General features: G+C 56.5%; 44 protein-coding genes (1 of these 44 running past the window's edge). 25 read left to right on the forward strand and 19 right to left on the reverse strand.

All coding sequences use genetic code 11. The features are described from left to right. The 3 genes in view from QN370_RS05410 to QN370_RS05420 are tightly spaced (at most 38 nt apart) and all read right to left on the reverse strand, a layout consistent with a single transcriptional unit that may run on beyond the window. Nucleotides 1-1,377 carry the beginning of an efflux RND transporter permease subunit gene (locus tag QN370_RS05410; protein WP_322129295.1) on the reverse strand. 1,713 nt of this gene lie to the left of the window's left edge, so the window shows 1,377 of its 3,090 coding nt (coding positions 1-1,377); its start codon is at nt 1,375-1,377; its stop codon lies beyond the left edge, outside the window. Between the two features lie 38 nt (nt 1,378-1,415). Further along, complete coding sequence (locus tag QN370_RS05415; RefSeq protein ID WP_322129296.1) at nt 1,416-2,510, reverse strand: efflux RND transporter periplasmic adaptor subunit; 1,095 nt, start codon at nt 2,508-2,510, stop codon at nt 1,416-1,418. Then, nucleotides 2,507-3,928, reverse strand: coding sequence for an efflux transporter outer membrane subunit (locus QN370_RS05420; RefSeq protein ID WP_322129297.1), 1,422 nt, complete (start codon nt 3,926-3,928; stop codon nt 2,507-2,509). Before QN370_RS05420 ends, QN370_RS05415 begins: the two co-directional genes overlap by 4 nt. 154 nt (nt 3,929-4,082) lie before the next feature. Between QN370_RS05420 and QN370_RS05425 the strand changes: the two genes are divergently transcribed. From QN370_RS05425 to QN370_RS05435, 3 genes are all read left to right on the forward strand, one after another. Then, the gene (locus QN370_RS05425) at nt 4,083-5,036 is read left to right on the forward strand and encodes a DUF808 domain-containing protein (RefSeq protein ID WP_322129298.1); all 954 of its coding nucleotides are present in this window, start codon (nt 4,083-4,085) and stop codon (nt 5,034-5,036) included. Between the two features lie 114 nt (nt 5,037-5,150). Next, nucleotides 5,151-6,839 carry a methyl-accepting chemotaxis protein gene (locus tag QN370_RS05430; protein ID WP_322129299.1) on the forward strand — a complete coding sequence of 563 codons (1,689 nt, stop codon included), beginning with the start codon at nt 5,151-5,153 and terminating at the stop codon, nt 6,837-6,839. Between the two features lie 316 nt (nt 6,840-7,155). Then, the gene (locus tag QN370_RS05435; protein WP_322129300.1) at nt 7,156-7,380 is read left to right on the forward strand and encodes a hypothetical protein; all 225 of its coding nucleotides are present in this window, start codon (nt 7,156-7,158) and stop codon (nt 7,378-7,380) included. Here QN370_RS05435 and QN370_RS05440 read toward each other — a convergent pair whose 3' ends face one another. Continuing rightward, complete coding sequence (locus QN370_RS05440) at nt 7,381-7,884, reverse strand: methylated-DNA--[protein]-cysteine S-methyltransferase (protein ID WP_322129301.1); 504 nt, start codon at nt 7,882-7,884, stop codon at nt 7,381-7,383. Between the two features lie 235 nt (nt 7,885-8,119). Between QN370_RS05440 and QN370_RS05445 the strand changes: the two genes are divergently transcribed. Beyond that, nucleotides 8,120-8,866, forward strand: a complete 747-nt coding sequence (locus tag QN370_RS05445) for a MipA/OmpV family protein (protein ID WP_322129302.1) — start codon at nt 8,120-8,122, stop codon at nt 8,864-8,866. On the opposite strand, the gene QN370_RS05450 is transcribed toward QN370_RS05445, so the two are convergent. The 11 genes from QN370_RS05450 to QN370_RS05500 all read right to left on the reverse strand — a co-directional run bounded on the left by QN370_RS05450 (nt 8,859) and on the right by QN370_RS05500 (nt 18,337). After that, on the reverse strand, nt 8,859-10,091 hold the full coding sequence (locus tag QN370_RS05450; RefSeq protein ID WP_322129303.1) for a beta-ketoacyl-[acyl-carrier-protein] synthase family protein: 1,233 nt from the start codon (nt 10,089-10,091) through the stop codon (nt 8,859-8,861). The genes QN370_RS05445 and QN370_RS05450 overlap by 8 nt on opposite strands. 7 nt (nt 10,092-10,098) lie before the next feature. Then, the gene (locus tag QN370_RS05455) at nt 10,099-10,368 is read right to left on the reverse strand and encodes a phosphopantetheine-binding protein (protein WP_322129304.1); all 270 of its coding nucleotides are present in this window, start codon (nt 10,366-10,368) and stop codon (nt 10,099-10,101) included. Next, the gene (locus QN370_RS05460; protein WP_322129305.1) at nt 10,355-11,254 is read right to left on the reverse strand and encodes an alpha/beta hydrolase; all 900 of its coding nucleotides are present in this window, start codon (nt 11,252-11,254) and stop codon (nt 10,355-10,357) included. Before QN370_RS05460 ends, QN370_RS05455 begins: the two co-directional genes overlap by 14 nt. Nucleotides 11,255-11,483: 229 nt before the next feature. Beyond that, the gene (locus QN370_RS05465) at nt 11,484-12,644 is read right to left on the reverse strand and encodes a D-alanyl-D-alanine carboxypeptidase family protein (protein ID WP_322129306.1); all 1,161 of its coding nucleotides are present in this window, start codon (nt 12,642-12,644) and stop codon (nt 11,484-11,486) included. Between the two features lie 98 nt (nt 12,645-12,742). Then, nucleotides 12,743-13,375 (reverse strand): alpha/beta hydrolase, encoded by a 633-nt coding sequence (locus QN370_RS05470; protein ID WP_322129307.1) that lies wholly within the window; start codon nt 13,373-13,375, stop codon nt 12,743-12,745. Between the two features lie 14 nt (nt 13,376-13,389). Beyond that, the gene (locus QN370_RS05475) at nt 13,390-13,707 is read right to left on the reverse strand and encodes a (2Fe-2S) ferredoxin domain-containing protein (RefSeq protein ID WP_322129308.1); all 318 of its coding nucleotides are present in this window, start codon (nt 13,705-13,707) and stop codon (nt 13,390-13,392) included. A 41-nt stretch (nt 13,708-13,748) separates the two neighbouring features. Continuing rightward, entirely contained in the window at nt 13,749-14,882 is a 1,134-nt protein-coding gene (locus tag QN370_RS05480) for a VanZ family protein (RefSeq protein WP_322129309.1), read from the reverse strand. Further along, complete coding sequence (locus QN370_RS05485) at nt 14,879-15,466, reverse strand: ABC-type transport auxiliary lipoprotein family protein (RefSeq protein ID WP_322129310.1); 588 nt, start codon at nt 15,464-15,466, stop codon at nt 14,879-14,881. Before QN370_RS05485 ends, QN370_RS05480 begins: the two co-directional genes overlap by 4 nt. 28 nt (nt 15,467-15,494) lie before the next feature. Further along, nucleotides 15,495-16,430 (reverse strand): MlaD family protein, encoded by a 936-nt coding sequence (locus tag QN370_RS05490; RefSeq protein WP_322129311.1) that lies wholly within the window; start codon nt 16,428-16,430, stop codon nt 15,495-15,497. Nucleotides 16,431-16,439: 9 nt separating this feature from the next. Further along, on the reverse strand, nt 16,440-17,219 hold the full coding sequence (locus QN370_RS05495; RefSeq protein ID WP_322129312.1) for an ABC transporter ATP-binding protein: 780 nt from the start codon (nt 17,217-17,219) through the stop codon (nt 16,440-16,442). Continuing rightward, nucleotides 17,219-18,337, reverse strand: coding sequence for an ABC transporter permease (locus QN370_RS05500; RefSeq protein WP_322129313.1), 1,119 nt, complete (start codon nt 18,335-18,337; stop codon nt 17,219-17,221). Before QN370_RS05500 ends, QN370_RS05495 begins: the two co-directional genes overlap by 1 nt. A gap of 56 nt (nt 18,338-18,393) precedes the next feature. Here QN370_RS05500 and QN370_RS05505 point away from each other — a divergent pair, with 56 nt between their 5' ends. Genes QN370_RS05505 through QN370_RS05515 form a run of 3 tightly spaced genes read left to right on the forward strand, consistent with a single transcriptional unit; the run spans nt 18,394 to nt 20,596 of the window. Then, nucleotides 18,394-19,188 carry a biotin--[acetyl-CoA-carboxylase] ligase gene (locus QN370_RS05505; RefSeq protein ID WP_322129314.1) on the forward strand — a complete coding sequence of 265 codons (795 nt, stop codon included), beginning with the start codon at nt 18,394-18,396 and terminating at the stop codon, nt 19,186-19,188. A gap of 2 nt (nt 19,189-19,190) precedes the next feature. Then, complete coding sequence (locus QN370_RS05510; protein ID WP_322129315.1) at nt 19,191-19,931, forward strand: type III pantothenate kinase; 741 nt, start codon at nt 19,191-19,193, stop codon at nt 19,929-19,931. Beyond that, nucleotides 19,925-20,596 (forward strand): SPOR domain-containing protein, encoded by a 672-nt coding sequence (locus QN370_RS05515; protein WP_322129316.1) that lies wholly within the window; start codon nt 19,925-19,927, stop codon nt 20,594-20,596. Before QN370_RS05510 ends, QN370_RS05515 begins: the two co-directional genes overlap by 7 nt. A 22-nt stretch (nt 20,597-20,618) precedes the next feature. On the opposite strand, the gene QN370_RS05520 is transcribed toward QN370_RS05515, so the two are convergent. Genes QN370_RS05520 through QN370_RS05530 form a run of 3 tightly spaced genes read right to left on the reverse strand, consistent with a single transcriptional unit; the run spans nt 20,619 to nt 21,634 of the window. Further along, nucleotides 20,619-20,822, reverse strand: coding sequence for a cysteine-rich CWC family protein (locus QN370_RS05520; RefSeq protein ID WP_322129317.1), 204 nt, complete (start codon nt 20,820-20,822; stop codon nt 20,619-20,621). Then, nucleotides 20,819-21,043 carry a zf-HC2 domain-containing protein gene (locus tag QN370_RS05525; protein ID WP_322129318.1) on the reverse strand — a complete coding sequence of 75 codons (225 nt, stop codon included), beginning with the start codon at nt 21,041-21,043 and terminating at the stop codon, nt 20,819-20,821. The genes QN370_RS05520 and QN370_RS05525 overlap by 4 nt, the downstream gene beginning before the upstream one ends. A gap of 9 nt (nt 21,044-21,052) precedes the next feature. Next, a complete protein-coding gene (locus QN370_RS05530) occupies nt 21,053-21,634 on the reverse strand; it encodes a sigma-70 family RNA polymerase sigma factor (protein ID WP_322129319.1) in 582 nt (193 codons plus the stop codon). A 143-nt stretch (nt 21,635-21,777) separates the two neighbouring features. On the opposite strand from QN370_RS05530, the gene argB reads away from it, so the two are divergent. Then, nucleotides 21,778-22,680 (forward strand): acetylglutamate kinase, encoded by a 903-nt coding sequence (argB, locus tag QN370_RS05535; protein WP_322129320.1) that lies wholly within the window; start codon nt 21,778-21,780, stop codon nt 22,678-22,680. Between the two features lie 58 nt (nt 22,681-22,738). Here argB and QN370_RS05540 read toward each other — a convergent pair whose 3' ends face one another. Continuing rightward, a complete protein-coding gene (locus tag QN370_RS05540) occupies nt 22,739-23,443 on the reverse strand; it encodes a DUF1045 domain-containing protein (RefSeq protein WP_322129321.1) in 705 nt (234 codons plus the stop codon). 97 nt (nt 23,444-23,540) lie between these two features. Between QN370_RS05540 and QN370_RS05545 the strand changes: the two genes are divergently transcribed. The 17 genes from QN370_RS05545 to QN370_RS05625 all read left to right on the forward strand — a co-directional run bounded on the left by QN370_RS05545 (nt 23,541) and on the right by QN370_RS05625 (nt 42,348). Then, nucleotides 23,541-24,674, forward strand: coding sequence for an alpha-D-ribose 1-methylphosphonate 5-triphosphate diphosphatase (locus QN370_RS05545; RefSeq protein WP_322129322.1), 1,134 nt, complete (start codon nt 23,541-23,543; stop codon nt 24,672-24,674). A gap of 302 nt (nt 24,675-24,976) precedes the next feature. Beyond that, a complete protein-coding gene (locus QN370_RS05550; protein ID WP_322129323.1) occupies nt 24,977-25,930 on the forward strand; it encodes a nitronate monooxygenase family protein in 954 nt (317 codons plus the stop codon). Between the two features lie 138 nt (nt 25,931-26,068). Then, a complete protein-coding gene (locus tag QN370_RS05555) occupies nt 26,069-26,740 on the forward strand; it encodes a CAAX prenyl protease-related protein (RefSeq protein ID WP_322129324.1) in 672 nt (223 codons plus the stop codon). Between the two features lie 142 nt (nt 26,741-26,882). After that, complete coding sequence (gene epsL, locus QN370_RS05560; RefSeq protein WP_322129325.1) at nt 26,883-28,109, forward strand: XrtB/PEP-CTERM-associated polysaccharide biosynthesis outer membrane protein EpsL; 1,227 nt, start codon at nt 26,883-26,885, stop codon at nt 28,107-28,109. Nucleotides 28,110-28,121: 12 nt separating this feature from the next. Beyond that, nucleotides 28,122-29,504 (forward strand): undecaprenyl-phosphate glucose phosphotransferase, encoded by a 1,383-nt coding sequence (locus QN370_RS05565; protein WP_322129326.1) that lies wholly within the window; start codon nt 28,122-28,124, stop codon nt 29,502-29,504. A 426-nt stretch (nt 29,505-29,930) separates the two neighbouring features. Continuing rightward, the gene (locus QN370_RS05570) at nt 29,931-30,314 is read left to right on the forward strand and encodes a hypothetical protein (protein ID WP_322129327.1); all 384 of its coding nucleotides are present in this window, start codon (nt 29,931-29,933) and stop codon (nt 30,312-30,314) included. A gap of 151 nt (nt 30,315-30,465) precedes the next feature. Further along, entirely contained in the window at nt 30,466-31,410 is a 945-nt protein-coding gene (locus QN370_RS05575; protein ID WP_322129328.1) for an EpsD family peptidyl-prolyl cis-trans isomerase, read from the forward strand. Between the two features lie 51 nt (nt 31,411-31,461). Continuing rightward, nucleotides 31,462-32,250: a polysaccharide export protein EpsE gene (gene epsE, locus QN370_RS05580; protein ID WP_322129329.1), complete on the forward strand. Its 789-nt coding sequence runs from the start codon at nt 31,462-31,464 to the stop codon at nt 32,248-32,250. 75 nt (nt 32,251-32,325) lie between these two features. Continuing rightward, nucleotides 32,326-33,738, forward strand: a complete 1,413-nt coding sequence (epsF, locus tag QN370_RS05585; protein ID WP_322129330.1) for a chain length determinant protein EpsF — start codon at nt 32,326-32,328, stop codon at nt 33,736-33,738. Between the two features lie 15 nt (nt 33,739-33,753). Next, a complete protein-coding gene (gene epsG, locus QN370_RS05590) occupies nt 33,754-34,644 on the forward strand; it encodes a chain length determinant protein tyrosine kinase EpsG (protein ID WP_322129339.1) in 891 nt (296 codons plus the stop codon). 14 nt (nt 34,645-34,658) lie between these two features. After that, nucleotides 34,659-35,537, forward strand: a complete 879-nt coding sequence (xrtB, locus tag QN370_RS05595; protein WP_322129331.1) for an exosortase B — start codon at nt 34,659-34,661, stop codon at nt 35,535-35,537. Next, entirely contained in the window at nt 35,530-36,246 is a 717-nt protein-coding gene (gene epsI, locus QN370_RS05600; RefSeq protein WP_322129332.1) for an exosortase-associated protein EpsI, B-type, read from the forward strand. Before xrtB ends, epsI begins: the two co-directional genes overlap by 8 nt. A 66-nt stretch (nt 36,247-36,312) precedes the next feature. Then, the gene (locus QN370_RS05605) at nt 36,313-37,620 is read left to right on the forward strand and encodes a polysaccharide polymerase (protein WP_322129333.1); all 1,308 of its coding nucleotides are present in this window, start codon (nt 36,313-36,315) and stop codon (nt 37,618-37,620) included. Beyond that, the gene (locus tag QN370_RS05610; RefSeq protein WP_322129334.1) at nt 37,617-38,756 is read left to right on the forward strand and encodes a glycosyltransferase family 4 protein; all 1,140 of its coding nucleotides are present in this window, start codon (nt 37,617-37,619) and stop codon (nt 38,754-38,756) included. The genes QN370_RS05605 and QN370_RS05610 overlap by 4 nt, the downstream gene beginning before the upstream one ends. After that, on the forward strand, nt 38,749-39,792 hold the full coding sequence (locus tag QN370_RS05615) for a glycoside hydrolase family 5 protein (protein WP_322129335.1): 1,044 nt from the start codon (nt 38,749-38,751) through the stop codon (nt 39,790-39,792). The genes QN370_RS05610 and QN370_RS05615 overlap by 8 nt, the downstream gene beginning before the upstream one ends. A 93-nt stretch (nt 39,793-39,885) precedes the next feature. Continuing rightward, nucleotides 39,886-40,611, forward strand: a complete 726-nt coding sequence (locus QN370_RS05620; RefSeq protein WP_322129336.1) for a WecB/TagA/CpsF family glycosyltransferase — start codon at nt 39,886-39,888, stop codon at nt 40,609-40,611. A 300-nt stretch (nt 40,612-40,911) separates the two neighbouring features. Then, nucleotides 40,912-42,348, forward strand: coding sequence for an oligosaccharide flippase family protein (locus QN370_RS05625; protein WP_323581687.1), 1,437 nt, complete (start codon nt 40,912-40,914; stop codon nt 42,346-42,348). Nucleotides 42,349-42,429: the final 81 nt, after the last annotated feature.

The following is a 42,429-nucleotide window of genomic DNA, read 5'->3' on the forward strand; positions in this document are numbered from 1 at the left end:
CAGGCCGGGGATGCCTGCCATGAAAGCCGTCGGCAGGAACACCGCCACCAGGGCGAAGGTGGTGGCAATGACGGCCATGCCGATTTCGTCGGCGGCTTCGAGTGCGGCCTGCATCGGCGTTTTGCCCATGCGCAGATGGCGTGAGATGTTTTCGATTTCGACGATGGCATCATCGACCAGCACGCCCACCACCAGCGCCAGTGCCAGCAAAGTCACGGTATTGAGCGTGTAGCCAAAATACTTCAGGCCGATGAAGGTCGGGATCACCGATAACGGCAACGCCGCTGCCGCCACCAGCGTGGCGCGCCAGTCGCGCAAAAACCACCACACCACAAGTACGGCCAGCAAGGCACCTTCGTAAAGCAGCTCCATCGAGCCATCGAAATTTTCCTGGACCGGGCGCGCGTTGTTGATCACCTGTTTGAGCAGGATGGTCGGATGGCGTCCTTGCAGTTCGGCGACGGCAGTACGCGCGTCGCGCGCAATGTCGAGTTCGCTGGCACCCTTGGTGCGGAAAATTTCAAAGCCGACCACGCGCTGACCATCTTGCGTCGCCAGCGAACGCGGCTCGGCCACGGTATCGGTGACCCGTGCTACCTCGTCGAGCCGGATATGCCTGCCGTCGGCCAGCGGAATATCGAGCTGCGCCAGTTCTGCGGCACTTTGTACGGTCGCGATGGTCCGCACGGATTGCTCGGCACCGCTGACATCACCGCGTCCTCCCGGTGCTTCCTGCTGCACCAGCCGCAAGCGCCGCGAGACTTCCAGCGCAGTCACTTTGAGTGCCGCCATGCGGCCCGCGTCGAGTTCGATCTGGATTTCGCGATTGACGCCACCGACGCGTTTGACGGCACCGACGCCGCGGATGCTGAGCAAGCGTTTCGAGACGGTATTGTCGACAAACCAGCTTAGTTCCTGCTGGTCCAGCGACGAACCGGGCGCAGCGGAGGCGGTGAAGGTCAGGACCACCCGTCCGGCTGTCGAGGTCTTGGTTACCGACGGATCGCGCAGTTCGCTGGGCAAGTCGGCACGCACGCGTGCAACCGCATCACGGACATCATTGACAGCTTCGGCGAGCGGTTTTTCGAGGATGAATTCCACCGTCACCGTGACCGCACCATCGAGTACCTTGGTGTAAATATTCTTGATGCCTTGCAGCGTCGCGACCGAATCCTCGATCTTGCGGGCGACTTCGGTTTCGAGCTGGGCCGGTGCAGCACCCGGGAGCAGCGCACTGACTGTCACGATGGGCAGTTCGATATCAGGGAAATCCTGTACCGCGCTGTCGCGGAACGACAGCACGCCGGCCAGCGTCAGCAACACGAACAGCATGATGGCGGGGATCGGACTTTTGATCGAGAAAGCGGAAAAATTCACGCGGTATCCTTGGTGACTGGCGGGTAACTAGTGTGTAACTAGCGGGTGGCTGGAGCGGCGGCGCTGACCTGGCTGACCAGGTCGCCGTCATTGAGGAAGCCGGCACCGGTAACCACCAGCGCCATGTCGGGCGTGACGCCATCGAGCAATTCGATCCGCTCGGCCAGTCGCCGGCCGGGCGTCACCTTGAGCTGGCTGACATGCTGGTCGGCATTGAGCCGGAACACATAGCTGAAGCCGTCGCGCACCACCACTGCCTGTTGCGGCACGGTCAGTGCGTTCGAGTTGCCGAGCGCAAAGTCACCGCGGCCAAACATGCCGGCACGCGCCGGCGCAGCCTGGCCGCTGGCTGGTTGCAGATCGACATACACCAGCGCGGTGCGGGTTTGCAGGTCGACGGTGGGTGCGATCATCCGCACCTTGCCGGCCAGCGTGCTGCCATTGGCCGCGACCACGCTGACCGCCATGCCGGGATGGACGCGGCCAAGTTCGGTCGAGATTACTTCGGCGCGCCATTCAAGCCGGCCCTGACGGATCATGCGGAACAATTCGGACCCGGCCGGCACCACCGCGCCGACCGTGGCGGCACGGGCTGAAATGATCCCGCTATCCGGTGCAACCAGACGGGTATGGCGCAGCCGCACTTGCTGGACATCGAGCGTGGCGCGGGCCGCTGCCACGCGCGCCTTGGCGGTCTGCTCGGTGGTCAGGTACTGGTTGATCTGTTGCGCACTGAGCGCACCGGTATCTTGCAGCGTACGGGCGCGGGCGGCATTACCGCTGGCATCGGCCGCACTGGCTTCGGCCTCCATCAGATTGGCGCGTGCCTGCGCTACATCGGCTTGGGTTGATTCATCGGAAAAGCGTGCCAGTAGCTGGCCGGCCTTGACGGTATCGCCAATGTTGACCTTCACCTCGGTCAGGCGCAGGCCGTTCGATTCACTGCCGATAATGGCTTCCTGCCAGGCCGCGATATTACCGTTTGCCGACAGGCGCACCGGCAGGCTGACGCGTGTCGCCTGGGCGGTGGTCACGCTCAGGGCCGGGCTCGGTGGCGTGATTTTCTTGTCGGCGGCGTGGGCACCGCTGGCGCACAACAGCGCCATCAAAAACAGGGGCAGGCGGATCGTCATGTCGGGTCTTTCGATGTGTCTGTTGAGTCTGGGGTCAAGGTTGCCGGATCGGATGCGTGCCAGCCGCCACCTGCGGCACGGTACAACGCGATCCACGCGCTATTGCGTTGTTGCTGCAGCGTCACCTGGTTCAGTTCGGCCGCCAGCCGCAGACGGCGGGCGTCTTCGAGTTCGACCAGGCTGGCCAGGCCGCTGCGGTAGCGGCTTTCGGTGCCATCGAAAGACAGCCGGTAACCGGCGACGGCGCGTTCGGCATCGTCATTGCGACGGGCTGTGCTGTCGAGAATGACTAGCGCTTCCTCGACTTCGCGCACGGCTTGGCGCACGCGGGCCCGGTACAGCGCGACGGCTTCATCGTAGCTGGCGCGGGCGGCATCGATATTGGCCACCCGCGTGCCGGCATCGAACACCGGGAGCGACAGCGCCAGCGGACCGATGGCCCAGGTCGGTGCGTCGGTGGTCACGCCCATGGCACGAAACGCTCCCGCACCGATCGAACCGCCCAGTGTCAGACGCGGAAAGCGCTGTGCCTGTGCGGTACCGACGGCGGCGCTGGCAGCAGCGACTTCGCGTTCGGCATTGAAGACATCAGGCCGCTGGTTCAGCGTCGCGGCCGGCAAGCGGGTGATGGCAATCGGCGTGAACAGCGTAACCGGCGAGACGTTCTTCAATTGCTCACGCAGGTCAGTCTCGGCTATTGCCGTCAGTGCCACCAGCGTTTTGATGCCGATGTCGCATTGTGCTTGCTGTTGCGTGACGCGGCCACTGGCTTCGGCGGCACTTGCGCGGGCCAGTGCTGCCGTAGCCGGCGCCGTGAAACCGGCGCCGGCACTGAGCTGCGACAGTCGTGCGGTTTCAGCGCGCGAGCTTGCATCGGCGCGGGTAATGTCCAGTAACTGCTGACAAGCGCGCAGTCCGACGTACTGATTGGCGATGTCGGCCGCGACCGATACCCGCGCATCATGCCAGCCGGCTTGCGCACCGGCCAGCCGCGCGCGCGCACTGTCTTGCGCAAAACGACGCGCACCGAAGACATCCATTTCCCATGAAGCCTGCAACGCGCCTTGTACCGTTGTGCTCAGCGGGATGCCGGGTTGCGCGCTATTGCGACTGCCGCTGGCGGTGGCGTTGAGCGCCGGCAATAAGGCCGCCGAAGCAGTGACCTGGACGGCACGCGCCTGGCCGATGCGTGCGGCAGCGGAAGCCACGCTCGGGCTGACTGCCTGGCCGGCATCGATCAGTCGCACCAGCAGCGGATCGCCTTGTTGTTGCCACCAGCGTGTCAGGTCGGTGAGACTGCCCTGATGCGGCAGCGGTGCCATCCAGCCAGGAGCAACGCGGGCATCAACACTTGCTGGTGGTGGCGCGCTCGCGCAACCGCCGAGCCAGAGCAATGCGCACAGTTTTATGGAATTCATCAGGTCTTTATCGAAGGGTCTGCAGGTCGGAAAAATGTTCCGAGGCGAATTACACCACAGAATTCCAACCCAAGATTGGTCGTCAGATGGCCGTGTGCAACGGGCTTCGCCTACACTGCACTCCTTTCATTTTTTCTACCCGAAGGAGGCCAGCGTGGCCGCAACCAGTCTGTTTGTCCTGATCGACGATATCGCTTCCATCCTCGACGATGTTGCACTGATGACCAAGGTCGCCGCCAAGAAAACCGCCGGTGTACTCGGTGACGACCTGGCTCTCAACGCCCAGCAGGTCTCCGGGGTCCGGGCGGAACGCGAACTGCCGGTAGTCTGGGCGGTCGCCAAGGGATCCTTGCGCAACAAGCTGATCCTGGTGCCGACCGCGCTGGCTGTCAGTGCACTGGCACCTTGGGCGATCACGCCGCTGCTGATGCTGGGTGGCGCTTACCTGTGCTTCGAGGGCGTCGAAAAGCTGGCCCACAAATGGCTGCATGACGATGCTGACGAGGCCGCCGAACACGCGCGCGTGATTGCCGCACTGGCGACGCCCGACAGCGATCTGGTCGCGCTGGAAAAAAGCAAGATCCAGGGCGCGATCCGTACCGACTTCATCCTGTCGGCCGAAATCATCGTCATCACGCTGGGCACCGTGGCCGGCGCGCCGTTCCTGTCGCAGCTGACCGTACTGGCTGGCATTGCCGTCATCATGACGATCGGTGTCTATGGCCTCGTCGCCGGCATCGTCAAGCTCGATGATGGCGGTCTGCTGCTCACCCGCAAGAGCGGTTCCGGACTGCTGGTGCGCGCCCAGCGCCATGCCGGTCGCATGATCTTGCTGGCTGCGCCGGTGATGATGAAAGCGCTGTCGGTGATCGGCACCATCGCGATGTTTCTGGTCGGCGGCGGCATTCTGACGCACGGCATGCCGGGCGCGCACCACGTCATCGAACAACTGCTGGCGGCGGTGGCCAGCGTGCCGCTGCTTGGACCGGTGTCGTCGTTGATTGGTGCGACGTTACTCGATGGAGTGGCCGGTATTCTCGCCGGTGTCGTGGTTCTGGCGTTGGTGACGCTGGGCAAGCGCGTCGTTGGCAAGCATTCCAGTCATTAAAAAATACAACCAACAATAGCCCTGGACTGATGCTCTCAATCAACGATAATCTCCCTCGCAGCGTGCTGGGTATTGAGCACAGCAACTGCAAGGCAGGATTTCGGGAGAGTGCACATGTTTAAAAACCTTAGCATCAAGTCGCGACTGATCTTCGTCATCGCCTTTCTGTGCGTGCAGCTGGTCGTTGGCGCGCTGATCGGCATCATCAGCCTCGGGTATTCGAACGAAGTCGCCCGCACCATTTATGAGGACAGGATCGTGGCGATGGGGCAGCTCGACCAGATAGCGCGGTTGCAGTTAGAGAACCAGTTGCTGCTGACTCGAGCCGTTGCCAGTGAGGCGGTGGCGGCCATCAAACTCGTTGATGCAGTCGAGGGGAACATTCAGGCCATCACCCGCCAGTGGGCTGCTTACATGGCCACTTACTCGACGCCGCATGAAAAAGAACTGGCCGCCGAGTTCGCCAGCCACCGCAAGCAGTTTGTCGAGGAAGGATTACGGCCGGCGATCGCCGCCTTGCGTTCGCAGAATCTCGAGCAGGCCCGCACTGTTGTGGGTGGCGTGATGCTCAATCTGTCGCCGCCGGTCCAGACAAGCCTTGATCTGCTGCTCCAGTTGCAGCTTGATGTCGCCAAGAGCGAATACGAGCAGTCGATGGAGACTTACCATCTGGTACGCAGCAGCTGCATCGCCGGCGTGCTGTTCGGCCTGCTGCTGGCGCTGCTGATCGGACTGTGGCTCATACGCGCGATTACGCGGCCATTGAACGCGGCAGTACAGATTGCCGATGGCATCGCTTCCGGCAACCTGATGCAACGCATCGACGTGCAATCGGGCGATGAAACCGGCCGTCTGACGCAAGCGCTGAAGAGCATGAACGAGAGTCTGGTCGGGATTGTCGGTCAGGTTCGTAAGGGCACCGACACGATCGCGTCGGCATCAAGTCAGATCGCCAGCGGCAACATGGACCTGTCGTCGCGTACCGAAGAGCAAGCCAGCTCGCTCGAACAGACTGCCGCGTCGATGGAACAACTGACCGCTACCGTCAAGCAGAATGCCGACCATGCGCGTCAGGCCAACGATCTGGCGCAATCGGCGGCCGATGTCGCCGGCAAGGGCGGTTCCGTCGTGGCGCAAGTGGTCGATACGATGGGGTCGATCAATGCGTCGTCGCAAAAGATTTCCGACATCATCGGCGTCATTGATGGCATCGCTTTCCAGACCAATATTCTGGCGCTCAATGCCGCTGTCGAAGCGGCCCGTGCGGGTGAACAGGGACGGGGTTTTGCGGTGGTCGCTTCGGAAGTGCGCAGCCTGGCGCAGCGCAGCGCGGCTGCCGCTCGCGAAATCAAGGTATTGATCGGCAATTCGGTCGAGCAAGTTGAAGTCGGTGCACGTCTGGTCGACCAGGCCGGGGCCACGATGGGCGAGATTGTCGACAGCGTGCAGCGCGTGACCACGATCATGCGTGAGATCACGCTGGCCAGCAACGAACAGACCACCGGCATTGAACAGATCAACCAGGCCATCACGCAGATGGACGAAGTCACGCAGCAAAATGCGGCGCTGGTCGAGCAGGCTGCAGCGGCGGCAGAAGCATTGCAGGACCAGGCGGCGCATCTGGCGCAAGTGGTCAGCGTCTTCAAGCTCGATGGTGCGGTAGCGATGCCAGCGGCCTCACCGATTCGACCGGCACTGGCGGTCAAGCCTCGCCCAGTCAAGCGGGTCGCCTTGCCGAAGCCGTTACGCGCAACGCCCGCAGCCAGTCGGCCGGCGGCACACGATGAGTGGGAGGAGTTTTAAGCGTTGGTAACAGACGGGCTGCGGGAGGGTATCGTCCCCCCAAGCCCAAGCGGTGTCGCTGCCTGATCTGCTAACGTCGCACATGGTCAAGCCGATGCGCCGCGCTTTCACGGCTTCGCCCTATCCGCCAGCACTATCTCCATCAAGTCTGATCTGCGTCATGGCAGTCGTCATAGTGCTCGCCGCTCCGGAACTTCATTTCTGCACTTCCCTCTATTCTGCGCGCAGTCGTGCGCGCGCGTTCCCGCTGCTCATTCGTGCGCAGTGGTGAATGGCAACTCAATCCGGGGTCCCACTTTCTTGATCAGGAGTCTTCATGACCAAATATCTTTTTTCACTTGCTTGTTTGCTGGCACTCACCGCCTGCGAGTCGATGTCACCACCCACTGGCGAGCCCATGCCACCCTCGGCGGGAACGGCTCCGGCAGCGATGGATAACCAGGTCTCCACGCCACCGATACCAACGGAATCCATTGCGCCTGCTGGCGCGATGATGCCACCCGATGCGGGCGCGGCCGGGCAGGTGATCGCGCCGAAATAATCAGCGCAGGGAGCCGCCACGGCGGCTTTCCAGATCCAGCAGGAACTGCTTGCGTTCCAGTCCGCCGGCATAGCCCGATAGGGCACCATCCTGTCCGAGTACGCGGTGACATGGCACCACGATGGATACCGGATTGCGCCCGATCGCCGTGGCCGTTGCACGGACTGCCGCTGGCCGACCGACTCGTCTGGCCTGCAAGCCATAGCTTGACGTAGTGCCGTAACCAATCTGTGCCAGCGTTCGCCAAACGTCGAGCTGGAAGACGGTACCGGTCAGGTCCAGCGGCACATCAAAGACAGCGCGCGATCCGGCAAAATACTCATCAAGTTGGCGTGCGGCCATGCGCAAGTGGAGATGGTCAGGATCATGCTGCCAGCCGTCGGTACCGCCGAAATACCGGTGCTGCGCGAAATACAGACCGCACAACCCGCGCTCGGTGGCGGCCAGCGTCAGCTCGCCGAGGGGACTCGGATGGCGCAGATACGAGGTGTCGGGCAGGGACATCAATTTCTCCTCTCAGGGATCAGTGAGTCAATCATCGACACGCACGCTTTGGTACCGCCGCAGCGGCCATCGCGTACGATCAATGCGCAATAGTAATGATCATGGAGCAGCGCCGTGGTGTCGTTGAAGTCGGGTGTCATGAGACCGTTATACGCGTAGCCGACGTGCCCTGTCTGGCCGTTTTCGGTCATGGCAGCAGCGCGGACAGACAGCGGGCAGATGTTACGATGCGTTCATGAAAATTTTCTTCCTATTTGGCGTAGCGATGGGGCTCGCCAGCACCGTGGTTCACGCGCAATCGGCTTTGCCCGAGGCCCTGACCGGGGACGTCGGCGCGGCCGTGTATGCAACCGCTGCCACCGTCCGCGGTGCCAGCCACCGTTTGTCATTCCTGCCCTACGTCTATGCCGATTACCAGCGCGTCTTTGCCCGTACCGATACCTTCGGCGTCAAAACCGTCGCGCTGGGCAGCGGCTATCTGGAACTGGTCGGCCGCGTCAGTCAGGAGGGCTACAAGGCGGACAGTCCGGCTTTGCGCGGGTTGCATGACCGCAGCACGCCGGTGCCGTTGGGCATCGGCACTTATCAGGAAACCCCGTACGGCGCTTTCTTCGTCTATGCCATGCATGATGTGACGTCGGGCGGTTCGCTGCTTGAGGCAACCTATGCGGCGGAACTGGCGTTCTCCGGCTGGAAAATCTATCCGCAGATCGGCATCGAGCGGCGCAGTGCGGCCTACGTGCAGCATTTGTATGGGGTGGATGCGGATGAGTCGGCGCGCAGCGGCGTGGCACGCTACCGTGCTACCGCCTCGACGGTGCCGGTGGCCGGACTGGCGGCGGAATTGGCGCTCGGTGGCCCGTGGCACTTGCTGGTGCAGGCCCGCCGATCGTGGCTCGATGCGGCGATCCGCGACAGTCCGCTGGTGGCATCACGCACGCAGAACAGCGGCTTTGTCGCGGTGACTTACGCGTTCAAATAAACGGGATCGCGATCAGCGCGGCATTGCTGCCGCCAAACGCAAACGAATTCGACATAACAGCACGTAGCGACTGCTGCGTGCGCCCTTGCAGGGCGACATAATCGAGATCACAGGCCGGGTCCGGCAGCGCCAGGAATGCCGTCGGTGGTACCGCCTGCTGACGCAGCGCCTGCACGGTCAATACGAATTCGAGCGCGCCGGCCGCACCGAGCGTATGTCCGTGTACGGCCTTGGTCGAACTCACCATCAGCGCCGACGCATGGTCACCGAACACCTCGCGGATCGAGTGGGTTTCGGCCAGATCACCGGCCAGCGTACCGGCACCGTGGGCATTGATGTAGTCGATCTGCCCGGGTGCCAGTCCGGCTTCGCGCAAGGCCATGCGCATCGCACGTGCCTGCCCGGCCGGGTCCGGCTTGGTCATGTGGGTGGCATCGTTGCTGGCACCGTATCCGGTCAGTTCGGCCAGAATAGTGGCACCGCGCCGTTGCGCCGAATCGAGCGATTCCAGCATTACCGCCGCGCCTGCCTCACCAAGCACCAGGCCGCTACGGTCCAGCGAAAAAGGTTTGCAAGTGCGTTCCGGATGCGTCGCATCGGTGACGCCGAGCACGCGCAAGCCTTCCCAGGCACGCCATACGCCGACCGTCAGCAACGCTTCCGAGCCGCCCGCCAGTACCCGCTCGGCATAGCCGTGTCGAATATGGCGGAAGGCCTCGCCGATCGCTTGTGCAGAGGACACGCAGGCGCTGCTGTAGGTATTGACGGTGCCGCCAAAACCGGCACGCAAGGCGATGTGCGCGGCGGAGGCACTGTTCATGCTGGCCACGATCGACATGGGCCGCACCCGAGTCTTGTGGTCGATGAAGAGGTCGATGTAGGCGTTGTCGATGGTTTGCGCACCACCCATGCCGGTGCCCCAGAATACGCCGCTGGCTTGCTGCGCGGCCGCATCGTGGTCCAGTCCGGCCTGCTGCAGCGCTTCGCTGGCAGCACACCACGCCAGGACGGCAACCCGATCAAACAAGGGCATGTCCGCCTTACGGATCAGGTCCGGCAAGGCAAAACCAATTTGCGCCGCGCACCCCTCGATACGATGCGATCCTGCATGGAGCGTGACCGGTCCTACTGCGGAACGTGCTGCGAAGGCTGCGCTGAAGTTTGCGTCGGCACCTGTACCTAGTGCCGAAATAGCGCCGATGCCGGTGATGACGACGCGTTGCATCACCGGTTCAGGAAGTGGATTTCAGGTGGATGTAGCGGTCGATGTTATCGACGATATCCTGGACAACGACCAGACTCGGCCGTTCGTCGCCCAGCGTGATGTCGAACTTGTCTTCAAGATCGAAGATCAGTTCAGCTACTGTCAGGGAATCGACACCCAGCGTGGCCAGTTCGGTTTCGGGCAAGATGGTGGCGGCGTCGACTTCGAGTTGCGCTGCCAGCATGGCGACCACGGTGGAAAAGGATGAAGCTGGATGGGAACTGTCAGGCGTACTCATGATGATCTCTAAGCAGGGTCGGAATGGCCGCAGGGACAAGACGGACTGATTGGTCGAAGAAGGCGACCGTCTCAGCCGCCACGCGCTCTTTTTCATTGTCCAGCGTAATGATGTGATAGCTGTCGTGCAGGATGATTTTTTTGATGACGGTGGAGGCGATGCTGCGTTCGACCAGGTCAGCACTTTTCGGCGTGGCCACGTCGTCTTCTGCGGCGTGGATGATCAGCGTTGGGCAGCGCACTTTATCGAGAGATTTCCTGACTTGTCCAATGAGCCGGTCGGCCTGAAAAATTCCCTCGGCCGACAGGCGTGATGCACCTGCCGCCGACGAGGTCTTGACCGCCATTTCACGTGCAATCCATTTTTGCAGCTTCGGATTTTTGATGCCGAACGGGAAGCGCTCCTTGTACGAATACAAATACCGGACCGGCGTGTAGTACGCCAGTGGCAACAGGAAACGGTAAAACGGAATGCTCCAGCCGTCATAGGCCAGTGTCGTGGCCAGTACCGACAGCGCGGCGACTTCGTCCGGACGTTCGCTGGCCAGGCGCAACGCCAGCACCGCACCGATGCACAGACCAACTACCGAGACGGATGCATGATTGCGTTTGAGCAGGTCAAAACGGTGCTGCACTTCATCGAACCAGTGTTCGCAGCGGGTGGTGCGATACGACGTATCCTGGCCACTGGCATAGCCGTAACCGGGAATCAGCGGGATATGGACTGTGTAGCCAGCGCGTTGCAGACGCTTGCCGACAGGCAGCATTTCCAGTGGATTGCCCAGTAAACCGTGCAGGGCCAGCACGGCGTGGTCGCCGCCTGGTAACTCGATGGTGCGCATTTGGATGATTGTGATTTTCGGATAAGCCGATATACGGAATCGCATATTCTGGTCGGGGGAGTATAGCTCGTTTTGTCAATCAGGTTTTTGCACTTTTTGATATAGCGGCTGGACAAGCATAATCTCGTCATCAACGCTGACGCTGAAGTCACACCACACCACACCACACCACAGCGCTCGAGCCGGGTACCGCATGTGTACCCGGTCAGACGCGGCGACTGACGATATCATGGCCTGAGCGCGTCTCTCAACGACATCAGGCCATGCCGGACGGTTACTGGATCCAGAGTCGGATCGAATCCCACGCGCGGCCGAAGATGCCCGCTTCGGTGACGCTTTCCAGCGCCACGATAGGGAATTCGGCGATCGACTTGCCATCGACCATCATCTTCATCATGCCGACCTTGCCATGCAGCGCAATCGGCGCGACCAGTGGGTCCATGCGTTCGAGTACGGGTTTCATTTTTGCTGCAACACCTCTTGGGACCGTCACATAGATATCGCGCGTGAAGCCAATCTTGATCGTCTTGCCGGAACCCTTCCAGATTTGCGGAGTTTCGACCGGCTGGTCCTTGCCATACAGCTTGACCGTATCGAAGTTCTGGAAGCCCCAGTTGAGCAGCTTCTGGCTTTCCTGCGTGCGCGACTGATCCGACGTGGTTCCCAGCACAACCGAGATCAGGCGCCGCTCGCTACCGCCATTGGGCCGTTTGGCCGAGGCGATCATGCAATAGCCGGCTGCTTCGGTGTGACCGGTTTTCATGCCATCGACGGTGGGGTCCAGCCACAGCAAACGGTTGCGGTTGGGTTGCGTGATCTTGTTGTAAGTGAAGCTTTTGACGGAGTCGATTTTGTAGAACTCGGGAAAGTCGGTGATCACGAACGCAGCCAGGCGTGCCAGGTCTTGCGCCGTCGAATAATTACTCTGACTCGGCAAGCCGTGTGGATTACCGAACTGGGTATCGGTCAGGCCCATGCGTTTGGCTTCGCGATTCATCAGCACCACGAAGGCTTCTTCGGAGCCGGCGACGGCTTCGGCCAGCGCGACGGCAGCGTCATTGCCGGACTGGACCATCAGGCCATGCAGCAAGTCATCAATCGAGACCGGTGTGGCCGGATCAATGAACATCTTCGAGCTGCTCGGATCGACTTTCCAGGCGCGTACCGAAACATTGACCATCTGATCGAGCGCCAGACGTTTTTCTGTGATCGCCTTGAACGAGACATAGGCCGTCATGATTTTGGTCAGCGACGCGGGTTCGATGCGCATGGCCGGATCTTGCGAGGCCAGCACCTGGCCACTGGTGGTATCGAGCAATATCCAGGATTTGGCCGCCACGACGGGGGCCGGCATCGTTTGTGCGGAAGCCGGTTGCAGGAAGGCGGAAGACAAGGTGATGACGGTGGCGGCAACGGCCGCGATAAAGGTTTTCATGAAGGTCAATGTAAAGCGCCGGGCCGGCTAGGCCGCAGCGTGGTGGAGTAAAAGGCGAGAAGCCGGACAAGAATCGATCAGGAATTATAACGTCCGGCTCAGGCGCGCCACGATTCGACCACGGCATTCTTGATATGTTGCAATTTGCGGTGAAAAAAATGATCGGCACCAGGAACCACCCGCACCACGATGTCTTGCGGGCGCAGCCAATCCATGACCGCCGTCAGCGCAATGGTGTCATCGAGTTCGCCGTGGATCAGAATGGTATTGGCCGGAACCGGTGGCATTGCCCATTTGCCCGCTGCCGCACCGACCAGAATCAAGCGCTCGGCCGGCACGCCTTGCGTGATGAGCCGCTGCTGCAATTGCGCCTGGACGAACGTGCCAAACGAAAATCCGGCCAGTGCCACCGGCAGGTCCGGCATTTGCTGGCGCATATGGGCCAGCAATACGGCCATGTCATCAGTCTCGCCACGGCCTTCGTCGTGATCGCCGGCTGAACCGCCGACTCCGCGAAAATTCATGCGAGCTGCGGCGTAACCGATGCTGACAAAGGCTCGCGCCAGCGTCTGCGCGACCTTGTTGTCCATCGTGCCGCCGTACAGCGGATGCGGATGGGCAACCAGTGCGATGCCGCGCGGTGCCGCATCGGCCGGGTCGGGCAGGTCAAGCGCACATTCCAGTGCGCCGGCCGCGCCGGTAATAAAAAATTCCTGGGTATGGGCATTCATGGCAGCGCTCCGGATCAGATTTTCAGGCGCTCGACGATTTGCCCGCCGATCAGGTGGGTATCGATGATGTCGTCGATGTCCTGGTTATCGACATAGGTGTACCACGTACCTTGCGGATAGATCACCAGCACCGGACCTTCTTCGCAGCGGTCCAGGCAACCGGCCTGGTTGATGCGGATCTTGCCCGCGCCATTCAGGTCGAGCGCTTTCAGGCGGCTTTTGGCATGTTTTTGTGCTGCCAGCGCACCGCTCGCGCCGCAACACGGCCGGCCATCCTCGCGCTGGTTCATGCAAATGAAAACGTGCTGCTCGAAGTAAGGTTTGGTGTCCATGAAAGCTCGCGGAAAAAAGAACGGTGATAAGGGTGGCTGCATCATACTTTAGCCTTGTTGCGATGCACCGGATGAAGCAGGAACCACAGCGCAAAGAACGGCCAGAGCAGCGACAAGAATTGCGCCGCGCCGTTAAAGCTGAGGAACTTGCCTTGCACCCAGCTTTGCAGCGTCACGACGAAATACGGATTGGGAGGGATCAAATTGACGGCCAGCAGGCTGATCAGCAGCATCAGCACTGCTGCTCGCCGTTGCGCCAGGCGCGACGAAAATTGCAGACTGCCCAGCATCAGCACGCTCAGCAGCAGTCCGCCACGCGCTCCTGGCGTGAGCCAGACAAACGCATTTTCCGGCCCGAACAGCAGGGCACTGGCCATGGACTTGGCGGCCAGTGCCAGCACGATGGTGAGCAGCATGAGCGTCCACAGCGGCGCTTGCTTGCGCAGCAGACACAGAAGCGTCAGCACCGCGCCGGTCATGCCGAAGGCGGTGATGATGGTTTCGCTGAGCCAGAATTCTTCGGCGCTGAGCCGCAAGCCGGGCCACAGCACACTAAACAGATCGATCGGCCGGCCAGCCAGGTCCGACAGCGCCTCCGACAACAGCGGTGTCAGCTGGCCCTGACCAAACAGATAGCCTTGCGGATAAATTTGCGCCAGCGGCCAGGCGCAGACGACCAGCAAACCGCGACTGGCTTCATGCGAAAACCAGCGCTGGCGCACCTGCAGCAAGCGGCTCTGCTGCAGAAAAAAGCTACTGGTGGCAAGTCCGATCACGCCACCGGCAACGGCACCGGCGACATTGGTCAGCAAGTCGAGGTTAGACGGCACGCGCGTTGGCAAAAAAGTCTGGACCGCCTCCATCGTGCCTGACCACAGCACGGCCGCCACCAGTACCAGCAGCAGCGCCAGCACACCGCGCAGCAGCGGATACAACGCAAACACCAGCAGCATGCCGAACGGTGCGTAGGCAATCACATTGGTGACGACGTCGAACACGGTCCAGTAATGCGGCAGCGGCGAAGTGAGAAAACCGAGTGGCGGCAAGCCAGTGCTTTGCCATCCGGTGAACGGATACCAGCTGGCGTAGATGATCAGTAGCGCATAGCCAAGCAAGGCCAGCCGTGCAAATGCCGAGCCGGTTTCAACAGGCGTGTCGGGAATCGCTGCCGTCATTCTTTTTTAAGTGGCAGCGTGGCCAGCCAGCCGAGTACATCGGTGATCAGTCCATCGCTGGCCGCAGCCAGCGCTTGTGCTCCGCCGGCAGCATCAGCGCTGGTGGCAGGACGCTGCTGCGTGAAGCTTTTTTGCGCCACCAGCAGGCGGCCACGGTACACCGCGACGCGTACCGTGACTTGCCCGGTGCTCTCGGTCGGTGTGGCGAATATCTGCGCAAAATCGTCGAGCTCAAGGCGCAGCAGCGGCACGTTGAGCGCGCCATCCGAGTCGGTCAGCACGGTACTGTCGGCTTGTCCGAGGCGCGCCTTGAGTCGCTGCTCGATCAATTGTGCCGGCGTCATGGTCCAGCGGCTGTTGGCAAATTGCTGTGGTTGCTGGCTGTTGGCATAGGCCAGCCGGTAGACCATGCGCGGGTTGTCGAGGAACGGCGACGACTTGGCGGTAGCAACGCTCAGCGCGGGCAGCGTACTGGCAACACGGCCGGCTGCCGGCAGCGGGCCAAGATCGAACAGCGTCTTTGGTGCCGAGGGGGTGGCGCATCCGGCGAGCAGCAGGCTCGCGACGAGTAACAGTCGTTTCATGGTGATCCCGTAAAAGTGAAAAACAGCCTCATCGGGCGGGTACGACAAAACCGGTCTCGCCCGGACCCGGCGCGTCCGGTGCCGCACCGAACAGGATACTTTGCGGGCGGCTGTTAAAGGTGTCCAGTGTGCGGTTGACGGCGCGCAGTGTCGAGCTGGCATCGCCACCAAGCGGCACGATTTCCCGCTCGATCCGGCTCGATGCCGAGCCAAGCTGGTCGGCTGCCAGCGTGAGCCGGTCGAGCGTGCCGTCCGGCGCTTGCAGGCTTGTCGACATGCCGGCGAGGTTGTTGGTCAGCTTGCCGGTATCGACGGCCAGGGTCTGAATCGACGCCAGTGTCTGGCTGGCCTGTGTGGTCAGCGCCGGCAGGCCTGACAAGGTGGGTGCGAGTTGGGCAGGAATCGATTCGATCGCGATCGCAGCCTTGCTGATATCGCTGAACGCACCCAGCATCACGGCCTGGTTGGCCGGCGTCAGCAGGGTATTGAGCCGTTGCGTCAGCTCTTCGGTCTGTTTGAGAATCACCATACCGCGCGACTGCAGATTGTCGAACAGGCTGGGGCGGATCTCGATGCGGGCCAGTTTTGCCTTCGAGCTGGTCAGCCTGGTTGGATCGCTGCCATCGTCATCAAGCTGCACGAACGCAATACCGGTGACGCCCTGGTAGCCCAGTACGCCGTAGGTCGAGCGCGTCATCGGCGTATCCGGTCGCACGCTGATATGGACCAGAATCTGGCCGGGCACGTTCGGGTCGAAGATGATTTCATCGACTTTGCCGACATCGAGTCCGCGATAGCGTACGTCGGCTTGCGAATTGAGGCCGGGGACCGACAGTTTGGTCGCCATTTCAAAGGGCACCCGCTCGACGCGGTCGCGGTTGAACCACATCGCCAGCAAGATACCGGCCACCAGCAGCACCAGCGTGAAGAGTCCGGCCATCAGGGCATGCGATTTATTTTCCATAGCGTTCTTTTATCCTTGCTTCTTGTCCAGCACCTGGAGTGCGCGACGTCCGCGCTCACCCAGGAAAAATTGTTCAATGAACGGATGCGGCAGCGCGATCACTTCCTGCGCCGACCCGTAAGCAATCAGATGCTTGTCGGCCAGCACCGCGATCCGCGTCGCCAGTGCCAGCAGCGTATCGAGGTCATGCGTGACCATCACCACGGTCAACTGCATGGCTTCGCGCAATGACGCAATCAGTGCCACAAAGCTGTCCGACAGGCTGGGGTCCAGCCCGGCCGTCGGCTCGTCGAGAAACAGCAACTCCGGCTCCAGCGCCAGCGCACGTGCCAGCGCGACCCGCTTGACCATGCCGCCCGAGAGGTCCGATGGCATCTTTAGTGCATCGGCCGGGGTCAGTCCGACCATGTGCAGTTTCAGCAGAACCGCATCGTGAATCAGGTCTTCCGGCAGCGTGCGCAATTCGCGCATCGGCTGCGCCACATTATCGAAGGTGCTCAGCGCAGAAAACAGCGCGCCGTGCTGGAACAGCATGCCCCAGCGATGACGCAACCGCTGCAATTGCGCGTTGTCGGCTTGTTGCAGATCGATGCCAAACACCTTCACTGTCCCGGCGCTCGGGGAGTCGAGTCCCAGCATTTGTCGCAGCAGCGTCGTTTTGCCGGAGCCGGAACCACCGACCAGCGCAATGAGCTCGCCCTGCTCGACTTGCAGGTTGAGCTGATCGTGCACCACCGTTTTGCCATAGGCGGTGCGCAGGTTGCTGATGTCGATAACCGGCGTGGCCATCAGAAACCGACCCGGCTAAAGACAATGGCAAACACCGCATCGGCCAGGATTACCACCGTGATTGCGGTCACCACCGAACTGGTGGTGCCGGCACCAAGGCTCTCGGTATTGGCCCTGATCCGGAAACCGAAGTGACAGGCTACCAGTGCGATCAGGCCACCGAACACGACGCCTTTGCCGATACCGATCCAGTAATTGGCCAGCGGTACCGCGTCCGGTAATTTGTGGATGAGATAGCGTGGCGACAAGCCCAATTCCAGATTGGCCGCCACCATACCACCCAGTAGCGCCATCGCATCGGTCCAGATCACCAGTAGCGGCATGGCGACAGCCAGCGCCAGCACCTTCGGCATGATCAGCCGGAAGCCATGCGGCAAGCCCATCACTTGCATCGCATCGAGTTCTTCATTGACCCGCATCACGCCCAGTTGTGCGGTGATCGACGAGCCGGAACGACCGGCCACCAGAATGGCGGCCAGCAGCGGACCGAGTTCGCGGATGATGCTCATGCCAAGAATATTAACCAGGTAAATATCGCCACCGAATGCGTGTAATTGCTGCGCTGACAAATAGGACAGCACTACCCCGATCAGCATTCCCACCAGCGCAGTAATGCCTAGCGCCTGATAACCGACGTGATACACGTTGGAAGAAATTTCCTTCCACGGACCATGCAGCGGGGCCCGCGCCAGCCGGCGCAGATCGAACATGAACTGGCCGATCAGTCCGACAAACCCAAGCAGATGTTCGCTCAGCGCCTGGGTCCGTGCACCAAGTCGAACGAGTTGCCGCCAGCGTGTTTTTTGCCGCTCCGGGAGTGTGAGCACGCCAGCCTGTTCGAGTCGCTGGAAAAACTCGTCGTGCCCATCGGCCAGCACCAGTCCCGACGGACGGGCCTTGCCCCACGCATTCCAGAGCCATTGCGCACCGATGTGATCGAGGCCGGCAATGCCGGTCAAGTCCCAGCCCGCAGGGTTGGTACAGGAGCGAAGTGCAGCATCGAGTTGACCGATCACGCCGGCGGCCGCCAGCGCATGGACTTGCCATGAGCCGGAGGCGACGAACTGGGATGGTCGGGCCGGATCGACCCGGAGCGCCGGAAGGGCGGGATTTTGCATGGGCACAGTGTAAGGGAGATCACCGAAAGCGTCACCGCAACCGCTACAATGCTCCCATGAAATTGCTCTCTTCCCCTACCCGCATTGTCGCCGCGCTGCAGACTGTGGTGCCCAATCTGACCATCGAAGCGGTGGCCGAAACCGGCTCGACCAATGCCGACTTGCTGGCACGGCTCGATGGCTTGCGCGGCCCGTTGCTGCTGGTGACCGATCAGCAAAACGCCGGACGCGGGCGGTCCGGACGCACCTGGCATTCCGAGCGCGGCGCGTCGCTGACGTTTTCGCTGGCCTGGCCGGTACGTGTGCCCTTGCAGGCGCTGGTCGGTTTGCCGCTGGCCATCGGTGTGGCGGTAGCCGAGGTGCTGGCCGAACACGGCATCGCCGTGCAGCTGAAATGGCCCAATGACGTGCTGGCCGATGGCAGCAAGCTGGCCGGTATCCTGATCGAAACCGCCGTCGACCGGCAGCCCGGCGCACGCTTGTGGGCCGTCATCGGCATCGGTATCAACCTGACTGCAAACGCCGCGCTGACCGCGCGCATCGGCCAGCCGGTCGCCGCGCTGCCAGATGCCCATGCCATCGACCGCGACACGTTGCTGGCAGCACTGCTGGGCCAACTTTGCCTGACGCTGCAGGAATTCGAGGAGGTCGGTTTTGCGGCATTTGCCGCGCGCTGGAATGCGCTGCATTTACACCGCGGTCAACCGGTGCGCATCATTGACCAGGGCCAGTCCGTCGTCGAGGGCATCGCCATCGGTGTCGATGCGCAAGGCCGGCTATTACTTGACACGCCCGACGGTCGACGGTCCATCGTGGCCGGTGACGTCTCGCTACGCGCCGTGAAAGCCTGATCATGCTGTTGCTTATTGACGCCGGCAACACACGAATCAAATGGGCGCTGGTGGATCCGCAGCAGCCGGCGCAATGGCAGGATTCGGGTGCGGTGCCGCACGCCGGACTGACCGCTCTGGCAGCGACCTGGCAGCACCGCGGCGTGACCGGCGCAGTGGTGGCCAATGTCGCCGGTGCAGCATTGCATGCGCAACTGGCCGCGCTGCTGCAAGACGTGCTCGGCGTGACGCCGCACTGGTTCGTGTCGCGCACCGAATGTGCCGGCCTGCGCAATGGTTATCGCGATCCTGCACAACTCGGATGTGACCGCTTTGCGGCGATGATCGGTGCCCGTGCGCGCTATCCGGCGCAGGCTTTGCTGGTCGTCAGTTGCGGCACGGCCACCACGATTGATGCAGTCAGCGCGGCGGGCGATTTTATTGGTGGAATGATCCTGCCCGGCCTCGACATGATGCGGACAGCGCTGGCCCGCAACACGGCACAATTGCCGCAAGTGGCAGATGCGGCGGCGATACCTTCGCTGTTTGCCGATCAGACCGAGGCTGCCATCCTCAGTGGTTGCCTTGTGGCGCAGACCGGTGCCATCGAACATGCGCTCGCCGCGCACGCCGGGGCACGCTGCATCCTGTCGGGCGGTGCGGCTTCCCGTATTGCCGCGGCGCTATCGGTGCCGGCGGTATTGATCGATCACCTGGTTCTGCATGGTTTGCAGGCCGCCCACGGCGTTACCTCCTCATGCTGAAATCCTTGTTGTGGTTCTTGCTCCTGGCTAATGCAGGCTTGTTTGCGTTGCAGCGTGGTTACCTCGATCCGTTCTTGCCGGATCAGCACGATCCGCAGCGCCTGCAACAGCAGCTGGCACCGGAGCGCATGCGTCTGCTGTCGCTTGAAGCGGTCACAGCGCCGGTGGTCATCGCCGAGCCCGCCGTGGCACCGGAGACGCTGGCCTGCGTCGAGCTGGGTGAATTCAGTGAGGCCGAGGCGAGTCGCTTTGAAGCCGGCTTCGTTGCGCTGGCATTGGGTGGGTCGCCGACACGTCGCCGTCTTGCCGACGAAGCCAGCAGCCATCTCGTATTTATTCCGTCGCAAGGCGACAAGGTAGGTGCCGAACGCAAGTCGGCCGAACTCAGGCGTCTGGGCGTGGCGGATTTTTATGTACTGCAAGCTCCCGGCAAGCGGCAATTCGGCATTTCACTGGGCGTGTTCCGAACCAGGGCGGCGGCCGACGTGCATTTGTCAGAACTGGAGGCACGGGGTGTGCGTAGCGCCCGCGTTGGAGCCTTCGGCAGCGCTGATCCGAAAATCGCCATCCAGTTGCATGCGCTTGATCAGTCCAGTGTCAACGCCGCCGTGCAGCTGGCGACGACCTTGGCAAAAGTCAAGCAGCGCGAGTGTGCGGCGCAATGACACACCACGCAGACAAAACGTATCAGGACGGAATGGGTGACGGTAGCTGATCCGGTAGCTGGTCCAGTAACTGGCGCAGACAGGCAGGACAAAAGCAGCGGGTTACGTCACTGCCGGGTGGCGACACCGGTAAGTTCGGCAGCAACATACGCCAGCACGGTCCCGCCGTAGCCGGGTCGACCATGCCGCATCTGAATTCGGTATCGCAGCGCGGGCAAGTGCTCATTCCGCGTCACGCGTCGGCGGAGGTGTAGTCGGGGCATCGTCAGCAATCTCGAATTTGCGCATTGCATGGCGCAAGAAACGCATTTGGCTATTAAACGTTGTACAGGCATCGCAGACTGCCAGATGCAGACGCACCCGGATTTTTTCGATAACCGATAAGTTGCGATCCTGCCCTTCCGAAACCAGGCGATGGACTTCACTACAGGTGGGTTTGAGTTGCATGGCGATTCCTTATCGGGCTTGACTGGCCGGCAGGTTGCCGAACCAGTTCAGTTCCAGGCATGCCCGCAGCCGAACGCGTGCGCGGTACAACATCACCCATGCATTAGACGTGGAAATCGCCAGCTCCTGACAAATTTCATCGGTTTCCAGTTCCAGCCATTCACGCATCAGGAAAATACGTGCCGTGTTGGATGGCAGTTTTTCGAGGCAGATTTCCATGACCCGGAAAAAATCCTTCTGTTCCAGTGCCGCGTCGGGATTGCCCCACGGATGTGGTTTGTCGATGGTGTGACCGTTGGCGGCAAACAGCGCATCAATCACGTCGTCTTCGCTCTGGTCATCGGCCACGAGGAATTGCCGGGTGCGCCCTGCCGCGCGCAGCGTATCAATGATTTTGAATTTCATGATGCCGGTAACATAAGTGCGTAACGAGGACTGGCCGGCAAACCGGTCGGGCTTTTCCAGCACGGCAATCAGTGCCTCTTGCACCACATCGTCAGCCAGCGTGCTATCACGCAGTTGCAAGAGGGCGAATCGCAGCAGCGCGGGTCGCAATGATTCAAGCTCCTTATGTAGTGTTGTGGTGTGCATGCTGGTGCCTTGTTGTGATGCCGGGGTTGGCTGTTGCGGTCTGAGCGAAAGGCTAACTGAACACCTCATGAAAAACAAGAAATTGCCTGCAAGCCCGGAAACGTTTCGCTGTAAAATCTGCGCAATTCATTTTTGGAATTGCCATGTCCGACATCATTCCCGACCTGTTCTCAGTCTCACCGCAGATCAAGGCTGAAATACTGGCCGAAGCCCTGCCTTACATCCGCAAGTTCCATGGCAAGACCATCGTCGTCAAATACGGTGGTAATGCCATGACCGAAGAGCGTCTCAAACATGGCTTTGCACGCGACGTGATTTTGCTCAAGCTGGTCGGCATGAATCCGGTCGTGGTCCATGGTGGTGGTCCGCAGATCGACAATGCCCTCAAGAAGATCGGCAAGCAGGGCACCTTTATCCAGGGCATGCGCATCACTGACGAAGAGACCATGGAAGTCGTCGAATGGGTGCTGGGTGGTGAAGTCCAGCAAGACATCGTGATGCTGATCAATCATTACGGCGGCCAGGCAGTTGGCCTGACCGGCAAGGATGGTGGTTTGATCCGCGCCCGCAAGATGAAAATGCCGGACCGCGACAATCCAGGCCAATTTCTCGACCTGGGTTTCGTTGGCGAGATCGACGCCATCAACCCGGCAGTGGTCAAGGCGTTGCAGGATGATGCATTTATCCCGATCATTTCGCCGATCGGTTTTGGCGAAGATGGCCAAGCCTACAATATCAATGCTGACCTTGTTGCCGGCAAGATCGCCGAAATCCTGAAAGCCGAAAAGCTGATCATGATGACCAACATCCCCGGCGTGATGGACAAGAGCGGCAACCTCGTCACCGATCTGTCGGCCCGCGAGATCGATGAAATGTTCGCCGATGGCACCATCTCCGGCGGCATGCTGCCGAAGATCTCGTCGGCGCTTGACGCTGCCAAGTCCGGTGTCAACACGGTCCACATCATCGATGGCCGCATCGAACATTCGCTGCTGCTCGAAGTGCTGACCGAGCAGGCGTTCGGGACCATGATCCGATCGCATTAAGGACGTCGCGTGGGTACGACCTTTTCGTACCCACGCGACAGCGCTACATCGCATCACATCATTCCGGCAATCCGCCGAATCCAAAGCGCGCCACCAGGTCAAACGGTGCACCGCTTGCCTCTTCCCGAAAAATGGCAATCCCGTCAATGACCAGCGGCACCGCCATGGCCTGCGAAAAGGCGGCCCGGGCATCCTCTGTCATGGCTTGTGCGACGACAGGTTCCACGTTCGTCAGGCTGTCGCTCAACGTCATATGAAAACGGAATTGCTCTTCGGTGTACGGGTATCCCCACTGCTGCAGTAATGCCTGCTGGCGCGCGGTCAGTAGCGCGCTGCTTCTGCGCGCCAGGTCGGCTGCGGTCGGTGCTGCCCGGAGTGGCTCGAAATGCTGCACGCAATCTTGTGCCAGCGTGCTGATCTGTGGCACCGGGCCGTCCGCTTGCAGCGCCAGGAAATTTCCCAGTAATCGCACAGTCGGCAGCGGCACTTCCCGCGCCGCCTGATGCGAGGCAAAGATGCTGGCGCAAGCCAGCAGCCGGGTTTCGTCATAGCCATCTGCCAGATGGAACGGCGCTTTCAGCGTTGCATGAAAGCCATACCGCCGCGCATTATCGCGCCATGGCGTCGTTGCATCGAGGCCGCCGATCCGCTGTTCCGGATCGCGCCCCAGCCAGCGACAACCCGCTTGCCACCAGGGTGAGTCGCTCGCAGGGGCAAAATAAACGGCATAGCGAGTGTGATTACCAGAAATGAAAGTTGCCATCGTAACCAGTCAAAAATTGAATCGGTTCGTGATCCTAGCCGAAAAAATTTGCCTCGATCGTGCTACCGTCCATCCGTTCTTAACAATTTCAGCATCCATGACTCTGATCCGCAACGCTATCCTGATCACCGCGACGCACCTCCTTCCGGGCGCACTTGCGTTCAGTGGTCAGCACATTACCGAGCTGCAACCCGGCAGCAATAGTCATGAAGGACACGACTGGCACGGCGATTTACTGCTGCCCGGACTGGTCGAGCTACATACCGACAACCTCGAAAAGCATCTGATGCCGCGCCCGAAAGTCGCCTGGCCAGTGATTCCCGCGATCATCGCTCACGACGCCCAGATCGCCGCTGCCGGGATTACCACCGTACTTGATGCGATCGCCGTCGGCGACATCGACCCTGACAGCATGCGCGTGCAAACTCTTGTCAGTTGCATCGCCGGTCTGCATCAGGCGCAACAGGCCGGCATTCTGCGGGCTGACCATTTTCTGCATCTGCGTCTCGAGTTGGCATCACAAGACTTGCTGGAGCTGTTCGAGCCATTGGTCGATGATCCGCTGCTAAGGATGGTTTCGCTGATGGACCATACGCCGGGTCAGCGCCAATGGAGTGACTTCGACCATTACCGCACGTTCATCACCGGAAAGCGTGGCTGGAGTGACCAGAAAGTCACCGAGATGCTCGACGGCATGCTCGAGCGCCAGGTCCGTTATGCCGATGTCAATCGCCGCGCCGTCGTCACGCGCTGTCACGCTCGGCCTATCCCGGTGCCGCTCGCGTCGCATGACGACACCACATTGGAGCACGTAGCCGAGGGACAGGGCGACGGCGTGACGATGTCGGAATTCCCGACCACGCTGGTGGCCGCCCGCGCTGCGCGTGCGCATGGCCTGGGCATCATCATGGGTGCGCCAAACCGGGTGCGCGGCGGTTCGCATTCGGGCAACATCGCCGCCGCCGAACTGGCGCGAGCTGGTTTGCTCGATGTGCTGTCATCGGATTACGTTCCCGCAAGCCTGTTGCATGCCGCGTTCTTGTTGCAAAAAGACGGCCTGAGCCTGCCGCAAGCCATTGCAACGGTATCGCGCAATCCCGCACGGCTGGTGGGTCTGGACGATCGTGGCGAAATAGCCGCCGGGCTGCGCGCTGATTTCCTGAGGGTGCGGGTGGTGGCGGGTATTCCGGTGGTGCTGGAGACGTGGAAGGCGGGAGAGCGGATTGCGTGAGGTACGTGGTCTCGATGCAAATCAGCGTGCATACAAATTGAAAAGTGCAATGCAAACATAGGACAGGCGCAGCTTTTTAAAATAGAAGGTGCCAGAATTGTTCGGTCGCACAGCACAGTAAGTACATGATTTATTTAATATTTCGGTATTTTTTCGAAATTCAGAAAAAAATACCGAAAAGACATCCTGGCTAGTTAGCATCCTGAAAACTAGATGATTTAATCTAGCACGATCGTACTTTTTTAAGTTGTTTCCAGCCTATAATCGACCACCGTTTTCCCACCCCTATCCGTGAGGTCGTCATGGCACTGCCTGTTGCGTTGCAAAACCTGAGTCTGCCGGTCATCGGTTCGCCGTTATTCATCGCCAGTGGTCCGGCGCTCGTCACCGCGCAGTGCAAGGCCGGTATTGTCGGCTCGTTCCCCGCGCTCAACGCCCGCCCGGCAGCGCTGCTTGACACCTGGCTGACTGACATCAAGGCCGATCTCGCTGCCTACAAGCTGGCCAATCCTCAGGCGCTGGTTGGCCCGGTTGCGGTCAACCAGATCGTTCACCAATCGAATGATCGCCTTGCGCACGACGTCGAGATGTGCGTCAAGCACCAGATTCCGATCATCATTTCCAGCCTGCGCGCACCACCCAAAGAAATGATGGACGCCATCCACAGTTACGGCGGCATCGTGCTGCATGACGTGATTTCGATTCGCCATGCGCAAAAGGCGCTCGAAGCCGGTGTCGACGGCCTGATTCTGGTGGCAGCCGGTGCTGGTGGCCATGCCGGTGCGTTGTCACCCTTTGCGCTGGTGGGCGAAGTACGCAAGTTCTTCAGCGGTCCGATTGCCTTGTCCGGTTCCATCGCTACCGGCGACGCCGTACTGGCAGCACAAGCCATGGGTGCGGACTTTGCCTACATCGGTTCGCGCTGGCTTGCCACGAAAGAATCAAATGTCGATGACGCCTATCGCCAGGCCATCGTCGAATCCAGCGCGGCCGATATCGTCTACACCAACCTGTTCACCGGCGTGCACGGCAACTACCTGAAAAAATCCATCGTTGCCGCCGGCCTCGATCCCGATAATCTGCCAGTCGCCGACAAGACCGCCATGAACTTCGGTTCCGGTAGCGCCAAGGCATGGCGCGATATCTGGGGTGCTGGCCAGGGCGTCGGTTTGATGGACGACGTGGTGACGGTCGCCGAGATGGTTGCGCGCCTGAAAGCCGAATACGACGCTGCGCGGGCGCGCCTCAAACTGTAAATGGATACGGGTCGATAGACCCATATGTACCTTGCCAAATTAACTTCTTTGTTGCAGCATGGCGCTTCGACGAATTCTTCGCCAGCGCCATGCCTAGCCCGCTTCCTGTTTGCCGCAATCCGCTGACTGGCGGGACCGATGTTTGATCGGCCGTCTCTGGCACGCATTGCACCGTTTGCTACCTATATTCTCTTCATTGCAATTGCCGATCTGTTCACGCGACTGGGATGGTCAGTAATGGAATTGCGCTGGCTGTATCCACTCAAAATTACCCTGATCATCGCCCTGCTCTGGTTCTGGCGGCGCGAGTATGTCGAACTGGCGTGGCCGCCCGGGCGTAATGCACGCAGTTGGATCATCGCTGTTGCAGTTGGCATCGTCGTTTTCGTTGCGTGGATCAATCTAGGCGCTGACTGGATGAAGGTCGCAGCGTCATCCTCCGCCTACCATCCGCTCGGTCCCGATGGCCAGATGGAGTGGGGACTGATCGCCGTCCGTCTCGCGGGGGCGGCGTTAGTCGTGCCGGTGATGGAAGAGTTATTCTGGCGTTCATTTCTGTTGCGCTGGCTGGTCAGGCCCGACTTCCTGCAGGTCAATCCGGCATCGGTTGGCGTGAAAGCCTTTGCTATTACCGCCGTGCTGTTTGCGGTCGAGCACAACCTGTGGCTGGCTGGACTTATTGCCGGTATCGCCTATAACGCTTTGTATGTGCGCAGCCGCACAATCTGGTTTCCCTTACTCGCGCATGGTGTGACCAACGGAATATTGGGAGTGTGGGTGATAGTAAATGAACGATGGGACTATTGGTAGTTGGTTTATTTAACTGAAAGCTGTCGTGGATCACAGCGTAGAATGCGGCGGGCTCGAAAATACACACCTCACACCCTCTTTGCTAACAACGATGCCGCTCGCACCTGACCTGCGAAGCGGTGAAATTTTGGAAATCAACACTATGCCTCGTCTTTCATCGCCTGCCTTGATTCCTCTGCCGTTGCTGGCTCCGCTGTCGATGGCGGTTTGTGCGCTGTTTTGTGGGAGTGCGATGGCGGCGCCGGAGTCGGAACCAGTGGACGTGTTCACTCCTTACGTAGGGGTGATGGTTTCCCATGACGATAATCTGTTTCGTTTCAGTAATCCAGACGATGCGTTCCGGCGCTCGGGAAACAGCAGTCTGTCGGATACCTATCGCCGCCTCAATGTCGGATTGAATATTGATAAGCAAATCAGTCAGCAACGGCTGACAGTCAATCTTGATTTGAATCGGACTGCTTACAACCGGTTTTCCTTTCTGGACAACGACGGTAAGAATCTGCAGACCAATTTGAACTGGCATCTGGGTAAGCATGTGGAGGGCAATCTGGGGGCGTCGTACGTTGAGTCTCTGACGCCGTTTTCCGATTTGCGGACTACGACCGAGCGCAATCTCCGGACACAGAAACGCACGTTTGCGGACGGGGCATGGCGTTTCCATCCTAGCTGGCAGGTGCGTGGTGGCGTTACGTATGATCAGCTTAACTATGCGCTCGCGTCACAACGAAGTTTCAACCGTGATCTCACGACCGAAGTGGTTGGCATTGACTATTTGAGTCCAACCAATAGCACTGTGGGTGTTCAGGCCGGGCATTCGTCCGCGACGTACGAGAGCCCTCTCAATAATTACTCGCAAAACGAATTCAAGGGAAAAATCGACTGGTACGCAACCGGAAAGAGTCGCCTGCAATTCCTTGGTGGCTGGGTAGAGCGCAAACACGAATTGACGCCGACTCGTGATTACAGCGGCACGAATGCACGCGTTGTTGCAACCAATCAGCTGACAGGGCAAGTCGGACTCACTGCGAACCTGTACCGCGAAATTGGTACGATCGATGACCTGACTACCAGCTACTCGCTCAATAACGGGGTGAGTCTCGAAGCAGCATGGGAAATCAGTGCCAAGACCAAACTGGCTGCACAGTTACTCAATGAACGTCGCAGCTATGCAGCGAACTCTGTCTTGGCAAATGTGCTGGTGTCTGATCGTGAAGACACGTACCGTCGCATGTCACTCACAGGCAATTACATGCCAACCCGTAAATGGACAATCATGATGATCGCCTATCGGGACCAGCAATCGTCCAATCAGTCCACTGGTAACTATCACGCAACCGGTTTGTCGCTCAACACTCGCTACGATTTTTGATTCCGGACAGCCATGACTATCAACAACACGCCGTTAGTTTCCTTTTTTAAGCGGCTACTTGACCCGCTCATCATCCTCAGTCTGCTATACGGACTGACGTTGCTCCACGGTGAAGTCTTTACAGGCTACTACCTGGTGCTGGCGATCATTGCTTTCTTTGTGTCTTCCTACGTCTATGAACAGATCGACCTGTATCGCACATGGCGTAGCGGTCGCTTGCTCGCTTATGCACGCGGTATCCTGATCGGCTGGATCATCATCGTTGCGATGCTGCTGTTTATCGGTCGTATCACTGGGCTGAGCTACCGCTTTTCCGAGCAAGTCATCCTGATCTGGTTTTCTGTTACCCCGCTGGCACTGCTGGCTAGTCACCTGACGCTGCGCCGTATTGCCTCAAATCTGCGCAATGATGGCGAAGTCCGTTCGGTCGTGATCGTCGGTGCCAATCCGCCCGGACTCAAGCTGGCCAGTCGTATCGCCGACTATCCAGATCTGTTCATGGCAGTGCATGGCTTTTTCGACGATCGCAGCGCCCAGCGCCACGAAGGCATCGACGAACTCAAGATGCTGGGCAAGATGGCCGACATTGCCGAGTACGTCAGGATCCATGGCATCCAGATGATTTTCATCAGCCAGCCGATGTCGGCCCAGCCGCGCATCCGCAAATTAATTGATGAGTTGCAAGACACCACCGCCTCGATCTACTTTTTGCCGGATATTTATGTCTTCGACCTGATGCAGGCACGGTTCGACAATGTCGGCGGCGTTCCCGTCGTGGCCATTTGCGAGACGCCATTTACCGGTTTTAACAGTGTCGTCAAGCGTACCAGTGATGTCGTGCTGGCTACCCTGATCCAGCTGTTACTCACGCCGATCATGATCGGTATCGCTATCGCCATCAAACTGACATCACCGGGACCGGTGATTTTCAAGCAGTTGCGCTATGGCCTGAACGGCGAAGAAATTATCGTCTACAAATTTCGCTCGATGAAGATCCACGATCCGGGCGCAGTCGTCGTCCAGGCCCAAAAAAATGATTCTCGTCTGACCCCGATCGGCGGTTTTCTGCGGCGCACCTCGCTGGACGAGTTGCCCCAATTTATCAACGTGCTGCAAGGCAGAATGAGCATTGTCGGCCCGCGTCCGCATGCGGTTGCCCACAACGAGCTGTATCGCAAGCAGATCAAAGGCTACATGCTGCGTCACAAAGTCAAGCCCGGCATTACCGGCTGGGCGCAGGTCAACGGCATGCGCGGTGAAACCGACACCCTCGACAAGATGGAAGCGCGGATCGAGCTCGACCTCGACTACCTGCGTAGCTGGTCGCTGGCGCTCGATTTCTGGATTATTTTCCGGACCATCAAGGTCGTCTTGAAACGCGATAACGCTTACTGAGTAGCGGCTAGGAGTGGAGGCAGCTCCACCCTGGTCATGCGAGCGCGTCACGGTGGCACGCCAATACCGTTAATTGCATTTCAGCTGGCTGGGTAAGAACATCCGCTCGCGTTCAAACACTGCATTTCGATAGTGAAAATGAACAGAATTAAAGATTGCTGCAGTGCGTCAGCATTTATTGTTTTAAATGTTATAAATTGTTATATTGATATCTAGTAATTGACACTCGCAATATGCTTGTGTAAAGTCAAAACACATAAATTTCAAATGGTTATGAGCAGTTAAATGTTTCATAATTTCACATTTTCTAAATTAATGCAGTGCAACAAAAGCGGTTAAATTCTTGAGCCAACTTAAGAGAGGCGAAATACAAGCGCTCCCCTTTAAAGTTGTTAAGCAAGCAGTACTCTACAAAAGGCCTGCCAGATGAACAAATTTCAACTACTCGTTGCCGTACTTATTTTGGGCATCGCTGCCAGTGCTAGCGCGAGTGTGCCGATCATCAAAATCACTGCAACAGAAAGCGTTCCGTCCGATTCCTTCAGTCAAAAAGGCAAGCCAGAGCTCGCTTTCGATATTGCCTCCAAAAAAGCGGGAGCCGGTTCATTTAATGCCGTTTCCAGTGGCTATTTGACGGGTATGATCGGGTGCAACTTTGCGGCGATTAAAACGACGTACCGTGAAACAGTCGCTAAAGCCCCCTCGTTTCCAATGCCTGAAACCGCGATGCTGGCGCTCCTCGTCTTAGCGTTCGTCGCGATCCAGTCGGTGGGCCGCAAATACAAAACCGGTGCCACAAAGTTGCAGTAAAAAGATGCGAAAAGAAGGTCGGGGCCGCGCAGAATGCGAGGTAACTTTTTAGTTGCGGGCAGGGAGTGATTGAGCAGTTGTCCTCTATATAATGGTTGTGCTTTAAACAAAATTATTCTGACTTTCTACAAGGCTAAGTAGTCCCCAAAAAATGAATAAATCGAACATGGCGCGTAGCGCATTGGTCCTGATGATGGTGCTGAACTTGTCCGCCTGTGGTGGCGACAAGAAGAAAGAAGCCAGCCAGTCGTTGGTACGGATCGACGGTCAAGAAATCACTGTGCTGCAACTTAACGAAGAGTTGGGACGCACTCCACCACAAGCGACTCCGGAAGCGCAAGCGGCCACCCGCAAGCAAGTGCTTGAAGCACTGGTCGACCGACAACTGCTACTCAACGAAGCCGCCTCCAGCAAGCTCGACCGTGACCCCAAAGTCATGCAAGCCATCGAGCGTGCCAAAGCCCAGATTCTGGCGCAAGCCTACTTGCAAGCCCAGGTTGCCAAGATGGTTCAGCCAACCAGGGCAGAGATTGATGATTACTTTGTCAAGCACCCCGAATTCTTTACCCAGCGCAAATCATTTGACATGCAACAACTGGTCATCGCCACCAAAGACTTCAGCGATCCACTGCGCACGATGATCGACAATGCCAAGTCGCTCGACGAGGTCGCTGCCTGGCTCGACGGCAAGAGCGTCCAGTACGCCCGCAATCAGGTTGCCCGTACCACTGCTGACTTGCCTCCGCAACTGGTCAGCAAGCTTCAGGGGATGAAAAAAGGCCAGCTCTTCGTCATCAAGGAAAACGATCGCAGTCTGTTGGTCGGACTCAATGACATCAAGGAAAGCCCGGTCACTGCCGAAGCAGCGGTTCCGCAAATCGAGCAATACCTGCGTAACCAGAAAAGTCAGGAAACCGCCAAAGCCGAGCTGGTGCGCTTGCGATCGCTTGCCAAGCTGGAATATCTAAACAAGGTTGATGGCGTAAAAGACGAGGTAGCTGCCGTGGCACCAAGTGCAGTACCCGTCGCAAGTACCGCAACCGACAGTGCCTCAAAAGCCGACAACATGGCGCGTGGCGTCGCCGGACTCAAGTAACCCAGTTGGCCTGCACATCGCGCGGGCCAACATGACATTGCAAGGCACACCATGAAAAAAATTGCACTCTGGTTGATGGCACTGATGATGGCGTTTAACGTCAACACCGCGGCAGCGGCCGACATCCTGCTTGGCCCTGGGGATGTGATTAAAGTCTCCGTATTCGGTAACCCCGACCTCAGTCTGGAGACCCGCGTCAGCCAAACCGGTAGCATCAGTTTTCCACTGATCGGAGAAGTCGCTATCGGCGGCCTTGCTGCCTCTGAAGCTGAAAAGAAAATCGCCAGCATGCTCGAAACAGGCGGGTTCTTGCGCAAGCCGCAAGTCAACTTGATCGTGACCTTACTGCAAAGTCAGCAAGTGTCCGTGTTAGGGCAAGTCACTCGTCCTGGCCGCTACCCGATCGACGGTACCCGCACGCTCACTGACATTCTGGCTTTGGCTGGCGGCGTCGGTCCAGAAGGGGGTGACATTGTTACCCTGGTGCGCACCCGCGAAGGCAAAACCACCAAGGAATCCATCGACCTGGTCGACATGATGCGCTCCGGTGACTTCAACAAAAATCTCGAGCTTTCCAGCAATGACGTCGTGTATGTGGAGCGCGCACCGCGCTTTTACATCTATGGTGAAGTACAGCGAGCCGGCTTCTTTCGTCTTGAACGTGATATGACCGTGTTGCAAGCCCTGTCCGCCGGCGGTGGACTCAGCCCGCGTGGGACAGAGCGCGGGATCCGCATCAAGCGGCGCGATGCCAGCGGGAAGTTGACTGAAATCAATGCAAAGATGGACGATCTGGTGCAGGTCGATGACGTCGTGTTCGTCAAAGAAAGCATGTTCTAAAAAGTAAGCTCGAACCGGCGGCAACAGACCGCATTTTCAAATCGCATTGGATGACCCGTACGCTCGAAAGGCAACATGAATTTCTCTCAGTTTCTGCTAGTTTTACGGGCACGCTACCTGATCATTGTGGTGACGCTGGTTGCGGTTGTCGCCATTACGATGACAATCGCCTTGCTCTTGCCCAAAAGTTACAAGGCAACGACGTCATTGCTGCTGAACTACAAAGGGCAGGATCCGGTGACAGGTTTGATCACGTCCGGACCGTTGATGGCAGCGTATATGGCAACACAGATCGATATCATTACCAACGAGAATGTCGCGTTGCAAGTTGTCGATAAACTCAAGCTGACAGATAGCCCGGTGGTACAAGCGCAATATCTGGAGGCGACCGGCGGAGCAGGCAACATTCGGACTTGGCTGGCCAACTTGCTGCAGCGAGGAATCTTGCCTGAACCATCCGCACTCAATAGCGGCGTGCTTGATCTCAGCTTCAAAGGTGCTGATCCACAATTTGCTTCAGCCATTGCAAATGCATTTGCAGAGGCCTACATACAGACATCAGTCAGACTGCGTGTTGAGCCGGCAAAAGAGTCGTCGGTCTACTTTGACAAGCAGATCAAGCTGTTGCGTGACGAGTTTGAAGCGGCACAAAACAAAATGTCGACCTATCAAAAAGAGAACAATATTGACAATGCAGACGGTAGGCTTGATGTCGAATCGGCGCGTCTCAATGAATTGTCCAGCCAATTAGTCGTTGCTCAGGGCTTGACGATGGAAGCCAACTCGCGCCAGCAGCAAACAGTGAAAAACGTCGAATCCGCACCAGACGTTTTCAATAACTCGCTGATTGCTGGTCTTAAATCCAGCCTCTTGACTGCAGAAGCCAAGCTTGCTGATATTTCACAACGGCTTGGCGTGAATCATCCGCAGTACCAGGCCGCTTTGTCAGAAGTCGAAAAGTTGCGCTCCAATCTCAATGAACAAACAGCGTCTGCATCCAGCGCCATTGCCGGTTCGGCACGTATTCAGCAACAACGCACCGCGGAATTACGCGCAGCACTCTCTGCGCAACGCGTCAAGGTAGTTCAACTTAATGGACTACGTGATCAGTTAAAGGTATTGACTAACGAAGCCGCCGCCGCTCAACGTGCTTACGAGGCGGCCTCCTTGCGCTTGATCCAGACCTCTCTGGAAGCGGGCTTTGCCCAGTCGGATATTTCAATACTCAATCCGGCGAAGCCACCCTTAAAGCCATCGAGCCCTCGGATTACGCTTCTGGCAGTCCTCTCGGTGTTTCTCGGGTTAATGCTTGGTATCGGTTTGGGAGTCGTTGCCGAAATTATTGACCGCAAGGTGCGCTCAGCAACCGATTTGACAGAAATACTGGGCATACCTGTGATGGGGGAAATGGTTGTTGGCAAGAAGCCGAGGCAACGTCGTCTAGGACTTGGCCGTCGCTCCCTGCGACACACGATGAATCTGGGTTGAACGATAAAGATGACTATGAACCAATTGAGCAACCCACTGGCATTGACCGATCCCCAAGACAGCAGCGAGCGCAACGGTAGCGAACGCAATATCGGTCGCGTACTGCTCGACAACGGCAAGATCACACCAGATGATGCCGAGCGCGTCCTGCGCTTGCAAAAAGAAAGCGGCCAGCGCTTCGGTGAAGCCGCTAAAAGCTTGGGACTGATCACCGAAGTTGACATTCAAAATGTCCTGGCAACGCAGTTTGACTATCCTTATCTGCAACTCGGTCAAGGCAACTTTGCACCCGAACTAGCCGCGGCGTACCACCCTTTCAGTCCTGAAGTAGAAACACTGAGGGCAGTGCGTAGCCAACTGATGCTGCACTGGTTTGCCAACGGGCATAAATCGCTCGTCATCGCCAGTATCAACCCCGACGACGGTGCAAGCCTGTTTGCATCGAATCTGGCGGTCGTGTTTTCGCAGCTGGGAGAAAAGACGCTGCTAGTGGATGCCAACTTGCGCTCCCCACGTCAGCAAGATGTGTTTGATCTCTCCGCCCGGCAAGGCCTGTCCGATATCCTGGGTGGTCGCGCCGATCTCAACGCGATTTCCAAGGTCGACTCGTTCGTTGACTTGTCGGTGCTCTGCGCCGGAACGTTGCCACCGAATCCGCAAGAGCTGGTCAGCCGTTCTTCGTTCAAGGATCTCGATCAGAACCTTAGCCTCAATTACGACATTATTCTGTACGACGTCCCGGCCTTTGCCATCGGCGCCGACGCTTTGGCGGTTGCCGCACGTGCCGGTGGAATTCTGCTGGTCGTGCGCAAGAACAAGACCCGCGTGGATGACATCCGCGAGGTTGCCGAGCAGCTCGCCCGCTATGGTGCCGAAGTGGTTGGTTCGGTCGTTCTGGACTTTTGATGCAAACAGCCACCATGACCACAACTGTTCATGCGCCATGGTGGAAAGCAGCCATCCCGGAATGGCTGCCAATTGCGATCGGTTTGCTCGCACTGTATGCGCCGACGTTCTATGACTTATTTACGGGGATATGGTCTACGGAAGAGCAAGCGCATGGCCCGATCATTTTTGGCCTGGCGCTCTGGCTGATCTATCGCAACTGGCCATTGATGATCGAGCAGGGCGCAGGAAAGTCTTCTCCGGTGCTAGGCTGGACGCTGTACATATTGGGCCTTGTGCTTTATATTCTAGGCCGCTCACAGCAATTCTCCATTTTTGAAATCGGCTCCTTCATCGTCATACTCGCATCGATCATCCTGATCAAATGTGGTCGTAGCGGCTTGCGTGTGATGTGGTTCCCGTTATTTTTCATGCTGTTCATGATCCCGCTGCCCGGTTTGTTTGTTGCGACACTAACGCTGCCAATGAAGACAGCCGTGTCCTACGTGACCGAGCATGTGCTGTATCTGATCGGTTATCCGATCAGCCGCACCGGGGTCATCTTGCAGATCGGTCAGTACCAACTGATGGTGGCGGATGCCTGCGCGGGGTTGCACACGCTGTTAACGCTGGAGGCTCTAGGGCTGTTCTACCTGAACCTGGTGCGTCACACCTCGGCAATTCGCAACATCGTGCTGGCCGTGATGATCGTACCGATTTCGTTCACGGCCAACGTCATCCGTGTCATGACACTGACGTTGATCACCTTCCACTTTGGCGACGCTGCTGGTCAAGGCTTTTTGCATGGCTTTGCCGGCATGGTGCTGTTCCTCAGTGCGCTGTTCCTGATCATCGGACTCGATGCAGTGCTGCACACCGTTGCGCGCAAATTCGGAGGCAAGAAGAATGCTTGATCCAAAAATGGTTAATCGTCGCAGGGCAGTTTTAAGCAGTATCGGTCTTGGTCTGCTCATGGTGTCGTCTGCTGCCGTGACCAAGGTGTTGACACCAACTGCCAAACTTTCCGACGGCAAGCCAGCGTTAGACCTCAATGCCTTGGTCCCTGCCGATTTTGGGGACTGGAAAGAGGACCGCACTCTGGTCGCTGCCGTCGTCAATCCGCAGACTGAGGCAGCAATCAATGCGATTTATTCCCAGACCCTGTCGCGTACTTACGTGAGCAAGACCGGTGAACGCATCATGCTGTCGATCGCCTACGGAGATGATCAGGCGGGTGAGGGTACCCAGGCGCATCGTCCTGAGATTTGTTACGCAGCACAAGGGTTCGGCATTTCGTCAAATAACGAAGGTGTTCTCATCACCGGTGAACGTAAAATCCCGGTCAGGCGTCTGGTGGCAAAGAACGGTCCTCGCAATGAGCCGATCACATACTGGGTGACTGTCGGTGACCAGGCCACCTTGCCTGGAATAGGACGCAAGCTGACGCAACTCGCCTATGGCTTAGGTGGTCAGGTGCCGGATGGCTTGTTGTTCCGTGTGTCGTCCATACAGAGCGACGATGCAGCAGGATTCAAACTGCAAGATAAATTCGTTAATGATCTGTTTGCTTCACTGGATGCAAAGCAGCAGGTGCGCCTGGCTGGAAAAGTTCAGGGCGCGTAGTTGGCGGCATCTTGCCGGCGTGATTCGTTCATGCACTTATCAATCACTTCAGGACCATGAACCGGCATGTTTGCTTCAAACACGACGAATCACCTAAATACTGCTGGGCGCAGAAATGTTTCGCCTCAAGGAATAACGACCGAATCACCACTGACTCGCCTCATTGTTCTTACAGCAGTACTTGGCGCGACCATCTATCAGGCGCTGTTGTGCCTGGCAAATACACATCTTTTTCGCACGTCGACCGGGGTTGTTGCACTTGTCGAATTCAGCATTTACTTGCTGTGCTTATTCGTTATCTTAAGGCGTATCAGCCTCGATTTCATTGCAATCCTAACGCTGGTAGCGTCGTACCTCCTCTTGCTCGCGCTGCTACGCTCCTCCCTCGACATCAAGGGATTTCGTGATCTGATTATCCCATTGCTGTTTTTCTGGCTGGGAAAGGAAGTTGGCAGTATTAATCGCGCCGACAAAATACTAAAGATAATTATTCTTGTAGTGCTGGTTATGGGTTGTTTTGAACTCTTTTTTGTCGATCTTTACTCACGAATATTTAATATTTTTTCGTACTACGGCACGACCGGCGGAATGAATGCAACGACCAATTGGGCAGGTGGCACGCTGGCATTGAACGGTACGCGACCAGATGGTATTGGTAGGACTATCTTGCCGTCTCTTTTAGGCGCACATCGCGTTTCTTCTATTTTTCTTGAGCCAGTTTCACTCGGAAATTTTGCGGTAATTACAGCAGCCTGGGGCTTAGCTAAAAAGCGTGAAGAATTTAGAAAGGCGGCTTTCTTTCTTGTCAGTGCGGCAGTCATGATTACGATGGCCGATTCGCGTTATGGACTTGCTACTGTCATGGTGTTGGTAGCCATGCGGTTTATTGTTTCCGGCCGAATGAACATAGCAGTAATTGCCGGGCCGATTTTGGCAGTGATTATTCTTTTGATTGTTCCGAATCTCACGCAAGGTCACTTTGGCGACGATGCGTTAGGGCGACTAGTTCGGACTGGCCGTATTTTGTCGGGATTTGGTACCAATGAAATCTTTGGACTAAGTGGTTATGCGGTTGATTTTGGAGATATGGGCTACGCGGTGGCACTGACGCGGTTTGGTCTGATTTTATGCGCCGTGTTATGGATTGGCTTCTGGATGATCAAGATGCGTGACGATACGGGAAGCCGATTCCGCACATACGTGGCGGTGTATGCCTCACTGATTCTAATGGTGAGCGGTACTTCCTTATTCGCATTAAAGACTGCTGGAATACTCTGGTTTTTGGTCGGCTGTTGCGCAAAGAACGAAACTCCAACAGAAGCTCCCGACAAGCCACCTAGCAAGCGTTCACCAAAGGGCAGAGCCCAAACATGACGATCAAGGTAACTCATATAGTTCGCCAGTACGCACCTTCAGTTGGCGGCATGGAAGACGTCGTGCAAAATATTGCCCGTCAGCAGATAGAACACCATGGGCAGATACCAACGATAGTGACTCTTGATCGCGTCTTTACCAGACCCACAGAAGTACTGCCACACAACGAAACGATAGATGGTGTGAACGTAATCCGTCTGCCTTTCAAAGGATCAAGTCGTTATCCGTTAGCGCCTGGAGTACTCAAGCAACTGGCCGGCGCAGACGTTGTCCACGTACATGGTGTGGATTTTTTTTATGATTATCTCGCCTTGACCAAATATATCCATCGCCGCCCGCTCGTGGCATCAACTCATGGCGGATTTTTCCATACCGAGTTTGCTTCAACATTAAAGAAAGTCTATTTCAATACAATGACACGGGCATCGTCATTGGCCTATGACCGTGTAATTGGTACTAGCAATAATGACGCAGACCTTTTCAAATCGGTGGTTGCTAAATCAAAACTCTGCGTCATTGAAAATGGCGTCAACGTCGAAAAATATAGTGGAAAAGCATCAGCGCAGTTATCCCCTGTAGCAATCTATTTCGGACGATGGTCGTCAAATAAGGGTTTGATCGAAACGATTGAATTATTCAGTCAGTTAGTTACCGCAGATCCAACGTGGCAATTGATTATTGCCGGCCGAGAATACGATTTTTCACATGAAGATCTTCTGGCGCTGGTAAATAAATATCAACTTGCCGCTAATATCCAAATTGTTCCCAATCCTAGTGAACAAGATTTGGCCGCATTGATCGGCAAGGCAAGCTATTACATTTGTCTGTCCCGTCACGAAGGCTTTGGTATTGCCCCCATTGAAGCCATGAGCGCCGGACTGATACCCATACTGAGCGACATTCCACCCTTCCGGAAATTAGTAACGCAGTCAGGACTGGGAATTCTGCTGACGGTGACAAACTTACCTCTCTGCGTAAAACAGGTAGCTGAACTGCACCAACAAGTGATGGCAAGCTTTGCTGAAAAACGCAGCGCAGTCCAGCGATTTGTTAAGCGATACAGCTGGAATGACATCGCCGAACGTTATGTTGATATTTACAAAGATATCGTCAGGTCAAGGACTAATAATGGATAAGTTTCTAAAGATTATAAGCAAGAAGAATTACCAGTTAAAAATTATTTTGTTGGTGCTTTTGTTTGGAGTGTCGCAATTTACAGCAGCTCAATGCTTGATTGAAAAAGATTTAAAAGGAGTCAATTTAGCCGGTGCCGAGTTCAATGCAAGCAAAATTCCCGGCACGCTCAACAAAGATTATGTCTACCCGAATCAAGCCGACATTGACTATGTAGTCGCTTTAGGTGGCAACGTAATTCGCTTACCCTTCCGATGGGAGCGGATCCAGCCAGTACTATTCAATCAGCTAGATCCATTCGAGTTGCGCAATCTTAAGGTTGTTGTAGATATGGCAGCCAAAAAAAACGTGTGCGTGATTCTCGATATTCATAATTACGGCACCTTCGAAAAAACCGCAATTGGCACCGATGCAGTACCTGTAACCGCATTTCATGATTTGTGGGTACGACTCGCGGAACAGTTTTCCGATCCTGACAAAACTGCATTCGGTTTGATGAACGAACCTGCCAATATGACGATCGCTTTATGGGCATCAACAGCACAAAGCACTTTGTCCGAAATCCGCAAGTCGGGTGCAAAAAACATAATTCTTGTATCGGGAGGTCGTTGGAGTGGCGCCCATGAATGGTTCAAAAAATCAGCAGGCGTATCAAACGCTCAGGCGTTTAGTGAATTGGAAGATACGTTAAGTAGGACCTGGATTGAAATCCACCAATATGCTGATTCAAATTTTTCAGGCATGGGAAAGGAATGCATCAAACCTGATCGCTTTGAGAATTTTTTCGCACCTCTTACAACCTGGGCTGAAAAAAATAAACAAAAATTATTTCTTGGTGAGTTTGGGGTTCCCCCTGAAGAAAATTGTCTTGTCGGCTTATCAGAGATTCTGAATCAGATTTCAAACAATGATGTTTGGCGCGGGAGTACGTATTGGGCCGCAGGACGTTGGTGGGGGAATTACCCTTTTAGTATTCAGATGAAAAACGGCGTTGAACCACCACAGACAATTGCTTTAAGAAAGTACTTCGTAAATTAAAATGGAGCTTTGCAGCCTGATGGTCTGTCAGTCGATTATAGGAAATGGTGGTTTATGTTAATTATGTCTTTAAATCGCTAATAAAATACGATCATGGATAAAGAAAAATTTATACTTATCAGCCAATTCCCTGTATTAGATACTAATCGTGTGAACCTCGCAGAGCGCTTGCTTTCAAATATATATCACCAGAAAAAAAGTGTACTGCTGTTCGCTAATACAAATTTCATTGTCACTTGTCGATTTATTCTGGAATATACCAAGGATCCCTCGGTGCTAATCGTGAGTGACGGAGTGGGGATGGATATTGCTGCTCGATTACTTCACGGTACTTCTTTTGAAGAAAACTTGAATGGGACAGACTTTACCCCTTTTCTGTTTCAAAGTGGAACACGTCCACTACGTGTTTTTTTACTTGGTGGGAAGCCTGACGTAATTCAAAGTGCAGGTAAATTCGTTGAGGAGAAACTCGGTCAAGTTATAGTTGGGTGGTGTGACGGATACGGTGGTCTTCGTGATGCGAAAGACATTGAAGGTTCAATTAATGATGCAAATCCTGACGTAGTTTTAGTGGCTTTGGGCAATCCTTTACAAGAAAAATGGATTATTGAGCACCGTGACAAAATTAACGCGAGTCTTTTAATAGGGGTCGGTGCATTGTTTGATTTTTGGTCTGGTGATAAGGCCCGGGCACCACGAATGGTTCAACGTCTTCGCCTGGAATGGCTTTACCGTCTTTTTCTGGAACCGCGTAGGCTGTTACGACGCTATACCATTGATATACTAGTTTTTCTTAGACAGTGTTATCGGTATCGTTAAAGGGGACACGATCCAGTACCTTGATAAAAATAGTTATTACTCTGCTGTAAATAAACTAGAAAGACATTGAGTATCCTTTCAAAAAATAGCGCTCTGTAAACGTTTATCGTATTCATTATAATAATTTTTTCGAAATTAAGATAAAAACATTGCCTTCTGCTAGTGTCTTTGTAGCGGCTGATAAAGCATTACTGGGTATGGCCAAATCACACTGAATTAGGTCGTACACACAATCGATCACCCCTTATTAATATCTTCTATTGTGTTCAAAATGTACAAAAAATTAGCAAGTAAAATTAAATGTTTAATGGAATAAGTATTCAGGGCGGGAAGACCGTTTGGTCAATGGCAGATAACTTTGCTCAACAGGCATTGTCGTTTGTGATATTTGCGATTCTGGCGCGATGGCTAACTCCACATGAATTTGGTCTTCTTGCCATCGCTCATTTGATGGTTCAGTTTTCCCGGCTTGCGGTTCTTGATGCGATGGCAATGCCGGTTGTGAGATCCGTTGGCACCGACGATAGTCTGTTTGACTGGCTTTTTACATTATGTACTTCGGTATCAGCGATCCTGTCAGGCTTGATGGCGATGTCCTCGTCGTTGTTGGCCAATTTTTTTGAGGCACCTGATTTAACGCCGGTACTTTTAGGAATGAGCCTTGTGATACTTCTTTTTGGGTTGTCACGTGCGCATGAGGCGCGGCTGCTTCGTGATGGAAACTTTCGATTGTTAGCTATTCGATCTATTTCCTCAGTAAGTATTGGCGGTGTCGTTGCAATGTACTTAGCTTTTCAGGGAAAAGGTGCACTTGCTTTAGTTGCACAACAGATCACTACAACCACAATAGGACTGATCATTGCGGTGATATCAGAATGGAAAATTTGGCGTCCAAAATTGAAATGGTCGATGGTATTGGTAAGGCAGCATGCCAGTGAAATGGGTAAAGTTGGATCAGCAGGCATTCTCAATTACGCAAATAACAGTGGCGATACTGCACTTGTGAGCATTCTGCTTGGGCCCGGTGCGACAGGATTATATAACCTCGCTAAACGTATTCTTTCCGCTGCTTTTCTAATCGTAGGTGCCTCTTTGTCACGTGTCAGCATCTCTATTTTTATAAAACAGCAATCAGATATTGAGGCATTAGGCAATACGTTCAAACGTTTTTTAAATCTGATTCTGCTTTTGTTAGTTCCAATATATGCCATCACAACGATTTTGGCAGAGCCGCTAGTCGTAATCATTTTTGGTGAACAATGGCGTAGCAGCGCTCCTTTGTTTGTTTGGATGTCATTAATATATTTATGCCAAGCCGTTTTTGGATTAGGTCAATCATTGTGTTTTTCTACAGGCGAAAGCAAACTTCCTCCTAAGTTAGCCTTAATGCAGTTATGTATTTCATGTGGCGCAGCTGTTTTATTTACTAATTGGTATGGAGTAACTGGAATCGCGATTGGATTCTCAGCTGGAAGTATTATCGGAATGTCGATGATGGTTGTAGCAATAAGCCGGCAACTTAATTTACCTTTACTCAATATATTAACCACTTCAATGCCTGCGCTTTTAAGTGGATTTATCAGCATAATTGTTATTTATATACTCGAGTTTTCCGGTCTAAATGTCATAAATTGGAAAACGTTGATTATTGCTAGCATCGTTGGTGTTGTTACCTATTCTCTGAGCACTGGATTTTTCATTATTGGACAAAAAATTTCCAAAAGGTATTTTCATTAGTAAATCCCTTATCATGCTATAAATCACAATTAAATAGTATGTAATATATTTTGTTGATTCTGTTTATAGTTGCTTTTAAAT

Origin of the sequence: Actimicrobium sp. CCI2.3 (assembly GCF_035019065.1) — a bacterium.
In the GTDB taxonomy this organism is placed as follows: Bacteria; Pseudomonadota; Gammaproteobacteria; order Burkholderiales; family Burkholderiaceae_D; genus Actimicrobium.

What these genes read in the sequence shown, in the direction of transcription:
- QN370_RS05415 (WP_322129296.1), bottom strand. Translation starts at nt 2,510, where the DNA reads ATGACGATCCGCCTGCCCCTGTTTTTGATGGCGCTGTTGTGCGCCAGC.
- QN370_RS05420 (WP_322129297.1), bottom strand. Translation starts at nt 3,928, where the DNA reads ATGAATTCCATAAAACTGTGCGCATTGCTCTGGCTCGGCGGTTGCGCG.
- QN370_RS05430 (WP_322129299.1), top strand. Translation starts at nt 5,151, where the DNA reads ATGTTTAAAAACCTTAGCATCAAGTCGCGACTGATCTTCGTCATCGCC.
- QN370_RS05435 (WP_322129300.1), top strand. Translation starts at nt 7,156, where the DNA reads ATGACCAAATATCTTTTTTCACTTGCTTGTTTGCTGGCACTCACCGCC.
- QN370_RS05440 (WP_322129301.1), bottom strand. Translation starts at nt 7,884, where the DNA reads ATGTCCCTGCCCGACACCTCGTATCTGCGCCATCCGAGTCCCCTCGGC.
- QN370_RS05445 (WP_322129302.1), top strand. Translation starts at nt 8,120, where the DNA reads ATGAAAATTTTCTTCCTATTTGGCGTAGCGATGGGGCTCGCCAGCACC.
- QN370_RS05450 (WP_322129303.1), bottom strand. Translation starts at nt 10,091, where the DNA reads ATGCAACGCGTCGTCATCACCGGCATCGGCGCTATTTCGGCACTAGGT.
- QN370_RS05455 (WP_322129304.1), bottom strand. Translation starts at nt 10,368, where the DNA reads ATGAGTACGCCTGACAGTTCCCATCCAGCTTCATCCTTTTCCACCGTG.
- QN370_RS05460 (WP_322129305.1), bottom strand. Translation starts at nt 11,254, where the DNA reads ATGCGATTCCGTATATCGGCTTATCCGAAAATCACAATCATCCAAATG.
- QN370_RS05465 (WP_322129306.1), bottom strand. Translation starts at nt 12,644, where the DNA reads ATGAAAACCTTTATCGCGGCCGTTGCCGCCACCGTCATCACCTTGTCT.
- QN370_RS05470 (WP_322129307.1), bottom strand. Translation starts at nt 13,375, where the DNA reads ATGAATGCCCATACCCAGGAATTTTTTATTACCGGCGCGGCCGGCGCA.
- QN370_RS05475 (WP_322129308.1), bottom strand. Translation starts at nt 13,707, where the DNA reads ATGGACACCAAACCTTACTTCGAGCAGCACGTTTTCATTTGCATGAAC.
- QN370_RS05480 (WP_322129309.1), bottom strand. Translation starts at nt 14,882, where the DNA reads ATGACGGCAGCGATTCCCGACACGCCTGTTGAAACCGGCTCGGCATTT.
- QN370_RS05485 (WP_322129310.1), bottom strand. Translation starts at nt 15,466, where the DNA reads ATGAAACGACTGTTACTCGTCGCGAGCCTGCTGCTCGCCGGATGCGCC.
- QN370_RS05490 (WP_322129311.1), bottom strand. Translation starts at nt 16,430, where the DNA reads ATGGAAAATAAATCGCATGCCCTGATGGCCGGACTCTTCACGCTGGTG.
- QN370_RS05495 (WP_322129312.1), bottom strand. Translation starts at nt 17,219, where the DNA reads ATGGCCACGCCGGTTATCGACATCAGCAACCTGCGCACCGCCTATGGC.
- QN370_RS05500 (WP_322129313.1), bottom strand. Translation starts at nt 18,337, where the DNA reads ATGCAAAATCCCGCCCTTCCGGCGCTCCGGGTCGATCCGGCCCGACCA.
- QN370_RS05505 (WP_322129314.1), top strand. Translation starts at nt 18,394, where the DNA reads ATGAAATTGCTCTCTTCCCCTACCCGCATTGTCGCCGCGCTGCAGACT.
- QN370_RS05510 (WP_322129315.1), top strand. Translation starts at nt 19,191, where the DNA reads ATGCTGTTGCTTATTGACGCCGGCAACACACGAATCAAATGGGCGCTG.
- QN370_RS05515 (WP_322129316.1), top strand. Translation starts at nt 19,925, where the DNA reads ATGCTGAAATCCTTGTTGTGGTTCTTGCTCCTGGCTAATGCAGGCTTG.
- QN370_RS05520 (WP_322129317.1), bottom strand. Translation starts at nt 20,822, where the DNA reads ATGAGCACTTGCCCGCGCTGCGATACCGAATTCAGATGCGGCATGGTC.
- QN370_RS05525 (WP_322129318.1), bottom strand. Translation starts at nt 21,043, where the DNA reads ATGCAACTCAAACCCACCTGTAGTGAAGTCCATCGCCTGGTTTCGGAA.
- QN370_RS05530 (WP_322129319.1), bottom strand. Translation starts at nt 21,634, where the DNA reads ATGCACACCACAACACTACATAAGGAGCTTGAATCATTGCGACCCGCG.
- argB (WP_322129320.1), top strand. Translation starts at nt 21,778, where the DNA reads ATGTCCGACATCATTCCCGACCTGTTCTCAGTCTCACCGCAGATCAAG.
- QN370_RS05540 (WP_322129321.1), bottom strand. Translation starts at nt 23,443, where the DNA reads ATGGCAACTTTCATTTCTGGTAATCACACTCGCTATGCCGTTTATTTT.
- QN370_RS05545 (WP_322129322.1), top strand. Translation starts at nt 23,541, where the DNA reads ATGACTCTGATCCGCAACGCTATCCTGATCACCGCGACGCACCTCCTT.
- QN370_RS05550 (WP_322129323.1), top strand. Translation starts at nt 24,977, where the DNA reads ATGGCACTGCCTGTTGCGTTGCAAAACCTGAGTCTGCCGGTCATCGGT.
- QN370_RS05555 (WP_322129324.1), top strand. Translation starts at nt 26,069, where the DNA reads ATGTTTGATCGGCCGTCTCTGGCACGCATTGCACCGTTTGCTACCTAT.
- epsL (WP_322129325.1), top strand. Translation starts at nt 26,883, where the DNA reads ATGCCTCGTCTTTCATCGCCTGCCTTGATTCCTCTGCCGTTGCTGGCT.
- QN370_RS05565 (WP_322129326.1), top strand. Translation starts at nt 28,122, where the DNA reads ATGACTATCAACAACACGCCGTTAGTTTCCTTTTTTAAGCGGCTACTT.
- QN370_RS05570 (WP_322129327.1), top strand. Translation starts at nt 29,931, where the DNA reads ATGAACAAATTTCAACTACTCGTTGCCGTACTTATTTTGGGCATCGCT.
- QN370_RS05575 (WP_322129328.1), top strand. Translation starts at nt 30,466, where the DNA reads ATGAATAAATCGAACATGGCGCGTAGCGCATTGGTCCTGATGATGGTG.
- epsE (WP_322129329.1), top strand. Translation starts at nt 31,462, where the DNA reads ATGAAAAAAATTGCACTCTGGTTGATGGCACTGATGATGGCGTTTAAC.
- epsF (WP_322129330.1), top strand. Translation starts at nt 32,326, where the DNA reads ATGAATTTCTCTCAGTTTCTGCTAGTTTTACGGGCACGCTACCTGATC.
- epsG (WP_322129339.1), top strand. Translation starts at nt 33,754, where the DNA reads ATGAACCAATTGAGCAACCCACTGGCATTGACCGATCCCCAAGACAGC.
- xrtB (WP_322129331.1), top strand. Translation starts at nt 34,659, where the DNA reads ATGACCACAACTGTTCATGCGCCATGGTGGAAAGCAGCCATCCCGGAA.
- epsI (WP_322129332.1), top strand. Translation starts at nt 35,530, where the DNA reads ATGCTTGATCCAAAAATGGTTAATCGTCGCAGGGCAGTTTTAAGCAGT.
- QN370_RS05605 (WP_322129333.1), top strand. Translation starts at nt 36,313, where the DNA reads ATGTTTGCTTCAAACACGACGAATCACCTAAATACTGCTGGGCGCAGA.
- QN370_RS05610 (WP_322129334.1), top strand. Translation starts at nt 37,617, where the DNA reads ATGACGATCAAGGTAACTCATATAGTTCGCCAGTACGCACCTTCAGTT.
- QN370_RS05615 (WP_322129335.1), top strand. Translation starts at nt 38,749, where the DNA reads ATGGATAAGTTTCTAAAGATTATAAGCAAGAAGAATTACCAGTTAAAA.
- QN370_RS05620 (WP_322129336.1), top strand. Translation starts at nt 39,886, where the DNA reads ATGGATAAAGAAAAATTTATACTTATCAGCCAATTCCCTGTATTAGAT.
- QN370_RS05625 (WP_323581687.1), top strand. Translation starts at nt 40,912, where the DNA reads ATGTTTAATGGAATAAGTATTCAGGGCGGGAAGACCGTTTGGTCAATG.